Source organism: Cellulomonas sp. HZM (assembly GCF_000708885.1).
In the GTDB taxonomy this organism is placed as follows: Bacteria; Actinomycetota; Actinomycetes; order Actinomycetales; family Cellulomonadaceae; genus Cellulomonas.
This window is the reverse complement of the sequence record NZ_JEOE01000007.1, coordinates 57,672-115,342: the sequence shown is the minus strand read 5'-3', so window position 1 is coordinate 115,342 and position 57,671 is coordinate 57,672. Positions and strand designations below refer to the sequence as shown.

General features: G+C 73.8%; 45 protein-coding genes, 1 tRNA gene and 1 riboswitch (2 of these 47 cut by a window edge). Of the genes, 31 read left to right on the top strand and 15 right to left on the bottom strand.

Annotation, left to right across the window (positions count from 1 at the left end):
* Together rnc and mutM are read left to right on the top strand one after the other, a co-directional pair.
* Positions 1–459, top strand: the 3' portion of a protein-coding gene (rnc, locus tag AW16_RS0106240) for a ribonuclease III (RefSeq protein WP_051681710.1). Its footprint begins 294 nt before the window's first position; 459 of the gene's 753 nt are visible here — the last part of the coding sequence; the start codon falls outside the window, past its left edge; it ends in the stop codon at positions 457–459.
* The gene (gene mutM, locus AW16_RS0106235; protein ID WP_029289074.1) at positions 460–1,359 is read left to right on the top strand and encodes a bifunctional DNA-formamidopyrimidine glycosylase/DNA-(apurinic or apyrimidinic site) lyase; all 900 of its coding nucleotides are present in this window, start codon (positions 460–462) and stop codon (positions 1,357–1,359) included.
* 4 nt (positions 1,360–1,363) lie between these two features.
* Here the strand turns inward: mutM and AW16_RS0106230 are convergent, their stop codons facing one another.
* Positions 1,364–2,302, bottom strand: a complete 939-nt coding sequence (locus AW16_RS0106230; protein WP_029289072.1) for an NAD(P)-dependent oxidoreductase — start codon at positions 2,300–2,302, stop codon at positions 1,364–1,366.
* A gap of 61 nt (positions 2,303–2,363) precedes the next feature.
* Between AW16_RS0106230 and AW16_RS0106225 the strand changes: the two genes are divergently transcribed.
* A complete protein-coding gene (locus AW16_RS0106225) occupies positions 2,364–2,993 on the top strand; it encodes a response regulator transcription factor (protein ID WP_029289071.1) in 630 nt (209 codons plus the stop codon).
* A gap of 9 nt (positions 2,994–3,002) precedes the next feature.
* On the opposite strand, the gene AW16_RS0106220 is transcribed toward AW16_RS0106225, so the two are convergent.
* From AW16_RS0106220 to AW16_RS0106200, 5 genes are read right to left on the bottom strand one after another with little or no spacing between them, the layout of a single operon-like run.
* Positions 3,003–4,664 (bottom strand): GAF domain-containing protein, encoded by a 1,662-nt coding sequence (locus tag AW16_RS0106220; RefSeq protein WP_369794761.1) that lies wholly within the window; start codon positions 4,662–4,664, stop codon positions 3,003–3,005.
* On the bottom strand, positions 4,661–6,442 hold the full coding sequence (gene cydC, locus AW16_RS0106215; RefSeq protein WP_034648194.1) for a thiol reductant ABC exporter subunit CydC: 1,782 nt from the start codon (positions 6,440–6,442) through the stop codon (positions 4,661–4,663). The genes AW16_RS0106220 and cydC overlap by 4 nt, the downstream gene beginning before the upstream one ends.
* Complete coding sequence (gene cydD, locus AW16_RS0106210) at positions 6,439–8,073, bottom strand: thiol reductant ABC exporter subunit CydD (RefSeq protein ID WP_029289066.1); 1,635 nt, start codon at positions 8,071–8,073, stop codon at positions 6,439–6,441. The genes cydC and cydD overlap by 4 nt, the downstream gene beginning before the upstream one ends.
* Before the next feature lie 3 nt (positions 8,074–8,076).
* Complete coding sequence (gene cydB / locus AW16_RS0106205) at positions 8,077–9,204, bottom strand: cytochrome d ubiquinol oxidase subunit II (RefSeq protein WP_081861492.1); 1,128 nt, start codon at positions 9,202–9,204, stop codon at positions 8,077–8,079.
* Positions 9,205–9,234: 30 nt separating this feature from the next.
* Complete coding sequence (locus AW16_RS0106200) at positions 9,235–10,722, bottom strand: cytochrome ubiquinol oxidase subunit I (protein ID WP_029289062.1); 1,488 nt, start codon at positions 10,720–10,722, stop codon at positions 9,235–9,237.
* A 537-nt stretch (positions 10,723–11,259) separates the two neighbouring features.
* Here AW16_RS0106200 and AW16_RS0106195 point away from each other — a divergent pair.
* The 5 genes from AW16_RS0106195 (at position 11,260) to proB (ending at position 18,348) form a co-directional block, all read left to right on the top strand.
* Positions 11,260–14,622 (top strand): Rne/Rng family ribonuclease, encoded by a 3,363-nt coding sequence (locus tag AW16_RS0106195; protein ID WP_051681709.1) that lies wholly within the window; start codon positions 11,260–11,262, stop codon positions 14,620–14,622.
* 260 nt (positions 14,623–14,882) lie between these two features.
* Entirely contained in the window at positions 14,883–15,191 is a 309-nt protein-coding gene (gene rplU, locus AW16_RS0106190; RefSeq protein ID WP_197021574.1) for a 50S ribosomal protein L21, read from the top strand.
* Between the two features lie 63 nt (positions 15,192–15,254).
* Positions 15,255–15,506: a 50S ribosomal protein L27 gene (gene rpmA / locus AW16_RS0106185; RefSeq protein ID WP_029289057.1), complete on the top strand. Its 252-nt coding sequence runs from the start codon at positions 15,255–15,257 to the stop codon at positions 15,504–15,506.
* A 155-nt stretch (positions 15,507–15,661) separates the two neighbouring features.
* On the top strand, positions 15,662–17,185 hold the full coding sequence (gene obgE, locus AW16_RS0106180) for a GTPase ObgE (protein WP_029289055.1): 1,524 nt from the start codon (positions 15,662–15,664) through the stop codon (positions 17,183–17,185).
* Between the two features lie 14 nt (positions 17,186–17,199).
* Positions 17,200–18,348 (top strand): glutamate 5-kinase, encoded by a 1,149-nt coding sequence (proB, locus tag AW16_RS0106175; RefSeq protein ID WP_029289053.1) that lies wholly within the window; start codon positions 17,200–17,202, stop codon positions 18,346–18,348.
* Positions 18,349–18,424: 76 nt separating this feature from the next.
* Here the strand turns inward: proB and AW16_RS0106170 are convergent, their stop codons facing one another.
* The 4 genes from AW16_RS0106170 to AW16_RS0106155 all read right to left on the bottom strand — a co-directional run bounded on the left by AW16_RS0106170 (position 18,425) and on the right by AW16_RS0106155 (position 23,908).
* Positions 18,425–20,071 carry an ABC transporter substrate-binding protein gene (locus AW16_RS0106170; RefSeq protein ID WP_029289051.1) on the bottom strand — a complete coding sequence of 549 codons (1,647 nt, stop codon included), beginning with the start codon at positions 20,069–20,071 and terminating at the stop codon, positions 18,425–18,427.
* Between the two features lie 71 nt (positions 20,072–20,142).
* Complete coding sequence (locus AW16_RS0106165) at positions 20,143–21,870, bottom strand: ABC transporter ATP-binding protein (RefSeq protein WP_081861491.1); 1,728 nt, start codon at positions 21,868–21,870, stop codon at positions 20,143–20,145.
* The gene (locus tag AW16_RS0106160) at positions 21,867–22,862 is read right to left on the bottom strand and encodes an ABC transporter permease (protein WP_029289048.1); all 996 of its coding nucleotides are present in this window, start codon (positions 22,860–22,862) and stop codon (positions 21,867–21,869) included. The genes AW16_RS0106165 and AW16_RS0106160 overlap by 4 nt, the downstream gene beginning before the upstream one ends.
* Positions 22,859–23,908 carry an ABC transporter permease gene (locus tag AW16_RS0106155; protein WP_081861490.1) on the bottom strand — a complete coding sequence of 350 codons (1,050 nt, stop codon included), beginning with the start codon at positions 23,906–23,908 and terminating at the stop codon, positions 22,859–22,861. Before AW16_RS0106155 ends, AW16_RS0106160 begins: the two co-directional genes overlap by 4 nt.
* Before the next feature lie 104 nt (positions 23,909–24,012).
* Positions 24,013–24,130, bottom strand: a riboswitch (SAM riboswitch).
* A 214-nt stretch (positions 24,131–24,344) separates the two neighbouring features.
* Here AW16_RS0106155 and AW16_RS0106150 point away from each other — a divergent pair.
* The 14 genes from AW16_RS0106150 (at position 24,345) to AW16_RS0106085 (ending at position 42,191) form a co-directional block, all read left to right on the top strand.
* Complete coding sequence (locus AW16_RS0106150) at positions 24,345–24,746, top strand: rhodanese-like domain-containing protein (RefSeq protein ID WP_034648192.1); 402 nt, start codon at positions 24,345–24,347, stop codon at positions 24,744–24,746.
* On the top strand, positions 24,743–26,089 hold the full coding sequence (locus tag AW16_RS0106145) for an amidohydrolase (protein WP_029289043.1): 1,347 nt from the start codon (positions 24,743–24,745) through the stop codon (positions 26,087–26,089). The genes AW16_RS0106150 and AW16_RS0106145 overlap by 4 nt, the downstream gene beginning before the upstream one ends.
* A gap of 76 nt (positions 26,090–26,165) precedes the next feature.
* Positions 26,166–27,494, top strand: a complete 1,329-nt coding sequence (locus AW16_RS0106140; RefSeq protein WP_029289041.1) for a glutamate-5-semialdehyde dehydrogenase — start codon at positions 26,166–26,168, stop codon at positions 27,492–27,494.
* A gap of 58 nt (positions 27,495–27,552) precedes the next feature.
* Entirely contained in the window at positions 27,553–27,708 is a 156-nt protein-coding gene (locus AW16_RS18575; protein WP_197021569.1) for a hypothetical protein, read from the top strand.
* A gap of 22 nt (positions 27,709–27,730) precedes the next feature.
* Complete coding sequence (gene nadD / locus AW16_RS0106130) at positions 27,731–28,327, top strand: nicotinate-nucleotide adenylyltransferase (RefSeq protein ID WP_029289039.1); 597 nt, start codon at positions 27,731–27,733, stop codon at positions 28,325–28,327.
* 752 nt (positions 28,328–29,079) lie between these two features.
* Positions 29,080–29,943 (top strand): hypothetical protein, encoded by an 864-nt coding sequence (locus AW16_RS18350; protein WP_156044067.1) that lies wholly within the window; start codon positions 29,080–29,082, stop codon positions 29,941–29,943.
* Between the two features lie 20 nt (positions 29,944–29,963).
* Positions 29,964–30,356, top strand: coding sequence for a ribosome silencing factor (gene rsfS, locus AW16_RS0106120; protein WP_029289035.1), 393 nt, complete (start codon positions 29,964–29,966; stop codon positions 30,354–30,356).
* Positions 30,353–31,042 (top strand): histidine phosphatase family protein, encoded by a 690-nt coding sequence (locus AW16_RS0106115; RefSeq protein ID WP_029289034.1) that lies wholly within the window; start codon positions 30,353–30,355, stop codon positions 31,040–31,042. The genes rsfS and AW16_RS0106115 overlap by 4 nt, the downstream gene beginning before the upstream one ends.
* A gap of 102 nt (positions 31,043–31,144) precedes the next feature.
* Positions 31,145–31,220, top strand: a tRNA-Ala gene (locus tag AW16_RS0106110).
* Positions 31,221–31,504: 284 nt separating this feature from the next.
* Positions 31,505–37,711 carry a glycoside hydrolase domain-containing protein gene (locus AW16_RS17575; RefSeq protein ID WP_197021568.1) on the top strand — a complete coding sequence of 2,069 codons (6,207 nt, stop codon included), beginning with the start codon at positions 31,505–31,507 and terminating at the stop codon, positions 37,709–37,711.
* A 91-nt stretch (positions 37,712–37,802) separates the two neighbouring features.
* Positions 37,803–39,149 carry a sensor histidine kinase gene (locus AW16_RS0106100; protein WP_034648187.1) on the top strand — a complete coding sequence of 449 codons (1,347 nt, stop codon included), beginning with the start codon at positions 37,803–37,805 and terminating at the stop codon, positions 39,147–39,149.
* A gap of 23 nt (positions 39,150–39,172) precedes the next feature.
* On the top strand, positions 39,173–39,835 hold the full coding sequence (locus AW16_RS0106095) for a response regulator transcription factor (protein WP_029289028.1): 663 nt from the start codon (positions 39,173–39,175) through the stop codon (positions 39,833–39,835).
* 70 nt (positions 39,836–39,905) lie between these two features.
* Positions 39,906–41,588, top strand: coding sequence for a cation:proton antiporter family protein (locus tag AW16_RS0106090; protein WP_051681707.1), 1,683 nt, complete (start codon positions 39,906–39,908; stop codon positions 41,586–41,588).
* A gap of 39 nt (positions 41,589–41,627) precedes the next feature.
* Complete coding sequence (locus AW16_RS0106085) at positions 41,628–42,191, top strand: hypothetical protein (RefSeq protein ID WP_029289024.1); 564 nt, start codon at positions 41,628–41,630, stop codon at positions 42,189–42,191.
* Between the two features lie 4 nt (positions 42,192–42,195).
* Here the strand turns inward: AW16_RS0106085 and AW16_RS0106080 are convergent, their stop codons facing one another.
* A complete protein-coding gene (locus AW16_RS0106080) occupies positions 42,196–42,816 on the bottom strand; it encodes an alpha/beta fold hydrolase (RefSeq protein ID WP_231495963.1) in 621 nt (206 codons plus the stop codon).
* 207 nt (positions 42,817–43,023) lie between these two features.
* Between AW16_RS0106080 and AW16_RS0106075 the strand changes: the two genes are divergently transcribed.
* The gene (locus AW16_RS0106075) at positions 43,024–45,699 is read left to right on the top strand and encodes a phosphoenolpyruvate carboxylase (protein ID WP_231495962.1); all 2,676 of its coding nucleotides are present in this window, start codon (positions 43,024–43,026) and stop codon (positions 45,697–45,699) included.
* A gap of 70 nt (positions 45,700–45,769) precedes the next feature.
* On the opposite strand, the gene AW16_RS18345 is transcribed toward AW16_RS0106075, so the two are convergent.
* Positions 45,770–45,937, bottom strand: coding sequence for a hypothetical protein (locus AW16_RS18345; RefSeq protein ID WP_156044065.1), 168 nt, complete (start codon positions 45,935–45,937; stop codon positions 45,770–45,772).
* 77 nt (positions 45,938–46,014) lie between these two features.
* Between AW16_RS18345 and AW16_RS17570 the strand changes: the two genes are divergently transcribed.
* Positions 46,015–46,644 carry a helix-turn-helix domain-containing protein gene (locus AW16_RS17570; protein ID WP_081861488.1) on the top strand — a complete coding sequence of 210 codons (630 nt, stop codon included), beginning with the start codon at positions 46,015–46,017 and terminating at the stop codon, positions 46,642–46,644.
* Positions 46,641–47,924, top strand: a complete 1,284-nt coding sequence (locus AW16_RS0106060) for an MFS transporter (RefSeq protein WP_051681705.1) — start codon at positions 46,641–46,643, stop codon at positions 47,922–47,924. The genes AW16_RS17570 and AW16_RS0106060 overlap by 4 nt, the downstream gene beginning before the upstream one ends.
* Here the strand turns inward: AW16_RS0106060 and AW16_RS0106055 are convergent.
* Positions 47,906–49,345 carry a DEAD/DEAH box helicase gene (locus AW16_RS0106055; RefSeq protein ID WP_029289018.1) on the bottom strand — a complete coding sequence of 480 codons (1,440 nt, stop codon included), beginning with the start codon at positions 49,343–49,345 and terminating at the stop codon, positions 47,906–47,908. The two genes, AW16_RS0106060 and AW16_RS0106055, sit on opposite strands and share 19 nt — an antisense overlap.
* 204 nt (positions 49,346–49,549) lie before the next feature.
* Between AW16_RS0106055 and AW16_RS0106050 the strand changes: the two genes are divergently transcribed.
* From AW16_RS0106050 to AW16_RS0106040, 3 genes are all read left to right on the top strand, one after another.
* Positions 49,550–50,179 (top strand): hypothetical protein, encoded by a 630-nt coding sequence (locus AW16_RS0106050; RefSeq protein WP_029289017.1) that lies wholly within the window; start codon positions 49,550–49,552, stop codon positions 50,177–50,179.
* A 64-nt stretch (positions 50,180–50,243) separates the two neighbouring features.
* Positions 50,244–51,191, top strand: a complete 948-nt coding sequence (locus AW16_RS0106045) for a VOC family protein (protein WP_029289016.1) — start codon at positions 50,244–50,246, stop codon at positions 51,189–51,191.
* Between the two features lie 113 nt (positions 51,192–51,304).
* Positions 51,305–53,098, top strand: coding sequence for a hypothetical protein (locus tag AW16_RS0106040; protein ID WP_029289015.1), 1,794 nt, complete (start codon positions 51,305–51,307; stop codon positions 53,096–53,098).
* A gap of 37 nt (positions 53,099–53,135) precedes the next feature.
* Here the strand turns inward: AW16_RS0106040 and AW16_RS0106035 are convergent, their stop codons facing one another.
* Positions 53,136–53,684, bottom strand: coding sequence for a GNAT family N-acetyltransferase (locus AW16_RS0106035; RefSeq protein ID WP_029289014.1), 549 nt, complete (start codon positions 53,682–53,684; stop codon positions 53,136–53,138).
* 109 nt (positions 53,685–53,793) lie between these two features.
* On the opposite strand from AW16_RS0106035, the gene AW16_RS0106030 reads away from it, so the two are divergent.
* On the top strand, positions 53,794–54,570 hold the full coding sequence (locus AW16_RS0106030) for an LLM class F420-dependent oxidoreductase (protein ID WP_029289012.1): 777 nt from the start codon (positions 53,794–53,796) through the stop codon (positions 54,568–54,570).
* Here AW16_RS0106030 and AW16_RS0106025 read toward each other — a convergent pair.
* Complete coding sequence (locus AW16_RS0106025; protein WP_034648184.1) at positions 54,545–55,018, bottom strand: SRPBCC family protein; 474 nt, start codon at positions 55,016–55,018, stop codon at positions 54,545–54,547. The two genes, AW16_RS0106030 and AW16_RS0106025, sit on opposite strands and share 26 nt — an antisense overlap.
* 25 nt (positions 55,019–55,043) lie before the next feature.
* Between AW16_RS0106025 and AW16_RS0106020 the strand changes: the two genes are divergently transcribed.
* Both AW16_RS0106020 and AW16_RS17565 read left to right on the top strand, forming a co-directional pair.
* The gene (locus AW16_RS0106020; RefSeq protein WP_081861487.1) at positions 55,044–56,723 is read left to right on the top strand and encodes a metallophosphoesterase; all 1,680 of its coding nucleotides are present in this window, start codon (positions 55,044–55,046) and stop codon (positions 56,721–56,723) included.
* A gap of 63 nt (positions 56,724–56,786) precedes the next feature.
* A protein-coding gene (locus tag AW16_RS17565; RefSeq protein ID WP_156044064.1) for a D-alanyl-D-alanine carboxypeptidase family protein crosses the window boundary here: on the top strand, positions 56,787–57,671 show its 5' portion. It continues 882 nt past the right edge of the window; only the first 885 of its 1,767 coding nucleotides appear in the window; its start codon is at positions 56,787–56,789; its stop codon lies beyond the right edge, outside the window.

Below are 57,671 nucleotides of genomic sequence, written 5' to 3'. Positions count from 1 at the left end.
CTGGGCGACTTCGTGCTGCTCGGCAAGGGTGAGCTCGCGACCGGCGGCCGTCAGAAGGACTCGATCCTGTCGGACACGCTCGAGGCGTTGTTCGGCGCGATCTACCTCTCGCACGGGCTCGAGGTCGCGCGCGGCGTCGTCGACGGGCTGCTGAGCCCGACGCTCGAGCGCGCCGCCGGCCTGGGCGCGGGTCTGGACTGGAAGACCTCGCTGCAGGAGCTCGCGGCACGGCTCGAGCTCGGCAGCCCGCACTACGACGTGGACGGCGAGGGGCCGGACCACGCGCGCACCTTCACCGCCCGCGCGGTGGTGGGCGGCGAGGTCCGGGGGACCGGCACCGGCTCGGCCAAGAAGATCGCCGAGCAGATCGCGGCCGAGGCCGCGTACCACGCGCTCCAGGAGGGCGAGCCGCAGGTCGACGGGCGGGTCACGCCGGCCGATGCCTCGGTCGAGGCGTAGGTGCCCGAGCTCCCCGAGGTCGAGACGGTCCGCGACGGGCTCGCTCGGCACGTGCTGGGCCGCACGGTCGAACGCGTCGACGTGCGCCGCGCGTACAGCGTGCGACGTCACGAGGGCGGCCCCGCGGACCTCGCCGGACGGCTCGCCGGCCGCCGGCTCGAGGCTGCGGTGCGCCGCGGCAAGTTCTGCTGGCTGCTGCTCGACGACGGCTCCGCGCTGCTCACGCACCTGGGCATGAGCGGGCAGCTGCTCGTGCGGGGCAACGTCGCCGACGGCGCCGACCACCCCCACCTGCGCGTGCGGCTCTCGCTCGACGACGGGGGTGCCCTCGACTTCGTCGACCAGCGCACGTTCGGCCACCTGAGCGTGCAGGAGCTGGTGCCCACGCCGGACGGCGCGCCCGGCGGGGTCGGGTCCGACGTGGCCGCCGTCCCGGAGCCCGTCGAGCACATCGCGCGCGACCTGCTCGACCCTGCGCTCGACGACGACGCGCTCGTCGACGCGCTGCGGCACCGGCGCACGGGCGTGAAGCGCGCGCTGCTCGACCAGACCCTCGTCTCGGGAGTCGGCAACATCTACGCCGACGAGGGCCTGTGGCGCGCACGCCTGCACTACGCGCGCGCGACGGACACGCTGCGCCGCCCGGAGGCGCACCGGCTGCTCGAGGGCGCCCGCGACGTCATGTCGGAGGCGCTCGCCCAGGGCGGGACCAGCTTCGACGCGCTGTACGTGAACGTGAACGGCGCGTCCGGGTACTTCGACCGCTCGCTCGCGGTGTATGGCCAGGCGGGCGAGGCGTGCCCGCGGTGCGGGACGCCGGTGCGGCGCGACGAGTTCATGAACCGCTCGTCGTACACGTGCCCGCGCTGCCAGCCGCGTCCGCGCAACGGGCGCTGGTGACCGCTCAGCGCTCGACGACGTTGGTCAGCGGCCGCCCGGCGAGGTAGGCGTCCAGGTTCCGCCGCAGCAGCGCACCGGCACCGAGCGGTCGCCCACCCGCCGCGTGCGGCGAGACGAGCAGCCGCGGCGTCTCCCACAGCGGGCTCTCGGCCGGGAGCGGCTCGCGGTCGAAGACGTCGAGCGCCGCACCGCCCAGGCGCCCGGAGCGAAGCGCGTCGACGAGCGCTTCTTCGTCGAGCACCGCGCCGCGGCCCACGTTGACGACGTACGCGTGGGCGGGCAGGAGTCCGAGGACGCGCGCGTCGATCACGTGGCGCGTCCCGTCGGTCGCGGGCAGGAGCGAGACGAGTGCGTCGGCGGTGGGCAGCACGTCGTCGAGGTCGTCGGCCGTGACGACGGGTACGCCGTGCCGTGCGCCTGCGCTGCGGGCGACCCCGGTGACCCGGGCACCCAGCGCGACGAGCAGCGGTGCGAGGCGCGCCGCGATCGAGCCGAAGCCCCACACGACGACGTGCGCGCCGCCGAGCGTCCGGAACGCGTCGTCGTGCACCGGCTGGATGCCGCCGAGGTCGCCGGCCCAGCGGTGCTCGTCCTGCGCGTGCACCAGGTCCGGGAGGCGCCGCGCGCACGCGAGCAGCAGCGCGAGGGTGTGCTCGGCGACGGGTCCGTCGTGCAGCCCGCGCCCCGAGGTCACGACCACCGGCTCGTCGAAGCACTCGAGCACCGCGTCCGGACCGGCGGCGAGGCTCGCGACCCACCGCAGCCGGGTCAGCCGGGCCGCCGCGTCGCGCATCTGACGCCGGCCGTTGCCCCACACCACCAGGACCTCCGCGTCGAGCGCGTCGTCCGGGACCGGCTGCGCGACGTCGTAGCGCACGGCGCGCACGCCGTCCGGGAGATCGATCGGCTCGGTCAGCGTGGTGGGGAGCAGGACGGTCGTCATGCGTCGATACGATGCCACCGTGACAGCGACTGCCGCCGGTCGGCCCGGCCCCATCAGCGTGATGATCGTCGACGACCACGAGGTGGTGCGGCGCGGGATCGCGGAGGTCGTCGAGCGGACCGAGGGCATGACGGTCGTCGCCGAGGCGGGCTCGGTGGCCGACGGCGTGCGCCGCGCGACGCTCGTGCACCCGCAGGTCATGCTCGTCGACCTGCAGCTCCCCGACGGGACGGGCATCGACCTCATGCGTCAGGTCCGCGAGGCGCTGCCGGACGCCCGGGCGATCGTCCTGACGTCGTTCGACGACGACGACGCGCTCGCCGCGGCGCTCGAGGCCGGGGCCGTCGCCTACCTGCTCAAGTCCGTGCGGGGTGCCGAGATCACCGACGTGATCCGCGCGGTCGCCGCCGGCCGCACGCTGCTCGACGAGCGCACGGTGACGCGCCGCAAGGCGGGCCACGAGGACCCCACGGAGAACCTGACGCCGAGCGAGCTGCGCGTGCTCGACCTCATCGGCGAGGGCCTGTCGAACCGCGAGATCGCCGAGCGGCTCGGGGTCGCGGAGAAGACCGTGAAGAACCACATCACGTCGCTCCTCGCCAAGATGGGCCTCCAGCGGCGGACCCAGGTCGCCGCGTGGGTGGCCTCGCGCAAGCACTCGGGCTGGCGCGCGGAGCCCGGCCAGAGCTGAGCCTCCCGGTCAGGCGAGCGGCGCCTGCCAGGTCAGCAGCGTGCCCCGGCCGTCGGGCGGCGCACCGAGGGTGAACGTCCCGCCGTGCTGGCGTGCGCGCGACGCGAGGTTGCTCGTCCCGGACGCGCGCTCGCGCACCGCGGGGAGCCCCGCGCCGTCGTCCTCGACCTCGACGAGCACGTGCCCGAGCGGGCCGGTGCCGCGCACGTCCACACGCACGATGACGGACGACGCGTGGGCGTGCCGTGCCGCGTTGGCGAGCCCTTCACGCACCACGGCGACCACGTCGCCCGTCAGCGGGGGGCCCACGCGGTCGTCGATGCGGTCCTCGTCGAGGTCGTCGTCCAACGGGACCCCGTCGAGCGTGATGACGACGGACGGTGCGAACCCGAGGCCTGTGCGCGCGAGCGACGACTCTCGGCGCAGCCGCTCCACGAGACCGGTCGCGGCGTCGGGGTCGCGCAGCTCGTGCACGATCTGGCGGATCTGCCGCACCGACGAGTCGACGTTGTCGAGCGCCTCCTCGAGGATCGAGGACAGCTCGTCCGGGTCGACCCCGCCCGCCGCGCGGCGGCGCACGTTCTCGAGCTGCATCCCGGTGGCGAACAGCTGCTGGATAGCGAGGTCGTGCAGGTCGCGTGCGATGCGCTCGCGCTCGTCGAGCAGCGCGGCGACGTCCTGCGCGTGCCGGGCCTCCGCGAGCACGTACGCGAGCGCCGCCTGCGACGCGAAGGACTCGGCGGTCGTGAGGTCGCCGTCCTCGAACTCGGGCGCACCGATGCGCCGCAGCAGCACGAGCACCCCGACACCGCGTCCCGACGTCTGCAGCGGGGCGAACATCGCGGGGCCGTACGACCGCATCACGGGCGCCCGGACCGTGCGCGAGCGGGACAGCGACGGCGTGAGCAGGCCGCGTCCCTCGGTCATCACCGTCCACGCGCGCCCCCCCTCGGGCATCGCGGTGCCGAGCAACCGGTCGGCACCGTGGCCGTCGGCGAGCTCGATCACGAGCCGGCCCCCCACGCCGGGCAGCGCCAGCGCGGCCGCGTCGGCCCCCGCGACTGCGCGCGCGGTGCGCGCGATGTGCTCGAGAGCGTCCTCCTCGTCGACGCCCTCGAGGAGCATCGTCGTGATGTCCTGGCCCGCGCGCAGCCAGTGCTCGCGCCGTGCGGCCTCCTCGTAGAGCTGTGCGTTCGCGACCGCGACGCCGGCCGCCGCCGCGAGCGCGATCACCGTGCGCTCGTCCTGCGGCGTGAAGCCGCCGGGCTTCTCGGACAGGTAGAGCTGGCCGAACACCTGGTCGGCGACCCGGACCGACGCGCCCAGGAACGAGCCCATGGGCGGGTGGCCCGGGGGGAAGCCCTGGAACGCCGGGTGCTGCGTGAGGTCGTCGAGCCGCAGTGCCCCCTCGATGGGGATGCGCCCGAGCACACCGCGTGCGTGCGGTGCGTGGCCCAGCATCCGTGCGACCGCGGTCGGCACTCCCGCGTGCACGAACGTCGTGGACTCGCCGTGGTGGTCGAGCACGTTGATCGCGGCGTACGTCGCACCCGTGAGCTCCGCGCTGACCTGCACGAACCGGTCGAGCACCGCCGGCAGGTCGAGCTCGCTCGCGACGGCCAGCATCGCGTCGAGCAGGTCGTGCATGGGGTCGGCCGCTGCTTCGCTCACACGCGCTCCTCGTCGAGGTCACCCGCACGCTCACGGGCGAGGTCCTCACGGTAGCGGGCGTCGTCCCGGACGAGGTCGCCGTGGGGGCCGCGAGCGACGACGCGACCGCCGTCGAGCCGCAGCACCTCGTCGGCGGCCCCGAGCGGCGCGAGTCGGTGCGTGACGACGACGACGCCGCGGTGCCGCTGCCGCGTGAGCAGCATCTCCACGAGCTCGTCGGCCGTCGCCGGATCGAGGTGCTCGCCGGGCTCGTCGACGAGGAGGAGCGGTGCGCCCGCGAGCAGCGCGCGAGCCAGCAGGAGTCGACGACGCTCACCCCCGGAGACGGTGCGGGCGTCCGGGCCGACGAGCGTGGCCAGCCCGTCGGGCAGCGACGCGAGCCACGGCCCGAGGCCCACGTCGTCGAGAGCCGCGCGAGCTTCGTCGGGCGTCACGTCGCCGCGGGCGACCCGCAGGTTCTCGAGCACCGTGGTGCCGAAGACGTGCGCGTCCTCGGCGGTGTGGACGACGAGCGAGGCGACCTGGGCGCGGGTGAGGTCGTCGACGTCGACCGCGTCCGGGCCGCGACCGAGCTCCAGGTCACCGCCGCGGCGAGGGACCTGGCCCGCGAGCGTGAGCAGCAACGTCGTCTTGCCGGTGCCGCTCGGACCGACCACGGCGACCGCGCGACCGGGTTCCACGACGAGGTCGACCCCGCGCACCACCCGAGGTCCGTCGGGCCAGCCGGCGTCGAGGTCGCGTGCGGCGAGACGCGCGGTGCCGGGCGTCTCGGCCGTCGGCCGGTGCTCGGGCACCCCGGCCACGTCGAGCAGGGCGAGGATGCGTGCCGCGGCGGCGCGGGAGCGCTGCAGCTGCACGGCGGCGGCGGGGAGCACCGACGTCGCCTCGAACGCCGCGAGCGGCGTGAGCACGACGACCGCGAGCGCGACCGCCGACAGGCGCCCGTCGGTGACGGCAGGCACGCCCGTGACGAGCGCGCCCAGCACCGCGAGGCCGACGGCGAGCTGGCCGATCCCCGCGGCGAGCGCCGCGTGCCGCGCACCGGTGTCGGTCGCGGCCGCCACGCGCTCGTCGGCCGCGCGGAGCGCGTCCAGCTCGGTCCCGAACCGGCCCGACACCGTGAGCGGACCGGCGTCGTCGAGCAGCCCGAGCGCGCTCGCGGTCACCGCCCCCCGCGCGTCGGCGGCCCGCTGCTCGGCGTCGCGCGCCCCTCGGGCGGCGAGTGCCGGCGCGAGCACGCCCGCGAGCAGCAGGCACGTCGCGAGCCACACGCCGGCGGGCAGCCACAGCACGCCCATGGCGACGGCCGACAGTGCGCCCAGCACGGCCGCGACGCACGCGGGCAGCAGTCCGCGCACGACGACGTCGCCGACCGCGTCGACATCCGCGCCGACGCGCGCAAGGAGGTCGCCGCGTCGCGTCGCGAGCACCGCCGTCGGGCGGCCGTCCGCGAGGCGTGAGTACAGCGTGGCGCGCAGGTTCGTCATGCCGCGCAGCGCGACGTCGTGGGACACGAGCCGCTCGACGTAGCGCAGCACCGCGCGGCCGATCCCGAACGTGCGCACCGCGACGGTCGCGACCGACAGCGTCAGCACGGGCGGCATCTGGGACGCGCGTGCGATGAGCCAGGCGGCGACCGCAGCGAGCGCGACCGCGCACCCCAGGGCGAGGACGCCGAGCGCGACGGCCCCCGCGGCGCGTGCGCGGTCCACCTCGAGCAGCGGGACCACGCGGCGCAGCGTCCCGGGCGGTGCGGGCTCGGGACGCGGGCGCGTCACGACGCCACCGCCCGCGCACCGAGCGTCACGACGTCGTCCGCGCACGCGAGGAGCGACGGCCGGTGGGCGACGAGCAGAACGGCGGCACCCCGGGCGCACAGCGCGGCCACGGCGGCGAGCACGACGCGCTCCCCGGTCGCGTCGAGGTGGGCGGTGGGCTCGTCGAGCACGACGAGCGGCGCATCGACCAGGAGCGCCCGGGTGAGCGCGACGCGCTGCCGCTGGCCGACCGACAGGCCGTCGCCCCCGCGGCCGACCGTCGTCGACCACCCGTCGCGCAGGTCTGCGACGACGTCGTCGAGGCCGGTGAGCGCGGCCGCCGTGGCGCGGGCCTCGTCGCTCCCACCGACCACCTCGGCGAGCGTTCCGGGCTCGAGCACCGGACGCTGGGGGAGCCACGCGACCTGGCGGAAGAACGATGCGGGCTCGACGTCCGCGAGCGCGACGACGCCGTCGGGTCCGTCGAGCACGACGCTGCCCTCGTCGGGGACGAGGAGACCGAGCAGGACGTCGACGGTCGTCGACTTGCCGCTGCCGCTCGGGCCCGCGAGCGCGACCACGCGACCGGGGGCGACCTCGAGGTCCAGCCCGTGCGGGGTGCTGCCCACGGACACGCCCGTGAGGCAGACCGCGGTGCGAGCGAGATCGGGTGCGACGACGGTGCCCGGCGCCGGGACGGGCGTCTCGAGCACCTCGAACGCGGCCTGGGCGGCAGCGACCCCGTCGGTCGACGCGTGGAACTGCGCGCCCACCTGGCGCAGCGGGTTGAACACCTCGGGCGCGAGCACCAGCACCGCGAGGCCGGTCACCAGGTCGAGCCCTCCGTCGACGAGGCGCAGCCCGATCCCTACGGCGACGAGTGCGACGGACAGCGTCGTGAGCAGCTCGAGCACCATGCCGGACAGGAACGCGATCCGCAGGGTGCCCATCGTGGCGCGCCGGTGTGCGTCACCGAGCTCGCGCACGCGCTGCGCCGGACCGCGCTCGCGGCCGAACGCCCGCAGCGTCGCGAGCCCGGCGAGCAGGTCGAGCACCTGCGCGCCGAGCCGCCGCATCGAGGCGAGTCCGGCCTCGGACCGCCCTTGCGTGAGACGGCCGACGAGCCACATGAAGATCGGCACGAGCGGGAGCACCGCCACGAGCACGGCCGCCGACACCCAGTCGAGCCCGAGGATCACGACGAGCGTCGCGGGCGTGACGACCGCCGAGAGCACCAGCTGCGGCAGGTACCGCACGAAGTACGGCTCGAGGGCATCGAGGCCGCGCGTCGCGAGCGTCGCGACCCCGGCGCCCTCACCGGTCGCGAGCCAGCGCGGACCGATCGCGACGGCGTGCGCGACGACCCCCTCACGGAGCTCGGCGACCGCGCGGGTCGCGGCCCGGTGCGCGAACCGCTCCTGCACGGCGACGGTCGCGGCGCGCAGCGCGACCACGACCGCGAGCCACCCGACGAGCGGACCGATCGCGTGCAGCGTCGCGCCGTCGTGCACGGCGCGGCCGAGCGCGTGCGCGAGCAGCAGCGCCTGCGCGACGACGAGCGCCGCGGTGAGCACCCCGAGCGCGACGGTGAGCGCGAGGTAGCCCCGCGCGGCACGCGCGTGCCGCAGCAGCCGGGGGTCGAGCGGCCGCACGGGTCAGCGGCTCGGCTCGTCGTCCGCGTGCTGCTGCGTGCGCTCGTCCGGACCGTCCCCCGTGCCCCTCGACGTGATTCCCGTCTCGACGACCGCCGCGGGGGAGAACGTCAGGCCGATCGACTCCGGGATGTGCTCGACGGAGATCCGCTTGCGGAACACCCAGTAGGTCCACCCCTGGTAGAGCAGCACGAGCGGCGTGAGCACCACGGCGACCCACGTCATCACGGTCAGCGTGTAGTGCGTCGACGAGGCGTTGTCCACGGTGAGCGAGTTCGCGGGGTCGAGCGCGGGCATCACGTCGGGGAACAGCGAGCCGAAGATGAGCACGACGGCGGCGACGAGCGTCACGGCGGACGCCACGAACGCGAGCCCCTCGCGGCGCTGCCTCGTCGCGACGACGAGCAGCACGAGAGCCAGCGCAGCGACGGCGACCGCTGCCCAGGTCCAGCCCTTGCCCGAGTACGCGAGCTGTGCCCAGACCGCCCAGGCCCCGGCCACGACGAGCGTGACCGGCGCGAGCCGTGCCGCGAGCGAGCCGGCGCGTGCACGGACGTCGCCGTCGGACTTGAGCGCGAGGAACACCGCTCCGTGCGTGAGGAACAGCAGCGCGGTGGTGGCGCCGCCCAGCAGCGCGAACGGGTTGAGCAGCGCCCAGAACCCGCCGACGTACTGGTGAGCGGCGTCGAGCTCGACGCCGCGCACGATGTTCGCGAACGCGACGCCCCACAGCACGGACGGCACCCACGACCCGACGATCAGCGCGCGGTCGGCCCAGCCTCGCCACACGGGGTCGTCGATCTTGCCGCGCCACTCGAACGCCACGACGCGGACGATGAGCGCGAGCAGGATCAGCAGCAGCGGCAGGTAGAAGCCGGAGAACAGGGTGGCGTACCACTCGGGGAACGCCGCGAACGTCGCGCCGCCGGCGGTGAGCAGCCACACCTCGTTGCCGTCCCACACCGGGCCGATCGTGTTGATGAGGACGCGGCGCTCTTTGTCGCGCTCGGCGCCCTTGCCGCGCGGCAGGATGCCGAGCAGCATCCCGACGCCGAAGTCGAAGCCCTCGAGCACGAGGTACCCCGTCCACAGCACGGCGATGAGGATGAACCAGACGGTGGTGAGCTCCATGGTCGTCGCTCCTTTCGTGCGTCGGACGGGTCAGTAGGCGAAGGACAGGGGGGCGGCGGCGTCCTGCTCGGATCGCGCCTCGGGGCTCGGGTCCTTCTCGGAGTCGGCGACGCCCTCGATCGTGTAGCGGTGCATGAGGCGGTACCAGAGCACCGCGAGCACGCCGTAGAGCAGGGTGAACGCGATGAGCGAGGTCAGGATGCTGCCGGCGCCCGGTGAGGTCGACACGCCCCGCGCGGTCAGCAGGTACACGCCGTCGACCCCGGAGGGGTTGGGGTTCGGGGCGACGACCCACGGCTGGCGGCCCATCTCGGTGAACACCCACCCGAACGACGAGGCGAGGAACGGCGTGACGATCGCGACGATGCCCAGGGTCCCGAACCATTTCTTGTCCGTGACCCGGCCGCGGCGCGTGAGCCACAGCGCGGCGACCGCGAGCGCCGCCGAGCCGATGCCGAAGCCGATCATCAGGCGGAAGCCCCAGTACGTGACCGTGAGGTCGGGCTGGTAGGAGATCGGGTCGCCGTTCGCGTCGGTGAACCCGTACCTCTGCTCGTACTCGGTCTGCAGGTCCTCGACGCCCTTGATCGTCGCGTTGAAGTCGCCCGTCGCGAGGAACGAGGTCAGGCCGGGGATCGAGATGACGTGCTTGACGTTCTCGCAGTCGTTGCTGAGGTTGCCGATCGCGAGGATCGAGAAGTCCGCGCCGGACGTCGTGTGGCACAGCGCCTCGGCGGAGGCCATCTTCATGGGCTGCTGCTCGAACATGAGCTTGGCCTGCGTGTCGCCGGTGATGGCGACGCCCACGCCGCCGACGAGCAGCGCGACCAGGCCCAGCGTGACCGCGGGACGGTAGACGTCGCGCGCCTTGTCGGCCTCACCGCGGCGGACGAGCTTGACCATCCACCACGCACCGATGCCCGCGACGAACGTGCCGGCGGTGACGAACGCCGCGGTGATCGTGTGCGGGAACGCGGCGAGCACGGTCGGGTTGGTGAGCACGGCGCCGATGTCGACCATCTCGGCCCGGTGCCGCGCCTCGTTGTACACGACGCCGACCGGGTGCTGCATCCACGAGTTGGCGGCGAGGATGAAGTAGGCGGACAGGTTCGTCGCGATCGCGACCGCCCAGATGCACGCCAGGTGGATCTTCTTGGGGAGCCGGTCCCAGCCGAAGATCCACAGGCCGAGGAACGTCGACTCGACGAAGAACGCGGCGAGCGCCTCCATCGCGAGCGGCGCCCCGAACACGTCGCCGACGAACCGCGAGTACTCGGACCACGCCATCCCGAACTGGAACTCCTGCACGATGCCGGTGGCGACGCCGATCGCGAAGTTGATCAGCAGGAGCTTGCCGAAGAACTTGGTGAGCCGCAGCCAGCGTTCGTTCCCGGTGCGCACCCACGCGGTCTGCATGATCGCGACGAGCGGAGCCAGGCCGATCGTGAGGGGGACGAAGATGAAGTGGTAGACGGTGGTGATGCCGAACTGCCAACGGGCGACGTCGAGAACGTCCACGGGGGTCTCCGAGCGGGGTGTGCGAGCCGGGCGTCGGGTCGGCGGGCGTGCCTGTCGACCTGGGGGAACGCTAGGACCGCCTCCAGTCTGGCGCTAGGACCAAGGTCCCGCGTCCTGACACGCTGTCGTCTCCCTCGCGGCGCGCACGGGCTCCCTGTCCTGTCACGCGAAGATCGCGAACAGGTCGCGTTCAGGTCACGACGAACGGGGTTCGTCCGGCGTGGCGAGCCCGGACGACGAGGCCCGCGAGGGCGCTCTGTGCGATACTGACCGCGGTCCCGAGGGCGTCCACACCGCCTCACGGACCCGCGAGCTCGCAGCACCGACGTGTGCGCCAGCCGCCGCCCGGCAGTCCGCCAGGTCCCGCAGGTCAGTTCTCGGGACAAGGAGCGCTCCGGGCAGGCGATGGCCCCGGCCCGTTGCCGCAGCCGTGACCGACGACTTCCGTCGCCGCGCACCGCGCGGGCGACGACCGACCCACCCGGGTCCGCCACACGTGTGGACGGCGGCCCCGCGGTACCCAGGAGCACTCGCGTGATGTCCGACCACACCGAGCAGTCCGCCCAGCAGCCCGCCGAGCAGCCCGACGCGGCGGCGGCGTCGAAGGCTCCCGCCCCGCGCCGTCGCCGTGCTGCATCCCGCCCGGCCGCGGCCCCCGCGTCCGTCGAGAGCGCTGCGCCCGCCGAGACCACGACGCCGGCCGAGACCACCACGCCGGCCGAGACCACCGCGGCAGCCGAGTCCGCTGCCCCGAAGACCCGCTCGCGCAAGAAGAAGGCCGCCGAGCCGGACACGACCGTCGTCGAGCCCGTCGAGGCCGTGCAGCCCGTCGAGGCGGCGTCGGCCTCGGAGGCGGCGCCCGCGAAGAAGCCGCGCAAGCGTGCGACGCGCGCCGCGGCGAAGCCCGTCGAGGTGCCGGCCGACGGTACGAACGCGGGCACGGACGCCGCCGGCCAGACCGCTGAGCCGATCGCCGAGCCGGTCGCCGAGGCCGTCGTCGCCGAGGCCGTCGCCGACGAGGTCGCGCCGACCAAGCCGGCGCGTCGTCGGCGTGCGGCGTCGCGTCCCGCTGCGGCGCCCGTCGAGCCGGTGGTGGCTGATGCGGCCGAGCCGACGGCCGACGACGCGACCGAGGAGGAGGACGAGGCCGTGACCGCGGCTCCCGCCGGCGAGACGACGCCGGAGGTCGCGCCGCGCGCGACGTCGCCCCGCCTGGCGACCACGGCTCTGCTCTTCCAGGCCCCTGACCCGACCACGCGGCCGCGACGCCGGCGCGCGACGTCGAGCGCGGGCTCGCCCGAGGCGATCTCGGAGGCCGCACGCGCCGAGCACGCGGCCGACCAGCCTCAGGCCGAGGACGCGCCCGCAGCGCAGGAGACGACCGACGCCTCCGACGACGCGACCGCCACCACGACGTCCGGTGGCCGCCGTCGCCGTGGCCGTCGGGGCCGCGGGGGCGAGGGCGCACGCGCCGCCGAGGCCGAGACCGAGGTCGAGGCCGACGCGCAGGACGACGCGGCCGACGAGCCCGCGACCGAGCCCGTCGACGGGCACGCCGTCGACGGCGACCAGCTCGACGACGCCGGTGCCGGGACGGACGAGGCGGACGACGCCGAGGACCGCGACGACGAGTCAGGCGCCCCGCGCCGTCGCCGTCGCCGCGGTGGCCGTGGCCGTCGCCGTCCCGACGGCGCCTCCGGCTCGCGGGACGGGGCCGACGACTCAGGCGTCGACGACGAGGATGCCGAGGCCGCCGATGCGGGCGGCGACGAGCAGACCGACGAGGTCGACGGCGACGACGAGGGCGGCTCCTCGAGCCGTCGGCGCCGTCGTCGGCGACGCGGCTCCCGCTCGGGCGAGGGCGGCGAGGGCGAGCCCCGCACGCGCTCGCGCACCGCGAGCGACGAGGTCACCGCGCTGCGCGGCTCGACGCGGCTCGAGGCCAAGCGCCAGCGCCGACGCGAGGGCCGCGACGCGGGCCGTCGTCGCCAGATCATCACCGAGGCCGAGTTCCTCGCTCGCCGTGAGTCCGTGGACCGCTCGATGATCGTGCGCGAGCGCGGCGGGCGCACGCAGATCGCGGTGCTCGAGGACGGCGTGCTGGTCGAGCACTACGTGTCGAACCAGGCGCAGGTCTCGATGGTCGGGAACGTCTACCTGGGCCGCGTGCAGAACGTGCTGCCGAGCATGGAGGCCGCGTTCGTCGACGTCGGCAAGGGCCGCAACGCCGTGCTGTACGCGGGCGAGGTCAACTGGGACGCCGCGGGCGTCGAGGGCGGTCAGCCGCGGCGCATCGAGCAGGCGCTCAAGTCGGGTGACCCGGTGCTGGTGCAGGTCACCAAGGACCCGATCGGCCACAAGGGCGCCCGCCTGACGTCGCAGGTCACGCTCGCCGGCCGCTACCTCGTGTACGTGCCCGGCGGCGGCATGACCGGCATCAGCCGCAAGCTGCCCGACGTCGAGCGCAACCGCCTCAAGAAGATCCTGCGCGAGGTCGTCCCCGAGTCGGCAGGCGTCATCGTGCGCACCGCCGCCGAGGGCGCCTCCGAGGACGAGCTGCGCGCCGACATCGCACGCCTGCAGTCGCAGTGGGAGGCGATCGAGAAGAAGTCGAAGAGCGCCTCGGCCCCGGCCCTGCTGCAGGGTGAGCCCGACATGGCGATCCGCGTGGTCCGCGACATCTTCAACGACGACTTCGGTGCGCTCGTCGTCCAGGGCGACGACGTGTGGTCGACGATCTCGTCGTACATCGACGAGCTCGCGCCGGACCTCGCGCAGAAGGTCACCAAGTACACCGGTACGGGCGACGTGTTCGCGGCGCACCGCATCGACGAGCAGCTCGCCAAGGGCATGGACCGCAAGGTCTGGCTGCCCTCGGGCGGCTCGCTGGTCATCGACCGCACCGAGGCGATGACGGTCGTCGACGTCAACACGGGCAAGTTCACCGGCTCGGGCGGCACGCTCGAGGAGACCGTGACGCGCAACAACCTCGAGGCGGCCGAGGAGATCGTGCGCCAGCTCCGGCTGCGCGACATCGGCGGCATGATCGTCATCGACTTCATCGACATGGTGCTCGAGTCGAACCGTGACCTCGTGCTGCGCCGGCTGGTCGAGTGCCTGGGCCGCGACCGCACCAAGCACCAGGTCGCCGAGGTCACGTCGCTGGGCCTCGTGCAGATGACGCGCAAGCGCGTCGGTCAGGGACTGGTCGAGGCGTTCTCGGAGACGTGCGACCACTGCCACGGCCGCGGCTTCATCGTCCACGACGAGCCGATCGAGAAGAACGGCAACCGCCCGGACGCCGGCGCCGCGGCCCAGCAGGGCGGTGCGGCAGAGGAGCCGAAGCGCGCACGGCGCAAGCGTGCGGGCGCGGCCAAGGAGCCCGCGACGGCGACCCCGCACGCGGGCGTCCCGGTCCTGCCGGAGGCGCGCGAGGCCGTGAAGGCCACGCTCGCGACGATCGCGGCGGCCGCTGCCCACGCGCACGAGCACGACCACGACCACGAGAGCGTGGTCGACGAGCCCACGGCGGACCCGATCGTGGCGGAGGAGGTCGTGGTCGACGAGATCACGGTCGACGAGATCACGGTCGACGAGGCCGGTGAGGCGACGGTCGACGAGATCGTGATCGACACCGTCGTCGACGTGGTCGCTGACGATGTCGCTCCGGCAGCCGAGGAGGAGTCCGCGCGACCCGCGCTGGACGTTCTCGCCGAGCTGGCGGACCTGACGCCGGCACCACGTGAGCCGCAAGGCGCCCCGGAGATCGAGCTGGAGGACTTCACGCTCGAGCTCACGGCGGTCGACCCGGTCCTCTTCGAGGACGAGCCGACGGACGCGGGCGGCGCCGAGCAGGACGAGCAGCACGAGCAGGACCAGCAGGACAGCACCAACCCGTGAGGGCCGCCGGCGCGGCCGGCCGTGAGGCCGGTCACGTCGGCGCAGGACGGCGCGTCCAGGTTTGACCCTGGCGCGCGCCGTCCGTACCCTAGAACGTCGGCGCGTCCCTGACGTGCCGATCAGCGTGCCGCAGCGGCGGCGCCGATGCGAACCCCGACATCACCGGGAAGTCCCGGTACCGACGGATGCGCGCGGGCGCCCGCAGGGCATGTACGAGACCTAGAGATCCAGCAGTTCGACGAGCAGAGATGAGCAGCAACGTGGTGTACGCGATCGTGAAGGCTGGCGGCCGCCAGGAGAAGGTCGCCGTCGGCGACGTCGTCGTCGTCGACCGCCTCGCCGCCGCGGCCGGCTCGTCGGTGCAGCTGCCGGCGCTCCTGCTCGTCGACGGTGACAAGGTCACCACGGACGCCGCGGCCCTGGCCAAGGTGACCGTGACGGCGGAGGTCGTGCGGGACGAGAAGGGTCCCAAGATCGACATCCTCAAGTACAAGAACAAGACCGGCTACCGCAAGCGCCAGGGTCACCGCCAGCAGCTGACCCGCCTCAAGGTCACCGGCATCAAGTGATTCTTCCCGCGGCGTCGCACGCCGCGGACCCGTCGTTCTGAGCAACTCGAGAGCAGGTCAGTCATGGCACACAAGAAGGGCGCGAGCTCCTCGCGCAACGGTCGCGACTCCAACGCCCAGCGTCTGGGCGTCAAGCGCTTCGGCGGTCAGGTCGTCAAGGCCGGCGAGATCATCGTCCGCCAGCGCGGCACGCACTTCCACCCCGGCAACAACGTGGGCCGTGGCGGCGACGACACGCTGTTCGCGCTGACGCCGGGCGCCGTGCAGTTCGGCACGCGCCGTGGCCGTCGCGTGATCGACATCGTCGAGGCGTGAGCCACCGCTCCGCGGTCGCGGAGCACGATCGTCGCGCGAGCGGCGGTCACCAGACTCGAGCGAAGGGGCGCACCGGTGCGGTGCGCCCCTTCGCCGTGTGATCATCCGAGTACCGGCCGCCGCCGTCGAGCGTGCAGGCCTGAAGGAGGCAAGCCGTGGCGACGTTCGTCGACCGGGTCGTGCTGCACGCGACCGGCGGTAACGGGGGGCACGGCTGCGCGTCCATCCACCGCGAGAAGTTCAAGCCGCTCGCCGGCCCCGACGGAGGCAACGGCGGCGGCGGTGGTTCCGTCGTGCTCGAGGTCGACCCGCAGGTCACGACGCTGCTCGAGTTCCACCACCTGCCGCATCGCAGCGCACCCTCGGGCACGCAGGGCATGGGCGACCACCGTGCGGGCAGCACGGGCGCGGACCTGGTGCTGGGGGTGCCGGACGGCACGGTCGTGAAGTCGCCTGACGGCGAGGTGCTCGCGGACCTCGTCGGCGTCGGTGCGCAGTTCGTCGTGGCCGCGGGCGGGCGCGGTGGGCTCGGCAACGCCGCGCTCGCGTCCCCGCGCCGCAAGGCACCCGGGTTCGCGCTGCTCGGCGAGCCGGGCGACACCCAGGACGTCGTGCTCGAGCTCAAGACGATCGCCGACGTCGCGCTCGTCGGCTACCCCAGCGCGGGCAAGTCGAGCCTCGTCGCCGCGATCTCGGCGGCGCGGCCCAAGATCGCCGACTACCCGTTCACGACGCTGGTGCCGAACCTGGGCGTCGTGCAGGCCGGTTCCACGCGGTACACCGTCGCGGACGTGCCGGGGCTCATCCCTGGTGCGTCGCAGGGCCGTGGGCTCGGGCTGGAGTTCCTGCGGCACATCGAGCGCTGCGCGGTCATCGTGCACGTGCTCGACTGCGCGACGCTCGAGCCGGACCGCGACCCGATCTCCGACCTGGACGTCATCGAGGCCGAGCTCGCCCACTACGCGGGGGACCTCGGCATCGAGGGGGGGCGAGTACCGCTCACCGAGCGACCGCGCATCGTGGTGCTGAACAAGATCGACGTGCCCGAGGCGCGCGACCTGGCCGACCTCGTGCGCCCCGAGCTCGAGGCGCGTGGCCTGCGCATCTTCGAGATCTCCACCGCGTCGCACGAGGGGCTGCGGCCGCTGACGTTCGGGCTCGCGGAGCTCGTCGAGACGTCGCGGCGCGAGGCCCCGGCGCCCGGGGCGACGCGCGTGGTGCTCCGGCCCAAGGCCGTCGACGACGCGGGCTTCACGGTGAAGCGGCGCGAGGGCGGCGGCGCGGTCTGGTTCGCGGTGCGGGGCGAGAAGCCCGAGCGCTGGGTGCGGCAGACCGACTTCTCGAACGACGAGGCCGTCGGCTACCTCGCGGACCGGCTCGCACGCCTCGGCGTCGAGGAGAGCCTGTTCAAGGCGGGCGCGGTCGCGGGCGACGAGGTGCGGATCGGTCCCGACACGAACGCCGTCGTGTTCGACTGGGAGCCCACGCTGATCACGGGCTCGGAGCTGCTCGGCGGACCGCGCGGCACCGACCTGCGGCTCGAGGACCGTTCGCGCCCGACGCGCGGCGAGAAGCGGACCGAGTACAAGGACCGCATGGACGCCAAGGCGGCTGCGCGCGACGAGCTGTGGACCGAGCGCGAGCAGGGCCACTGGGCGGACCCCGCGTCCGACGACTGACCGGGCGCGGCACAATGCGGCACGTGAGTGTCGCAGCCCTGCTCGAGCGCCGGCAGCTGCCGGACGCCGCCCGCGTCGTGGTCAAGGTCGGCTCGAGCTCGCTCACGGGCCCGGACGGTCGGCTCGACCCGGACCGCCTGCGTGCGCTCGTCGATGTCCTCGCGGCGCGGCGTGCCGCGGGCGGCCAGGTCGTGCTCGTGTCGTCGGGCGCGATCGCGGCGGCGATCGGGCCGCTCGGACTCGGGTCCCGGCCGCGTGACCTGGCGACGCAGCAAGCCGCGGCCAGCGTGGGGCAGGGTCTGCTCGTCGCGCACTACACGCGCGCGTTCGCGGACCACGGCCTGCGCGTCGGCCAGGTGCTCCTGACGGCCGACGACACCGTGCGCCGCACCCACTACCGCAACGCGCACCGCGCGCTGCAGCGGCTGCTGGACCTGGGTGTCGTCCCGGTCATCAACGAGAACGACGCGGTCGCGACCGACGAGATCCGCTTCGGGGACAACGACCGCCTCGCGGCGCTCGTGTCGCACCTGGTGCACGCCGACGCTCTCGTGCTGCTCACCGACGTGGACGCGCTGTACACGGGTCCGCCGAGCCGGGCGGGCTCGCGGCGCATCGAGCGGGTCGACGGGCCGGCCGACCTCGACGGGGTCGACGTGGCGTCGCGGGGGAGCGCCGTCGGGACGGGCGGCATGATCACCAAGCTCGACTCGGTGGCGATCGCGACCCAGTCCGGCATCCCCGTGGTGCTGACCTCGGCGGCGCAGGCCGCGGCGGCGCTCGACGGTCAGGACGTGGGCACGTGGTTCGCCGTGACCGGCCGGCGCACGTCGGTGCGGCTGCTGTGGCTCGCGCACGCCGCGAAGGCGCGCGGGCGCCTGGTGCTCGACGAGGGCGCCGTGCGGGCGGTCGTCGAGCGGCGGACGTCGCTGCTGCCCGCGGGCGTCACGAGCGTCGAGGGCGAGTTCGAGGCGGGCGACCCGGTGGAGCTCGTCGGGCCGGACGGCACGGTCGTCGCGCGCGGCCTGGTGGCCTACGGGTCCGACGAGGCGCCGCGCCTGCTGGGGCGCGCGACCTCCGCGCTGCGCGCGGAGCTGGGCCCGGGCTACGACCGCGAGCTCGTGCACCGCGACGACCTCGTCCTCGTGCGCCGCCGCCGCTGAGCGCCTCGCGTGCCGTGCCGACGACGAAGGGCGGAGGCACGCGCCCCCGCCCTTCGTCGACCGTGCCGCCGGTGTGTCAGCCGATCCAGGCCGTGTTCAGCTGGTCGAGCCGCGAGTCGGCGCCGAGCGCGACGCCGTGCACCTTGGTCGCGAGACCCAGGTACGTCGTGAGCTCGTGCACCGGCAGGACCCAGTGCTGCGTGACGAGGCGCTCCTGCGCCTGGGCCAGGATCTCGTCACGCTTCGTGGTGTCGCTCGTCGCGAGCTGGTCCTGCAGCAGCTTCTCGAGCGTCGGGTCGTCGAGCTTGTAGAAGTTCGTCGCCTCGACCGAGTACTGCGTACGCAGGACGTCGCCGTCGGCGCGCGACAGGTTGCCCCACACGAGGTCGAAGTCGCCGCTCGCGAGCTTCTGCTGGAAGTCCGGGACGGTGCCCGACCACAGCTTCACGTCGATGCCGACGGCCTTGAGCTCGGACTGGACGAGCTCGACCGAGGTCTGGTTCGGCGAGAAGTTGGTGATCCAGACGAGGACGGGTGCCAGGCGCTTGCCGTCCTTCGCGTAGATGCCGTCCGCGCCCTTCGTCCAGCCGTCCGCCTCCAGGACCGACGCGGCCTTCGCCGGGTCCGTCTGGATGTGTGCGCTCTCGTCCGCGACGCCGGGTGTCGTGCTGGCGAGCGGACCCTTCGCGACGGCGAACCCGTCGGTGAGGGCGGTGTCGCGGATCTCGGTGGGGTTCACCGCGAGGGCGATCGCCTCGCGCACCGCGGCGTCCTTGCCGATCTCGGACGCGCCGTTGAAGGTGAGCCCGAACGTGACGCCGGGGTTGGCGCGGTGCACCAGGTCGAAGCCGCCACCCTGCAGCGTGGCGATGTCGGTGGGCTGGACGCCGCCGATGACCTGCACCTGACCGGACTCGAGGGAGCCGGTGCGGACGCTCGCCTCCGGGGCGACCTGGAACGTGACCTTCGTCAGGTGCGCCCGGCCGGCTCCGCCGCGACCCTCCGGCCCCCACGCGTACCCGTCGCGTGCCGTGAGCACCGTCTCGGTGTCCTTCGTGTAGTGGTCGAGCACGAAGGGTCCGGTCCCCACGACGCCGTGGCCGCTCGCACGCTCGTCGAACGGGATCTTCAGCGTGGAGTCCGCGACGATGCCGAACGCGGGCGACGTCGTGGCCTGCGGGAACGCGGCGTTCGGGGTGGCGAAGTCGACCTCGACCGTGTGCTCGTCGGGTGCCGTGACCTTCGTGAGCCCGACCAGGTTGGCGGCGGCCGAGCTCTTGGCGCCCGCAGCCACGAGGTCGTCGAGGTTGGCCTTGACGGTCGCGGCGGTGAGCAGCGTGCCGTCGGAGAACGTGACGCCGTCACGCAGCGTGAACGTGAACTGCGTGGCGTCGTCGTTGCTCTTCCAGGACGTCGCGAGCCACGGCTCGAGCGAGCCGTCGGCGGGGTCCTGCCAGAGCAGGGAGTCCACGATCTGCCGCGTGACGTACAGCGTGTCGTTGCCGGAGCCGATGCCGGACGGGTTGACGGAGATCGGGTCGTTGCCGATCGCGAAGGTGAGCTCGCCCCCGTCGACCGGCGCGGCGGACGACGATGCCGACGACGACGAGGTGGGGTCTCCCGACGTGGAGGAGGACGTGCTGCACGCGGTGAGGGCGAGACCGACGATCGCGACGGCGGCGACGGCGCGCACGGGACGGGGGAGCAGAGGACGGACGGACATGGTGTCTCCAGGGTGATAGGGGGGTGGGGCGGCTCAGGGCCGCGGGCGGCGACGGCCGGGACAACAGGCGGTCATCGCTCACCTCCCTCGTCCGGTGCCTCGCTGGGTGTTGCGCCCGATACGGCGCCAGGTACGGCGCCCGGTACCGAGTCCGGTGCGGCGTCGGGTGCTCCGACCCGCACGCGTGCGCCCGGGATCGCCGCGAGCAGCTCGCGCGTGTACGGGTGCTGCGGCGACGCGAAGACGTGCTCGACGTCGCCGGTCTCGACGACGCGGCCGTCGCGCAGGACGACGACCTCGTGCGCGACCTGCCGCACGACCGCGAGGTCGTGCGAGATGAACAGGTACGTCACGCCGAGCTCGCGCTGGAGCGCCGTCAGCAGGTCGAGGATCTGCGCCTGCACCGAGACGTCGAGGGCCGACACGGGCTCGTCGAGCACGACGATCTCGGGTCGCACCGACAGGGCTCTGGCGATCGCGACCCGCTGGCGCTGCCCGCCGGACAGCTCGGCGGGCCGGCGCTGCAGCACGGACGCAGGCAGCGCCACGAGGTCGACGAGCTCGGCCGCGCGGGTGGCCTGCTCGCGGCGGCCTCCGACCCGGAACGCGCGCAGAGGCTCGGTCACGATGCGCTGCACCGACCACCGCGGGTCGAGCGACGCGTAGGGGTTCTGGTACACGACCTGCACGCGACGGCGCAGCGCCCGCAGCGCGGAGCCGCGCGTGGCGCTGACATCGACGCCGTCCAGCAGCACGCTGCCCGACGTGGGGTCCGTCAGCCGCAGCGCGAGCCGGGCCGTCGTGGACTTGCCCGATCCGGACTCGCCGACGAGCGCGAGCGTCCGGCCCCGCGGCACGGCGAACGAGACGTCGTCGACCGCGCGCAGCGTCCCGCCCCCGCCCGACCGGGGCAGCGGGTAGTCCTTGACCAGCCCGCGCACCTCGAGAGCCGGCGGTGCGGGCGCGGGCGCTCCGTGCACGAGGCGCGCGCCGCGCAGCGAGGGTGCGGCGGCGAGCAGCGCCTTGGTGTACTCCTCGCGCGGGTCGCCGAGCACCTCGTCGGGGGTGCCGCTCTCCACGACGCGTCCGCGGGACATGACGACGATCCGGTCGGCCCGGTCCGCCGCGACGCCGAGGTCGTGCGTGATGAGCAGCACGCCCGTGCCGGTCTCGCTCGTGAGCTCCTCGACGTGATCGAGGATCTGGCGCTGCACCGTCACGTCGAGCGCGCTCGTCGGCTCGTCGGCCACGAGGAGCCGCGGACGCGCGACGAGCGCGATCGCGATGAGCACGCGCTGGCGCATGCCGCCCGAGAGCTCGTGCGGGTACTGGCGGGCACGCACCTCCGGCTGCGGGAGCCCCGCGCGGCGCAACGCCTCGACCGCCTCGATTCCGGCGACCCGACGGTCTGCGAGACCGTGGATCCGCAGCACCTCCGCGACCTGCTCGCCGACGCGCTTGACCGGGTTGAGCGAGACGGTGGGGTCCTGGGGCACGAGCCCGACGAGCAGGCCGCGCACCTGCTGCAGCGTCCGCGGCGAGGCGTGCGCGACGTCGTGACCCAGCACGTCGATCCTGCCGCCCTCGATGCGGGCCGCCGGCGCCAGCAGGCGGACGACCGCCGCGGCCGTCGTCGACTTGCCCGAGCCAGACTCGCCGACGAGCGCGACGGTCTCGCCGGCGTCGACGTGCAGCGACACGTCCCGCACGGCCGCCACCGCACCGTGCCGCGTGCGGTAGGACACCGCGAGGTCCTCGACGGTCAGGAGCCGCTCGGACCGCTGGTCGGTGGCGGTCATCGGGCCCTCCCGGGGTCGCCGTCGAGCGCTCGGGAGATCCGGCCGGCGGCCAGCACGGTGGCGACGATCGTGAGGCCCGGCAGCGTGGTCAGCCACCACGACGTGCGCAGGTAGTCGCGGCCGCCCGCCACGAGGGCGCCCCACTCGGGTGCCGGCGGCGGCTCGCCGTAGCCGAGGAACGAGAGCGACGAGACGGCCAGCACGGCGGCCCCCAGCTCGAGCGCGGCGAGCACGACGACCGGCCCGATCGAGTTCGGCAGGACGTGCCGCCCGAGCACGGTCCACCAGCGGCTGCCGCCCGCGTGCGAGGCCTCGACGAACACCGAGGTCCGCACCCGGAGCACCTCGGAGCGCATGATGCGCGCGACCGACGCGACGTTCGCGAGGCCCACGGCGATCGCGACGTTGACCGTCCCGAAGCCCAGCACCGTGATGAGCGCGAGCGACAGCAGGAGCGCCGGGATCGAGAGCAGGACGTCGACGACGCGCATCGCGACGTCGTCGACGACGCCACCGACGAATCCCGCGACGAGCCCGACGACCGCGCCCACGACGAGCCCGACGGCCACCGCGACGAGCGCCGCCTCGAGCGTCAGGTGGGTGCCGTGCACGACGCGCGTGTACAGGTCCCGCCCGAGCTGGTCGGTGCCGAACCAGTGCGCGGCCGACGGCGGCTGCAGCTTGTCGGCGGGCACGCCCTCGAGGGGGTCGCCGGGGGCCAGGACGGTCGGGGCGAACGCTGCGAGCACGACGAGCGCCGACCACAGCAGCGCGAGCACCAGGGCGGGCCTGCGGACGATGTCGTCGAGCCGTGATCTCCACACGGAGCGGCGGACGAGCGCGCCGTCGCGCTCGGCGACGGCGTCCGCGAACCGATCGGTCGCCGTGGTGGCGAACTGGTCGGCGCGCGCGTCGGGGTCGAGCGCCGTGGGGACGAACCCCTGTGGTTCGCGGCCGCCGCGGTCGGTGGTGAGGGAGTCGAGAGTGCTCATCGGGCGCCTCCTGCCGAGACGGGCTCGCGGTCGACGGGGGAGCCGGTGGCCCCGGGCTCGTCGTCCGTGGTGCTCGCCGCGGTCGCCGGGACCGTCGTGCGGCTCACGCTGCTCCTGGCCCCGGTCACGATCCGCGGGTCCAGGACCGGGTACACGAGGTCCACGAGCAGGTTGACGAGCACGTAGACCGTCGCCGCGACGAGCACGACGCCCTGCACCACGGGGATGTCCTGCGCCGCGACCGACGTCGCGGTGAGCCGCCCGATGCCCGGACGCGAGAACACCGTCTCGGTCACGACCGCGCCCGAGAGCAGGCCGCCGACGACCAGGCCGGTGACCGTCAGGGCGGGCAGGGCGGCGTTGCGCAGCGCGTGCCGAAGGTGGACGCGGGCGCGGCCGGCGCCCTTGGCGAGCGCCGTGTCGACGTACGGCTCGCGCAGGGTGTGCAGCAGGCTCCGCGACAGCATCTGCGCGATGACCGCCGACGTCGGCACGGCGAGCGTGATCGCCGGGAGGACGGCTGCGGCCGCTCCCTGGTTGCCGAGCGCGGGGAAGATCGGGATCTCGAAGGAGAACCACTGCACGAGCGTGAGGCCGAGCCAGAAGGACGGGATCGCGACGCCGAGCGGCGGCAGCGAGAGCAGGAAGCCGGACAGGCGTCTGCTGCGCGTGCCGGTCGCGACGAGCGCGAGCGTCGTGCCCGCGACGACCGCGAGGACGAGTGCGGCGCCGGCGATCTGCAGCGTGGGTGGGAGCGCGTCGGCCAGCAGGGTGGTGACCGGCTGCTTGCTGACCACCGACGTGCCGAGGTCGCCGTGCAGCGCGTGCCCCAGCTGCGTGAGGTACTGCACGACGAGCGGCTGGTCGAGGCCGTACTGCTGACGCAGCTGGTCGAGCTGCTCGGGTGTGACGTCGCTCGACTCGCCGCCGTACATGATCGACACCGGGTCGCCGGGCAGCGCGTACAGCACGAGGAACGAGACCGTGTACGCCGCCCACAGCACGAGGACCGCCAGGCCGAGCCGTCGCAGCACGTACCGGGTCACGGTCGTGCCGTCCTCGGTCGTGGCTGCCTCGGTCGTGGCTGCCTCGGTCGTGCGAGAGCTGGGCGCATCGGGGCTCCTCGTTCGGGACGCGCGTTGGCGCGTCCGGTGCGTGCTTGCACGGTCGGCGAACGCCGGCCGTGCCTGGTCGTCACCTGGAGCACCCCGCCACGTCCGGAGGGTTGCTGCCCGACCAGCCAGGGCTTGTCGTCGGGTCTCGAGACCGGACGCAACGTAGAAATGCCGACCGATCCGGTCAACGATTCGACCGGAACGTCTCAGCATCCGGTCGCGACGTCGCGGACTGCGCGGCCGACCTCGCGCCTGCGTGCGTGCCGTCTCGATTCGTGAGAGGGCCCGTGGCGCCCGTTGACCGGGTCCGGGCACGTTCCTACGTTCAGCCGCCGAGCCGGGGGCCGAACCACCGAGAGGAACCGCCATGACCAGCACCGCACCCGCCCACGACCTCACCATCGAGGAGGCCACGGCGCTCGCGCCGTCCGTCGACGCCGTGCACGCCGCGGCGCGCGTCGCCGACGGAGCGCTGCTCGTCGACGTGCGCAGCGCGGCGGGCCGCGAGTCCACGGGCTCGATCCCGGGCGCCGCTCTCGTCGACCGGTACACGGTCGACGAGACGTTCGACCTCGCGTCGGCCACGAAGGTCACGCCCGCGCTCTCGCTCGACACGCCGATCGTCGTCGTGTGCGGCTCGGTCCGCGGCTCCGGCCCGGTCGCGGCGGCCCTGCGCGCGAAGGGCTTCACGAACGTCGTGCACGTCGAGGGCGGCGCGGCGGCCTGGCGCGACGCCGGCCTGCCGTTCGAGCCCGGCACCGCGCAGTGACGGCGGAGCCGGTCAGCACGGCGTTCCTCGACGAGCTGCGCGACGTCACCGAGCGCCGCCGCGCCGCATTCGTCCCGCTGACCTCGGCGTTCGCCGGTGCGTCGGATGGCGACGTCGCACGGGTGCGGGCCGCGGCGAGCGCCGGTGAGGGCGCCGCTCTCGGGCTCGCGCACGCCGTGCACGGCTACGCCGAGGAGGCGTTCCGCGAGGTGCGGTCGGTCGCCGCGGTCGCCGAGCTGCTGCGCTCGGCGGGCGTCCCGGCCGTCGTCGGTACCCACGGCCTCGCGACGTCGCTGCGCGCGGGTCTCACGTCGCACGGCCCCGACGACGGCACCGTGGTCGACGGCCCGACGATCGCGATCCTCGCCGAGTACGACGCGCTGCCGGGCATCGGCCACGCATGCGGCCACCACCTCATCGCAGCCGCCGCGACGGGGGCGTTCCTCGCGCTGCACCGGGCGGTGGCCGACGGGCTGCGGTTCGACGGGCGCGTGCTGCTGCTCGGCACGCCCGCGGAGGAGGGGGCGTCGGGCAAGGAGGTCCTGGCGCGTGCCGGCTTCTTCGACGGCGTCGACGCGGCGATCATGGTGCACCCGTTCGGCTACGACGTCGTCGACCACCCGTTCCTGGGCCGCCGGCAGCTGCGCGTGAGCTACCACGGCGTCGCCGCGCACGCCTCGGCGAGCCCGTTCATGGGACGCAACGCGCTCGACGCGGTCGCCCTGAACTACCAGGCCGTCGGGCTGCTCCGCCAGCACATCCCGCCGAGCGACCGGGTCCACGGGGTCGTCCGCGAGGGCGGGGACCGGCCCAGCGTCGTGCCCGAGCGCGCGTCGGTGGAGTACTACGTCCGCTCCGCGAGTCCCGCGACGCTCAAGGACCTCAGCCGACGGCTCGAGGACGTCGCGCACGGCATCGCGCGCGCCACGGGGACCACCGCGCAGCTCGACTGGGACGCCGCCCCCTTCACGCTCCCGGTGCGCACCAACGGTCCGCTCGCCGCGCGGTGGGCGACGCACCAGGCCGCACAGGGTCGGACCGCGCTCGCGGGCGGGGTGGTGCCGGAGATCCTCGCTGCGTCGACGGACTTCGGGAACATCAGCGTCCGGATCCCGGGCATCCACCCGATGATCGCCGTGAGCGACCCGGACGTCGCGCTGCACACCCGCGAGTTCGCCGACGTCGCCGCGGGCCCGCGCGGGGACTCCGCGGTGGTCGACGGCACGGTGGGGCTCGCGCTGACGGCCCTGGACTGGCTCGCGGACCCCGCGCTGCGCGCCGCGGTGCTCGCGGACTTCGAGGCGTCCGGGGGCGCGCTCGACGTCGCCGGGTACTTCTCGTGACGTGCCGTCGCACGGGCCTCGGGCCGCACCGCGGACGCCCCGCCCGTGGTGCTCGTCGTCGGACTACCCTGGCCGGATGACGACCTCCCTGGACCTCCCCGTCGGCGCGTCGAGCGGCACCGCCGCGACGCCGCCTGCCGTGGACGTCCGTGAGGCGGTCGAGCAGGTCGCCCGGCGCGCGAAGACGGCGTCCCGCCGCCTCGCGACGGCGACGAGGGCGACGAAGGACGCGGCGCTGCTCGCGCTCGCGGACGCGCTGGTCGCCGCGACCGACGAGATCCTCGCCGCGAACGCGACCGACCTGGCGCGGGGGCGCGACAACGGCATGAGCAGCGGGCTGCTCGACCGGCTCGCGCTCACCCCCGAGCGCGTCGCGTCCATCGCGGACGCGCTGCGCGAGCTCGCCGGCCTGCCGGACCCGGTGGGGGAGGTCGTGCGCGGCTCCACGCTGCCCAACGGGCTGCGCCTGCGCCAGCTGCGGGTCCCCATGGGTGTCGTCGGGATGATCTACGAGGCGCGCCCCAACGTCACGGTGGACGCCGCGGGCCTCGCGCTCAAGAGCGGGAACGCGGTGATCCTGCGCGGCGGGTCGGCGGCGGCCGCGAGCAACGAGGTGATCGTGCGCGTGCTCGCGGACGCGCTCGAGGCCCAGGGCCTGCCGGGCGCGCTCGTGCAGTCGATCGACGCCTACGGCCGCGAGGGCGGCGTCGCGCTCATGCGCGCACGCGGTCTGGTGGACGTGCTCGTGCCGCGCGGCGGTGCGGACCTGATCCAGACCGTCGTCCGCGAGTCGACCGTCCCGGTCATCGAGACGGGCGTCGGCAACGTGCACGTCTACGTCGACGAGAGCGCCGACCTGGCGATGGCGCTGCCGATCCTGCTCAACGCGAAGACGCAGCGCATCGGCGTGTGCAACGCGGCGGAGACGCTGCTGGTGCACCGCGCGGTCGCGCACGAGTTCCTGCCGGTCGCCATCGCGACGCTCGCGGACGCAGGTGTCACGGTGCACGGCGACGCGACGACGCTCGCGCTCGCGCCCGACGACGCCCCCGTGGTTCCCGCGACGGACGAGGACTGGGCGACCGAATACCTGTCGCTCGACCTGGCGGTGCGCGTCGTCGACGACCTGGACGAGGCGATCGAGCACATCCGCACGTGGTCGTCGGGTCACACCGAGGCGATCGTCACGCGGGACCTCGCGGCCTCGGAGCGGTTCGTCGCGGAGGTGGACTCGGCCGCCGTGATGGTCAACGCCTCGACGCGGTTCACCGACGGCGGTCAGCTGGGCCTGGGCGCGGAGATCGGCATCTCGACGCAGAAGCTGCACGCGCGCGGGCCGATGGGCCTCGCCGAGCTCACCACCACCAAGTGGGTCGTCCACGGCGACGGCCACGTCAGGCCCTGAGCGCACATCCCCGCGTGCGACACTGTCCCTCATCCCGTCACCATCTGGAGGAGTTCCCGTGCACGTTGCGCTGGCCGCAGCCGCAGAGCAGGCCGCCGAGCACACCAACGAGCTGCCGTTCCCGCCGGTCGTCTTCGGCCTCGCGGCCTTCGGTGGGCTGATCGCGATGCTGCTCGTCACCTACGCGTTCCGCAGCGTGGGCTCGCGTCACTGAGCGCGTGCCGGATCCCGGCGAGATGACCGCACCGCGTCCCCGGCTCGGGGTGATGGGCGGGACGTTCGACCCCATCCACCACGGCCACCTGGTCGCGGCGTCGGAGGCGGCGGCCCGGTTCGACCTCGACGAGGTCGTGTTCGTGCCGACCGGCCGACCCACGTTCAAGCTGCACCAGGACGTGACCGTCGCGGAGCACCGCTACCTGATGACGGTGGTCGCGACCGCGTCCAACCCGCGCTTCACGGTGAGCCGGGTCGACATCGACCGCGACGGTGTGACGTTCACCGTCGACACACTGCGGGACCTCTCGAAGCAGCGCCCGGATGCCGATCTGTTCTTCATCACGGGTGCGGACGCGGTCGCGCAGATCCTGTCGTGGAAGGATGCTGGGGAGCTGTTCGACATGGCGCAGTTCGTGGCCGTGAGCCGGCCCGGGCACACGCTGTCGGTCGACGGCCTCCCGGGGGACCGGGTGCACGTGCTCGAGATCCCCGCGATGGCGATCTCCTCGACGGACGTGCGTGAGCGGGCGCGGCAGGGCGCACCGGTCTGGTACCTGGTGCCGGACGGGGTCGTGCAGTACATCGGCAAGCACAGGTTGTATCGAGGTAAGTGATGAGTGAGACCGGAGAGCGGCGACGTCGTCGTGACCTCCACCGCGGCGACGGTGAGGGGACGGCGGCCCAGCCTGTCGTGCCCACGACCGGTGACGCTACGCGGACGGGTGCCGGGCCGACGAGCGTGCCCGGTACTCCGACGAGTGCCCCGGCAACCGGTGGCGTGCCCGTGCCCGGGTCACGTCGCGCGATGCGCGAGGCCGCGGCGTCCGCCGCGCAGCCGACGGTCGCCCCGGCGCAGCCGGTGGCGAGCCGACCCGCGGCGACCCCGTCGCCTGCGGTCCGCCCTGCCCAGGGCTCCGCAGCCCAGCCCGCTGCGGCTCCGGGCGCCGCGGGACCGCGCGGCGCAGCTGCTCCGTCGCGTGCGGCGGCCGCGCCGACGAGCCGGGCGCAGTCCCCGTCCGCGTCGCAGCCCGCCCCCCACTCCGCGCAGCGTCCCGTCCCCGCGACCGGGTGGCAGCCGACGCAGCCCTCGGCTCCGGCACGCCCGTCCGCAACGCCCTCCGCGCCCGCTGGGTCCCAGGACGCTCCCGCCGCCGCGCCGACGACCGCGCCGTCGTCACGTGCGACACCCCAGTGGTCGGTCGCGTCCTCGCCCCAGGCGGCGCCGACGGCGGAAGCCGCTCGTGCGCGGCGCTCGACGCGGGACACGCTCGACCCCACGAGCTCGCGACCGACGGCCGCACCGCATACGCGCGGCACCCCGTCGTGGTCCGCCCCGACTCCGCGGGTCCCGCAGGACTCCCGGTCCGTGAGCCCTCAGGGCGCCCCGGGCGCGTCGTCGGTGCAGCACGGCGCGGGTCCGGCCCGTCCCGACCAGGTCCCGGCGCAGCCCGGACCGGCGTCCTGGGCGCCAGCGGGCACGGGACCGTCGCGCTCGTCGTGGCAGCCGACGCCCTCCGACGCGTCGTCGGGGGCACCCGCCCGCCAGTCCGCGGTGGGCCGCTCGTCGGGTGCCCCGGACGCGATCTCGCGCCCCGGTCGTCCTGGCGCCACACCCCCGTCGCACGAGGCGGCCCGCCCGCAGGCGTGGAACGGCGGCCAGGCGACCTGGTCGGCGGCGGCGGCCCCTGCAGCACCGGCCGCCACCACGACGACGCAGGGCGGCGCGACGACGGCAGGCACGACGTGGCCCGCCGCGCCGCAGAGCCCGACGACGACGCAGCCGGGAGCCCCGACGCAGCTCACCCCGCGCGCGGCCCCGCCCCGGGTCCCGGGCGCGACATCGGCGTTCGCGACGGCAGCGCCCGCGCCGGCCGCACCCACAGCCGCGGACCCGCCGACCGTGGCGCCCGTCGGGTCGCCCGCGTCCGACGAGGTCGCGGACCTCACACCGTCATGGGCCCCGGTCGAGGCTGCGTCGGGCGACGTGCCCGCACCGTGGAGCCCGCCCCCGGTGGTCGCGACGGACGACGAGGACGAGGTCGACGAGCGCGAGCTCCGCCCGCGTCACCCGTACACGTGGCTGCACCTGCTGGTACTGGCGCTGGTGGCGTTCGTGCTGGGCTTCCTCGTCATGCTGCTCGTCATCAACGGGCGCTCCGACAACGGCGCGGCCCCCGTGCACGCCGACCACTCCACGAGCGCGGCCGCACGCGCCGGCTCGTCCACCTGACCCCTGACCCGAGGAGACCTGTGCCCGCCACCGAACGTGCCGTGGAGCTCGCCGTCGCGGCGGCCCGCGCCGCATCCGACCTCAAGGCGCAGGAGATCATCGCGCTCGACGTGAGCGAGCAGCTGGTGCTCACGGACGTGTTCCTCATCGCGTCCGGCACCAACGAGCGACAGGTCGGCGCGATCGTCGACGCGGTCGAGGAGGCGCTGTTCCACCTCGGTGCCAAGCCGGTGCGCCGCGAGGGCAAGTCGGCGGGCCGCTGGGTGCTGGTCGACTTCGGTGACGTCGTGGTGCACGTGCAGCACGCGGAGGACCGCGTGTACTACGCGCTCGAGCGGCTGTGGAAGGACTGCCCGCTCATCGAGCTGCCCGCGGACGCGCGCGGCTCCGACGAGCCGGCCGACTCCGAGTGAGCGCCGGCACGCTGCTGCTGTGGCGTCACGGCCGCACGGCGTACAACGCGGCTGCCCGCCTGCAGGGTCAGATCGACATCCCGCTCGACGACGTGGGCCGCTGGCAGGCGCGCACCGCCGCGGCGCAGATCGTCGAGCGCTACGAGCCGACGCACATCGTCGTCTCGGACCTCGGTCGCGCGGTCGAGACCGCGTCGTTCCTGGCGCGCGCCGCGGGCATCGAGGCGGTCGTCGACCCTCGTGTGCGTGAGCGCGCGTTCGGGGAGTGGGAAGGCCTGACGCACGACGAGCTGGCGGGCCGTTGGCCGGAGGCTTTCGAGGCGTGGCGCACGGGCAGCGACCCGGCGGGCGTCGGCGCGGAGACGCGCGCGCAGGTCGCCGAGCGTGCGCGCGAGGCGATCGAGGAGCACGCCGCCTCGCTGGACCGCTCGGACACGCTCGTCGTCGTCTCGCACGGTGCCGCGATCGGTGTCGCCGCCGCGGCGCTGCTGGGCCAGGAGCCCCACTGGCGTGGCCTGCAGGGCATGCACAACGCGCACTGGGCGGAGCTGCGCCCCTCGTCGGGCGACCCGTCCTGGCGCATGAGCGGCTACAACCTGGGCCCGAGCCACTCGGTGCGCAGCTGGAACGAAGGGCCGTCGGTGCCGGCGGAGCAGGCCGACGAGGAGACCCGCGACCCGTCCTGACCGGCTCCCGATCCCCGTCCGGGACCATCCGGCACCGGATTGGCGTCCGGGGCCATCCGTCGCCTAGACTCACCAGGCGCCCGCAAGGGCGAGCAAACCTTCGGGGCTGTGGCGCAGCTGGTAGCGCACCTGCATGGCATGCAGGGGGTCAGGGGTTCGAGTCCCCTCAGCTCCACCATCTGACGAGGCGGGACATCGGTCATCCGGTGTCCCGCCTCCTCGTCTCGCCGCCGATGCTCCGCAGCGGCACTGGGCCCAAACTTCACCCGATCGCCATCCCGGCATACCCGGCCGTTCGGTGACGTGGGCCACTCCTGCTCAGATCCATCAGGTACTGTCCCGCCCATGACAACGTTGTCGTACGAGGCATCAGCCCCTCGACGCCCCCGCCCGACCACTCGCGTCAGCAGCTCCCGACGGATCGCCCTGCCGACCGCCTTCGCCCTCGTGGCCTCCGCCCTCGTGGCACCCCTGGCAGCCCCGGCCCACGCCGCGGCCGCCGAGCCCACCACGGACTTCACCCAGATCGTGAACCCGTTCATCTCCACGCAGGACGACTACGGGCAGGACGGCCCGGGTGCGTTCACGCCGCACGGTCTGGCGAAGATCACGCCGCTGACCGGCTCGCGCAACCACGTCGGCTACAACTACAGCTCGAGCACGTTCCAGGGCTTCACGTCGACGACGCTCGACGGCGTGGGTGCGGCCGGCGCCGGCGGTGACTTCCTCGTCGTGCCGACGTACCAGACCTACACGGCCCGCCCGTCGACGAGCAGCTACAACAAGACGTTCTCGCACTCGGACGAGAAGGCGGAGCCGGGCTACTACCAGGCGCGCCTCACCGAGGGGTCGAACAAGATCAACGCCCAGGTCGCCGCGGACACGCGCACCGGCGTCGAGGACTACACGTTCGAGAACGCCGGCAAGGCGTCGCTCGTCGTCGACCTCCAGAACAACTTCGGCAGCCGCCAGGGCGCGACGCTCAAGGTCGGAAAGACGTCCGACGGTCGCACGACGCTGTCCGGTGCGCTCAAGGGCTACTTCTACAACTCGGCCTACACGCTCTACTACTACGCGACGACGACGGTCCCGACCTCGTCGTACAGCACGTGGGGCTCGGCGGGCCTGACCGCGTCGAAGGCGACGCAGGACGGCACCGACATCGGTGCCGTGCTGTCGTTCGACGTCGCCGCGAACACGCACGTCGGCCTCAACGTGACGCTGTCGCCGATCAGCCCCGAGCAGGCTGCGCGCGACCAGGCCGCGGAGATCGGCGGCAAGAGCTTCAGCGACGTCCGCGCGGACGCCACGAAGCAGTGGAACAAGGCTCTCGGCGCGGTCGAGGTCCAGGAGGGCGCCGACGACGACCTGTCCGGCGACCTGAAGACGCAGTTCTACACGCACCTGTTCCGCATGAACGCCTCGCCGCTGAACGCGACGTCGACCGACGGGACCTACCGCGGCATCGACGGCAAGATCTACGAGGCCGACGGCTACACGCACTACGACTCGTGGTCTCTGTGGGACGACTTCCACAAGTACTCGTCGATCGCGTCGATCTACCCGGCGGACTACCGCGACATCGCGCAGTCCCTGGTCGACCTGTTCGCCGAGACGGCGAACTCGGGCTCGAGCTCGGTCGGCAGCCTCATGCAGTCGGTGCCGACCGTGCGCTGGGAGCGTGCGGCGGTGATCGTCGCCGACGCGATCAACAAGGGCGCCGACCTCAAGGGCCTCGACGTCGCGTACCCGGCGCTCGTGAAGGCGTCGAACGGCAACTACAGCTCGACGAACGAGCAGCTCGGCTTCATCTCGGGCTCGGTCGCCGACACGCTCGGCACCGCGTACGACGACTGGGCCATGTCGGTCGTCGCGACGAAGCTCGGCAAGACCGCGGACGCCGCGAGGTTCCTCAAGCGCTCGACGAACTACACCAACCTGTTCAACAAGGACGCGCTCAAGAGCAACCCCCAGGCGCTCGCGTCGGGCACCGGTGTCGAGAACGTCGGCCTGCTGATGCCGCGTACGGCGAGCGGATTCACCGCGAACGTCGACCCCGAGGTGTTCGAGGCGTCGGGTGCCGGTCTCTACCAGGGCACGCTCTGGCAGTACAACTGGTACGACGCCCAGGACATGGGCGGCATGGTCGAGCTGATGGGCGGCAAGTCGGGCGCCAAGACGGCGCTGAGCTACCTCTACGGCGAGCAGGCTCCGAACGACTGCACGCGCATGCTGCACCTCAACTCCAACGAGATCGACCTGCACTCGCCGTACCTCTTCAACTACGTCGGCGCTCCCGACCGCACGCAGTACTGGTCGCGCAGCATCCTCACCACCGCGACGTGCCAGCGCTACGCCGCGGCGAAGGACTCGAGCAGCGGCTCCGAGGGCCTCAACGGCAAGGGTGAGTACACGACGCCGCAGAAGCTCAAGGCGTACCAGAACAGCCCCAAGGGCTTCCTGCAGACGATGGACAACGACGCCGCGACCATGTCGTCGGTGTTCGTCGGCGGCGCGCTCGGCCTGTTCCCGGTCACGGCGGGCGCCGACTCGTTCCAGATCGGCTCGCCGATCTTCGAGAAGGTCACGCTGCACTACCCGGGCGGCAAGGACTTCGTCATCGAGGCGAACGGCACCAACGCCGACAACCTCTACATCCAGGACGCCTCGCTGAACGGTCACGCGCTGAACCGCACGTGGGTGACGTACGACGAGATGATGGCCGGCGGCACGCTGCACTTCGACATGGGCTCGACCCCGTCGCAGTGGGGCACCGACAGCCCGATGGCGTACTCGATGAGCGACGAGGTCCCCTCGTCCGTCTACGACCCCTCGAGCACGGTCGTGACGGCGACGCAGGTGTTCGCCGAGTCCGACGTGAACGACGGCTCGATCGGCAGCTCGATCTCCGTGTCCGTGACCGGCGCGACGTTCGCGGGTGAGGTCGGCGACGACCTGACCTCGCAGGTCACCGCTACGGGCCTGCCGACCGGCCTCGCCGTGAAGGCGACGAAGACCGGCGCGAGCACGCTCGACCTGACGCTCACCGGCAAGGCCGCGAGCCACCTGGTCGACGACTCGACCGACGGCCTCGTCGTGACGCTCGGCGAGGGCGCGTTCACAGGGACAGCCCCGAGCGCGGCAGACCGTGCGCTCGCGCTCAAGGTCCGCTTCGCGGGCTACGGACTGACGCCCAGCACGACGACCGTCACGGCCGACGCGCACGGCAAGGTCGACGCCAGCGTGGACCTCACGCTGGCGGGCGGCGCGACGTTCACCGGTGCCACCGGCTCGGCGCTGCCGGCGCAGCTCCCGGGCCTCGACGAGGGCGTCCACGCCGTCGTCACGAAGACCGGCGCCACCACGGCGACCGTCGCCTTCACCGGCAACCTCTCGGGCACGTCGACGACCCACTTCACGCTGCTGCTCACCGACGCCGCGCTCTCGGGCGCGACGGCGGCGCAGATCAGCGGTCCGGGCCTCACGGCGATCGACCCGTTCACGCTGGGCCCCGCGTCGACGACGCGCGCGGACCTGCAGGCGATGTACGACGACGCCCGGCTCATCACGCTCGGCAGCTACTCGCCGTCGTCGTTCGCGACGCTGACCTCGGCGGTCTCCGGGGCGAAGGCGGTCCTCGCCGACGCCGACGCGTCCGAGTACGTGCTCGCCCAGGCGCTCGCCAACCTGCGTGCGGCGGTCGACGGGCTGGCCATCGGCGACGACGGCTACCGGCTGCTGCAGGGCGAGGGCTACGACCTGTGGTCGGGCGGCTCGCTCAAGACGGAGAGCGGCGGCTCGGGCACGGTCCTGGCCGGCGTCTCGCCCGACTCGTGGATCGCGTACCGCGGGCTCGACTTCACGGACGCTTCCCTGAAGTCGGTGCTGATCAGCTACTCGCACAACCCGGGCTCGGCCTCGGGCAGCTCCAAGGTCGAGATCCGCACGGGATCGGCCGCGGGTCCGCTCGTCACCACGATCTCGCTGCCGACGACCGGTGCCTGGACGACGTTCTCGCAGGTCACGCACACGTTCACGGCCGACGAGCTGACGGCGCTGGGCGGCGTCAACGACGTCTACCTGGTGTTCCGGGGGACCGCCGACAAGGCGTGGGTGGCGAACGTCGACTACCTGCAGTTCCAGGCGGAGTCGTCGGGCACCGACGTCTTCACGTACAAGCAGCTCACGCCGAACAACGTCTCGACGATGCACTCGGGGCTCGGACGTGACGGCTCGGCGGGTGCGTACACGAACTTCGGCAACACGCACAACGAGGAGTGGGCGGGCTTCGCAGCCGTCGACCTCGGCCCCAACGGTGCGGACACGCTGACGTTCTCCTACGACAAGCCGACGGACAAGTCGACCGACAACAGCTGGATCGACATCCGCCTCGGCAGCCCGAGCGGCACCACGGTCGCGTCGAGCCCGATGCTCGCGTACACGGGCACGGGCTGGAACCACTACGCGACGCAGAGCATCGCGGTGAACCCGGCGGTGTTCACGGGCACCAAGGACGTGTACGTCGTGTTCCGGATGGACAAGACGCACACGTCAGGCGCGCCGTACGTCGGCAACTTCGCGTGGTTCCAGTTCGGCGACTCGACGGCCACCGCCGTTCCCACGGGCAAGACGGTCCAGCTCGAGTCGATCCGCACGGGCTACGGGATGCTCAACGCGGCCGACTCCGGCCTCGTCGACGGCACCGACTTCTCGGGTGCCGACCTCAAGACCGAGGCCGGCAGCGTCAACGGCCAGCTCGCCGGGACCAAGAACGGCGGCTGGGTGCGGTACGGCGTGGACCTGGGCTCGCACTTCGCGACGACGTTCAGCGTCCGCTACGACGCGCCCTCGACGAAGGTCGTCGACGGCCGGCTCGAGATCCACGTCGACTCGCTCGACGCACCGGCGCTCACCACGGTGGCGCTCCCGTCGACCGGCTCGGGCTGGGGCACGTACTCCACGGCGACGGTCGCGCTGCCGTCGGAGATCACGGGCTCGCACTCGATCTACGTCAAGCTGCTCAGCACGCCGGACACCGACCACCCGTACGTCGGCAACCTCGACTGGTTCTCGTTCGGGTACGGCGCGGACAAGGCGGCGCTGCGCACGCAGATCGCCGGCGTCTCGGACATCGAGGCGCACCCCGAGCGCTACATCGCGGCCGAGCTGGCCGTGTTCACGCGGGCGCTGGCCACGGCACGCACCGTCGCGACGACCACCGACGCCACCGCGTCGCAGGTCGCCAAGGCGCTGCGTGACCTGAAGCTCGCCGCGCAGCTGCAGTGGAAGGTCGTCAAGCAGGTCGCCGACCAGCTCGCAGCGGCGGCACAGCTCGACGAGGCGGACTACTCGTCGGCCTCGTGGGCCGCGCTGCAGGACGCCGTGAGCACCGCGCAGGCGCTCGACGACCAGAGCACCTTCGAGGCGTACCAGTCGGCCTACGCCGACCTGGTGCACGCGATCGCCGCGCTGCACGCGCCGTACACGACGTCGCTCACCGCGCCGTCGTCGGTGGACCCCGGCACGCCGGCGGAGCTCACGGGCTCCGGCTTCGAGCCGGGCGAGGTCGTGACGTTCACGTGGACGACGACCCCGGCACCCACGGCGGCGTGGACGGCCAAGGCCGACGACGCGGGCGCGGTGACCACGTCGGTCACGCTCCCGCGGGCCACGGCCGACGGCTCCTACGGCGTGAGCGCCCTGGGCGCCACGTCCGCGGTGCCGGCCACGGCCACGCTCGTCGTGCACAAGGTGATGCGGGCGTCGACCACCTCGTTCCTCGCGGTGCCGACGCAGGCGACGCAGGGCGACGTGGTGCCGGTCTCGGTCGGCGTCACCGCCGGGGCCACCGGCACTGTCACGCTGTACGACGGCTCGGCGGTGCTCGGAACGGCCACGCTCGGCTCCTCGTCGTCGGTCGCGTTCTCGGTGCGCTCGCTCGCCGTGGGCACGCACTCGCTGACGGCGCGGTACTCGGGTGACGCCTGGTACGCGGGCAGCTCGTCGGCTGCCGTCAAGGTGACCGTCAAGGCGAAGCCGCCGGTGCCCGCCAAGGTCACGGTGTCCGCACCCGTGCTGAGCAAGGCGTCGCAGGCCTACGGGTCCGTGACGTCCAAGCGGGCGACCGTGAGCGCGACCGTCAAGGGCGCGACGAGCGGGAAGGTCACGTTCAAGGCCGGCTCCAAGGTGCTCGGCACGGCGTCGGTCGTGCGCAGCGGCAGCTCCTACAAGGCGACGCTGCGACTGCCGTCGACGCTCAAGGTGGGCACCTACAAGGGCCTGACCGCGACCGTCGTGAGCGGCTCGACGAAGGCCACCTCGCCCACGTCGGGTGCGACCTTCAAGGTCGTCAAGGCCACGACCTCCAAGGTCACGGTCAGCGGCAAGTCGTTCACCAAGGGCACCAAGCCCAAGGTCACGGTCAAGGTCGCGACCCTGTCCAACGGCCAGGTCGCCACGGGCAAGGTCCGCGTCTACGTGAACGGCAAGGTCGTGAAGGCGGTCTCGCTGAGCTCGAAGAGCAAGGGCAAGGTCAGCGTGACGCTGCCGAAGAAGTACTCGTCGTCGATCAAGGTCAAGGCGACGTTCGTGCCGAAGTCCAGCTCGACGGTGACTGGCAAGTCGTCGAAGACCGTGAAGATCACGGCCAAGAAGGCGAAGAAGAAGTAGCGGTGCGGCCGACGACGACGGGGGACAGCCCCCGTCGTCGTCGGCGGCCCACGCCATACCTGGGCGCCGCACCGCGCACCAGGCTGGGAGCATGAACCTCGTGGCTCCCGAACGTCCGGCCCCCGCCCGCGGCGGCTTCTTCTCCTCGCGCACCTGGCGAGAGCTCGGCTACCTGTGGGTGGTCCTGCTGCTCTCGCCGTTCGCGCTCGCGTACGTGATCCTGGTGCCCTCGCTCGCCGCGGCGCTGGTCGTGACGGTCGTCGGGCTCGTGGTCGTCGGGTGGCTGGTCGTCGGTGCGCGGTGGTGCGGCGGGCTCTACCGCGGGCTCGCTGCGAACCTCCTGGGCGACCAGGTCGCGACGCCGCCGCCGTTCGTCCGCCGCGGCAGCTTCTTCCGCACGCTCGGTGCGCTCCTTACCGACGCGGCGGGCTGGCGCGCGCTCGCGTACATGTTCATCAGCTTCCCGCTGGCGATCCTCGCGGCGGTGACGTCCACGACGTTCCTCGCGACCGGCCTGGGCGCCGCCACGCACTGGCTGTGGTCGCGCTGGCTGCCCCTGCAGGAGGCCTCCGACGGGACGATGCACCGGGGCGCGAGCTTCGGCACGTCGTACTTCGTCGACACGCCGTGGCGGCAGGCCGGGCTTGCCGCGGTGGGCGTCGTGCTGCTGCTCGTCGTGTGGCCGCCGCTCACGCACGGGTTCGCGCGCCTGTTCGCGGCGCTCACGCGCGGACTGCTCGGCCCGACCGCCGGCTCGCTGCGGGTCGAGGAGCTGCGGCGCTCCCGCGCGGCCAGCGTCGAGGACGCCGATGCGCGGCTGCGCCGGATCGAGCGGGACCTGCACGACGGCACGCAGGCCCGGCTCGTCGCGGTCGCGATGCAGCTCGGCGAGGCGCGCGAGCAGCTCGCCGCCGGGGGAGACCCGGCCGTGGCCGCGCAGATCGTCGACGCGGCGCACGCGTCGGCGAAGGACGCGCTCGGCGAGCTGCGCGAGATCGCGCGCGGCATCCACCCGGCGGCGCTCGACGCGGGCCTCGCGGTCGCGCTCGAGACGCTCGCGGCACGCGCGCCGCTCCCGGTCGAGCTCGACCTCGACGCGTCGGTGGGGGCTCCCGGCGCGGTCGCGCCCGCGGTCGCGTCGGTCGCGTACTACACCGTCGCCGAGCTCGTCACCAACGCCGCCAAGCACTCCGGCGCCCGGCGGGTGGGCGTGCGGGCGCGGGTCTCGGACGACGTGCTGCGGATGAGCGTCGACGACGACGGGCGCGGCGGCGCGGTCGTCGTGGCCGCCGCCGACCGCGACGAGGCGGGCGCCCGCACCGGGCTGGCCGGCCTCGAGACGCGAGTGCGGGGCGTCGACGGCACGTTCGACGTCGCGAGCCCCGCCGGCGGGCCTACGGTGGTGACCGTGACGCTGCCGGCCCGGACCACCTCGTGACGTCCGCACCCGCCGGCCCCGCGCTGCGAGTCGCGATCGCCGAGGACTCCGTGATCCTGCGTGACGGGCTCGTCTCGCTGCTCACCCGTCGCGGGTTCGAGGTCGCCGTCGCGGTGGGGGACGGCGACGCGCTCGTGCGCGCCATCACGTCGTCGGCCGCGGCCGACGAGCTGCCCGACGTCGTCGTCGCCGACGTGCGCATGCCCCCGACCCACACCGACGAGGGCCTGCGTGCCGTCCTCGCGCTGCGCGACGCGCACCCGACGCTTCCGGTGCTCCTGTTCAGCCAGTACGTGGAGACGCGGTACGCGGCACGGCTGCTCGCGGGAGACCCGCGCGGCGTCGGGTACCTCCTCAAGGACCGCGTGGCCGACGTGCGCGACTTCGTCGAGGCGCTCACCCGCGTCGCGGACGGCCAGACCGTGCTCGACCCCGAGGTCGTCGCCCAGCTCATGCGGGCGTCCGCGCGGCCGGCGGCCCTGGACAGCCTCACTCCGCGCGAGGGCGAGGTCCTCGATCTCATGGCGCAGGGGAGGTCCAACGGCGCGATCGCCGAGACGTTGTTCCTCTCGTACGGCGCGGTCGAGAAGAACGTCGCGCAGATCTTCACGAAGCTCGGCCTCGAGCAGGACCCGGCCGACCACCGCCGGGTCCTGGCGGTGCTGCGCTACCTCGACGGCCGCTGAGCGCGGGGGACCCGGCCGCGCCCGCAGCAGGCAAGATGGGACCCACGCCCCGTCGACGTGAGGAGCCCCTGTGGGTCCAGCCGCCCTGTACATCGGAGCCGCGCTCGCGGGCGGGTTCCTCGCGGTGCTGCTGCGGCTGCCCCCGCTCGTCGGCTTCCTGGTCGCGGGCTTCGCCCTCGGCGCGGCGGGCGCGCCGGACCTGCCCTACCTCGAGCCCATCGCGAACCTCGGCGTCGTGCTGCTGCTGTTCGCGATCGGGCTCAAGCTCGACGTCCGGACGCTGCTGCGGCGCGAGATCTGGCTGACCACCGTCGTGCACCTCGCGATCAGCGTCGGGATCGCGGTCGGGTTCCTCGGGCTGCTCGCGGTCGTCGGGTTCGCGCTCGTCGCCGGCCAGTCCTTCGGTGCGCTCGCCCTCATCGGGTTCGCGCTGTCGTTCTCGTCGACCGTGTTCGTCGTCAAGGTGCTCGACGACCGCTCCGACACCACGTCCCTGTACGGCCGCATCGCGATCGGTGTGCTCGTGATGCAGGACGTCGCGGCGGTCGTGTTCCTGTCCGTGGCCGGCGGCCACGCGCCGAGCCCGTGGGCCCTGCTGCTCGTGCTGCTGCTGCCCGGCCGGTGGGTCCTGCACCGGATCTGGGACCGCGTCGGGCACGGCGAGCTGCAGGCGCTGTTCGGCGTCGCGGTGGCGGTCGTGCTCGGCTACGGCCTGTTCGAGCTCGTCGGGATCGACGGCGACGTCGGCGCGCTCGTCGTCGGCGTGCTGCTCTCGTCGCACCCGCAGGCCACCGAGCTGTCGCGCTCGCTCATGACGTTCAAGGACCTGATGCTCGTCGCGTTCTTCGTCGAGATCGGGCTGCACGGCACACCGCACGTCGCGGAGATCGGGGTCGCGGCGATCGTCCTGCTGCTGCTGCCGTTCCAGGTGGCCGCGTACGCCGTGATGCTGTGGACGATGCGCCTGCGGCGACGGACCTCGTTCCTCGCCGGCCTGGTGCTGTCGAACTACTCCGAGTTCGGGATCATCGTGGTCGCCGTCGGGGCGAGCAACGGCCTGCTCGACGAGCAGTGGGTCGTGATCGTGTCGCTCGCGGTCGCCTTCTCGTTCGCGCTGTCGTCGATCGTCAACCGTCGCGGCGTCGAGCTCGCCACGAGGCTCTCGCGCCTCCTGCCGCGGCGGGACAGCGACCGGCTGCACCCCGACGACCGGCTCGTCGACATCGGTGAGGTCGACGCCGTCGTGCTCGGGCTCGGGCGCGTCGGCTCGGCCACCTACGCGCGGCTGCGCGACGAGTACGGGCTGCAGGTCGTCGGTGTCGAGCACGACGCGACGCGTGTCGCGGCGCTCGAGGACGAGGGCTTCGAGGTGGTGCGCGCCGACGCGACCGACCTCGAGTTCTGGGCGCGTGTGCACCGCGCGGGCCGCGTGCGCATCGCGGTGCTCGCGATGCCGTTCCACAACGCCAACCTCATCGCGCTCGCGCGACTGCAGGCCGCGGGCTTCACGGGCAAGGTCGCGGCGATCGCCCGGTACGACGACGACGTCGCCGAGCTGCAGCGGCATGGCGCCGACGCGGTGTTCCACCTCTACGGTTCGGCGGGCTCGGCGCTCGCGGACCACGCGGCCGCGGTGCTCCTCGGAGGCGGTCGCGGCGACCGTCGTGCCGGACCTGGCGGCCACCGGCCGGCACGGCCCGGCGAGGAGCTCGACGTGCTCGAGCCGCTCGAGCGGGGTGAGCAGCGCCCGTAGCGGGTGGCGCCCTGCGACGACCGGACTAGCATCCGACGAATGGGGGCAAAGCTGACCGCCGGCATCCTCACCGGGACGCTCGTCGTCCTGGCGGGGAGCGCGGTCGCGGCGGCGCAGACGCTCGGCGAGCAGTCGGTGGGGCGCGGCGAGAGCGCGGCGGCGCGGTTCGCGCAGGCACGCAGCGCGCAGGTCGCCCGGTGGCTCGACCCGCCCGACGACGAGTCGTACTCCGGCACGCAGCTCGTCGCGGCCCTGCTCTACGCGCGGGCTGCGGGCGACGGTGCGGTGGTGCTCGAGCTCCCCGAGGGGGTGTCGGGATCGCTCACGGCGACGCCGGTGCGGTGGAGCGGCCGCACGACGAGCGCGGGCGGGGCCCGCATCACGGTGGCGATCGCGTCCGACGTCGCCGTGCACCGCTCGACCGGCCTGTTCCACACCGGTACGCCGACGGCGGACGACCCGGTCGCCGCGAGCGGGCGAGCGACGCGGTGCTACTCCTACGCGGTGGTCGGCGCCGACGTGGAGAGCATGCGCCCGGTCCCGTGCCCGGCGCACGGCGAGGCGATGAAGGCCCCGACCGCGGCGGCGCTCGGCGCGAAGTGACGCGTCAGGCCGCGCGCAGCTCGTGCAGCGCGTCGAGCAGCACGCGGTTGAACGCGACCGGTGCGTGGCTGTTCACGTCGTGGCCCGCACGGGGGACCACCGTCAGACGCGTGCCCGGACGCGCCTCGAGGTAGCGGCGCTCGTCGAGCCGCAGCGGGTCGCGCGCGCCGTTGACGAGCCACACGGGCACGTCGAGGCCCGGCAGGTCGGTCAGCGGTGAGTAGCCGTCGAGGGCACGCAGCATGTCCTCGACGACGTGCCACGAACCGCGCCCCAGGCCCAGGCGCCCGACGACGTACGACGACGCGCGGCGGTAGGTCGACAGCGGCTTGCCCTTGATCTCGGTGCTGCACCCCGCCAGCAGGACGCCCGCCAGCGCGCCGGGATGCGTGCGCGCGTACGCGAGCGAGGCGTAGCCGCCCAGCGAGAGCCCGACGAGCAAGGGGGGTGTGCTGCACGACGCCACCGCATCACCGATCGCCGCGTCCGCGCCGGCCATCGAGAACCGCTCGCCGGACCGTTCGCCGTGCCCCGGCAGGTCGATCGCACGCGTCTCGTGGCCCCGGCGGTGCAGTGCGTCCACCTGCCGGCCCCAGATCGCGGAGGACGTGCGCGTGCCGTGCACCAGCACGATGGGGCGGGGTTCGATGACGACCTCCGGGGCAGGCGAAGCGGCGAATGTAGCCCACGATGCTGGGAACCGCCTGGGTGCCTGTGCTCGTACCCGCGACCGTGCCGCGGCCGTGCCGGCGCGGCCGACGAGACGCGGCTCACAGTGCCCACCGCCTGGACCGCCTGGGCGGCGACGACCGAGGTGGCCTACTTTGAGCCCGTGACAGCACCTCTGCCGCCCCGCGACTTCCCCCGCGTCCGAGCCAGCCACGAGGTCCCCGAGCCCCTGCGCAACGACGTTCGCGTCCTGGGCGAGTTCCTCGGGCGCGTGCTGGCCGAGGCCGGCGGGGACGACCTGCTCGCCGACGTCGAGCGCCTGCGCGAGCTGGCGATCCACGCGCACTCCGACCCGTCGAGCGATGCGCTCGCGCAGGCCGAGGAGCTCGTCGGCGGCTTCACGCTCGAGCGGGCCGAACAGGTCGCGCGCGCGTTCACGTGCTACTTCCACCTGGCCAATCTCGCCGAGGAGTACCACCGCGTCCGCGTGCTGCGCGAGCGCGAGGCGCAGGTCGCGCCCGACCGCTTCGCGCCCGACGACTCGCTCCCCGCAGCCATCCAGCAGCTCGAGGACGAGGTCGGCAAGGACGTCGCCCGCACGCGCCTGCAGGAGCTCGAGTTCCGGCCCGTGCTCACGGCGCACCCCACCGAGGCGCGTCGTCGCGCGGTGTCGCGCTCGATCCGCCGCATCTCCGAGCTGGTCGCCGAGCGCGACGTGCGCAACATCGGCGGCATGTCGCTCGCGGAGAACGACCGCCGGCTGCTGTCGGAGATCGAGACGCTGTGGCGCACCGCGCCGCTGCGGCAGTCGAAGCCGACGGTGCTCGACGAGGTCCGCACCGTGCTGTCGATCTTCGAGTCGACCCTGTCCGACGTGATGCCCGCGGTGTACCGCCGCCTCGACGACTGGCTGCTCCAGGACGCGGCGGGCACCACCGCGCCCGTCGCGCGCCCGTTCGCGCGGCTTGGCTCGTGGATCGGCGGTGACCGCGACGGCAACCCCAACGTGACCGCCGAGGTGACGCGCGCCGCCGCGCTCATGGCGTCGGAGCAGGCGCTCGTCGCGCTCGAGGCGTCGGCACGCCGCACGGGTGAGGGACTCACGCTCGACGGCACCGGCACGCCGGGGTCGAGCGAGCTCAACGGGCTGTGGCAGCGTCAGCGCTCGCTCTCGGACGAGGTCGCGGCACGCGCCGGCGCCGAGTCGCCGAACGAGCCGCACCGTCGCGTCGTGCTGTTCGTCGCCGAGCGCATCGGCGCGACGCGTCGTCGCGACGCCGACCTGGCGTACGCGAACCCCGACGAGCTGACGGCGGACCTGCTCGTCGTGCAGCGCTCGCTCGCCGAGGCGGGGGCCACGCGTTCCGCGTACGGCGACCTGCAGCGGCTGCTGTGGCAGGTCGACACGTTCGGCTTCCACCTCGCCGAGCTCGAGGTGCGCCAGCACTCGCAGGTGCACGCCGCGGCGCTCGCGGACCTCGAGAAGAACGGGGTGGACGGCGAGCTCGAGCCCCGCACGGTCGAGGTGCTCGACACGTTCCGCGCGCTCGGGCACGTGCAGCGCAGGTTCGGCCCCAAGGCCGCGCGTCGCTACATCGTCTCGTTCACGCAGTCGCCTGAGCACCTCGCCGCCGTCTACCAGCTCGCGGACTACGCGTTCGCGGGCGCCGACGAGCGGCCCGTGATCGACGCGATCCCCCTGTTCGAGACGTTCGCCGACCTCGAGGCCAGCGTCGACATCATGGAGGCCGCGCTCGAGCTCGAGCCGGTGCAGCGACGGCTGGCGCAGAACGGTCGACGGGTCGAGATCATGCTCGGCTACTCGGACTCGTCGAAGGACGTCGGACCGGTCTCGGCGACGCTCGCGCTCGACACGGCGCAGGCGAAGATCACGGCGTGGGCGCAGCGGCACGGCCTCGTGCTGACGCTGTTCCACGGGCGCGGTGGTGCGCTGGGCCGCGGTGGCGGCCCGGCCAACCGTGCGGTGCTCGCGCAGCCCGCTGGGTCGGTGGACGGCCGGTTCAAGCTCACGGAGCAGGGCGAGGTCATCTTCGCCCGGTACGGCGACCCGACGATCGCGGCGCGGCACATCGAGCAGGTCGTCGCGGCGACGCTGCTCGCGGGCACGCCGTCCGTCGAGCGTCGCAACACCGAGGCGACCGAGAAGTTCACCGAGCTCGCCGCGCGCCTCGACGTCGCGTCGCGCACGCGGTTCCACGAGCTGGTGCGCGCCGAGGGATTCCCGCAGTGGTTCGCCGAGGTGACGCCGCTCGAGGAGGTCGGCCTGCTGCCGATCGGCTCGCGTCCCGCGCGGCGTGGCCTGTCCGTGTCGTCGCTCGACGACCTGCGCGCGATCCCGTGGGTGTTCTCCTGGTCGCAGGCGCGCATCAACCTGGCCGGCTGGTACGGCCTGGGCACGGCGCTCGAGTCGGTGGGCGACCTCGCGCTGCTGCGCGACGCGTACGCGCACTGGCCGCTGTTCGCGACGATGATCGACAACGTCGAGATGTCTCTCGCCAAGACGGACGAGCGGATCGCCGCGCGCTACCTGGCGCTGGGGGACCGCGACGACCTCGCGGGGCAGGTGCTCGACGAGATGACGCTCACGCGCCGCTGGGTGCTCGCGATCACGGACTCGGACGCGGTGCTCTCGCGCAAGCGGATCCTCGGACGCGCCGTGCAGCTGCGCTCGCCGTACGTCGACGCGCTCTCGCTGCTGCAGCTGCGCGCGCTGCGGGGGCTGCGCACGGGTGACGCGGTCGAGCAGGCCGACGACCTGCGCCGGCTGCTCCTGCTCACCGTGAACGGCGTCGCCGCGGGCGTGCAGAACACCGGCTGACGCTCACCGTCAGCGCTCTCCGAGGGCTCGTCGCCGTGCGCGACGGGCCCTCGGTGCGTCTTCGGCCGCGTCAGCCGGCCGGCGAGATCACCGCAGGCAAGGTGCCCTCGCGCAGGCCCCCGAGGACGGCCAGCTCCTGCGGCACGACGGGGTCGGGGAGCGCGTCGAGCGGGAACCAGCGCAGGTCGGCGGCCGTGTCAGGCTCGCGCAGCGGCGGCTCCCCGATCCAGCGCCGCACCTCGAAGTAGACGAGGTGGCCGTCGTCCCACCGCCCCTCCGCAACAGGTCTTGTGAAAGCACAAGAACCATTGCACAATGACTGTTGTGAATCGCGACGACGTCTTCACCACCAGTGATCCCGAGGCCCTGCGCGCCCTGGCGCACCCGGTGCGGCTCGAGCTCCTCGACCTGCTCGACGAGCACGACGAGCTCACCGCCTCCCGCGCCGCCGAGCTCACGGGCCAGACGGTCGGCAACTGCTCGTTCCACCTGCGGACCCTCGAGCGCTACGGGTACGTGGAGCGTGCCGAGCGCCGGGGGACCGCCTGGCCGTGGCGCGCGCGCTCGCGCAGCCGGCAGATGCGCGGCGACGAGCACGACCCCGCGTCGATGCGGGCCGCGGGCCGGCTCGCGGGGCTGACGCTGCGGCGCGAGGCGGAACACATCGCGGGGATGTTGGAGGGTGCGACCTCGCTCCCCGAGGGGTGGGTCGACACCGTGCTCGTCGCCCGCTCCGGCTTCTGGGCCACACGCGACGAGCTCGCGGAGCTCTCTGGGCAGATCCAGCAGCTCACCGCTGCGTTCGAGGGTCGTGACGACGAGGCGGCGCGACCGGACGGCGCGGTGCGCGCGCGGCTCCTCGGGGTGCTGACGCCTGAGCTCGGCACGCTCGACGGCCCGACCGGCCATGACAGCCGGGGCCGCGACGCGGAGCACGAGCAGTGACCGGCCGCCGCGAGGGGCCGCTCGTCCGGCCGGCATTCCGGCGTCTGACTGCCGCGTGGGTGTCCACCAACCTCGGCGACAGCGCGCTGTACCTGATGGTCGCGGTGTGGGCCAAGGACCTCACCGGTTCCGACGCGCAGGCCGCCCTCGTGTTCGTCGTGCTCGGGCTGCCGGCGCTGTGCGCGCCGTTCCTCGGCCAGCTCGTCGACCGCGTGTCCCGGCGCACCGCGATGATCGTCGTCGACCTCGCGACGGCGACCGCGCTGCTGGCCCTGCTCGCGGTGCACGACGCGTCGCGCGTGTGGGTGCTGTACACCGTGACCTTCCTGTACGGGTGCGCCGGGTACGCGACGGCCGCCGCGCAGTCCGGGCTGCTTCGCGACATGCTCCCGGACCAGGAGCTGGCCACCGCGAGCGGCATGTTCACCACGATCGACCAGGCGCTGCGCCTCGTCAGCCCGCTGGCCGGGACCGCGCTGTACGTCGCCGCCGGACCGCATGCCGTGGTCGTGCTCACCGCTTCGACGTTCGTCGTCGCGGCCGTGGTGCTGGCGACCGTCCGGGTCGCCGAGTCCCGGCCGGAGCGCGCTGAGGGCGAGGGGTACTGGTCGTCGCTCGCCGCCGGGGTGCGGTTCCTGCGGTCCGAGCCGGTGCTCGCTCGGCTCACGCTCGTGCTCGCGGTGGGCTTCGGTATCACGGGGCTGTCCAACGTCGCGATCTTCCCGGTGCTCGACCAGGACCTCGGCGTCGGCGCCTCCGCGCTCGGGGTCGTCGTGCCCGTGCAGGGTGTCGGGGCCGTGGTGGGAGGGCTGCTCGCGGCGCGGGTCGTCACGCGCGTCGGGGAGCGGGCCACGGTCGTGCGCGGCGTGCTGGTGCTCGCGGCGGGGATGCTCGTGATGCTGGCGGTCACGCTCGTGCCGCTGCCCCGGACGGTCGCGCTCGTCGTGCTCGCGGCGGGCCTCGCGGTCGCCGGGCTGGGGATCCCCTGGGTCGTCGTCGGCGCGTCGACCTACCGGCTGCGCGTGACTCCCGCGGACCTGCAGGGCAGGACGTCGGCCGCGATGAACGTGGCGTTCAACCTGCCTCAGACGCTCGTCACGCTCGTCGGGGCCGGCCTGCTGGGGGTCGTCGACCACCGCGTGCTCGTCGCGGTCGCGGTCGTCGTGCTGGTGGCCGCGGCCGTCGTCGGTCGGGCGCCCGTCCGTGGCGAGTCGCTCCGGGGATCCCCGGAGCGGCCCGCCCCCGTGGACGGGCCGACTGCTCAGGCCGTACGGGGCTGACCGCCGCGTCCGCGGCCGCCACGGCGACGACGCGGGCGACCCGAGCCGCCCCCGGCCGACGTGCCCTCGGCACGCGCCTGCGCACCTGCGCCCGCCGCACGGGGCTGGGTGCCGTTCGAGGACGAGGTGTGCGTCCGGCCGATCGCCGGGCGCGACGAGCCCTGGGCCCGCGAGCCACCGACCGGGCGCGAGCCCACCGGCTTCTTGGGCGCGCGCTGCACAGGGGCGGCGACGGGCGCGGGCGGGACGTGCGCCGCGACCTCGCCGACGAGGGCCGTCAGCACCGCGTCGCCGGGCACCACCGCGCGCGGCTGCGCCGTGATCTTGGCCGCGCGCGTGAGGGAACGGATGTCGGCCCGCTGCTCGGGCAGGACGAGCGTGACGACGTCGCCGCCCGAGCCCGCACGCGCCGTGCGCCCGGACCGGTGCAGGTACGCCTTGTGCTCGGCGGGCGGGTCGACGTGCACCACGAGCTCGACCTCGTCGATGTGGATGCCGCGCGCGGCGATGTCCGTCGCGACGAGCACCTTCACGGCACCCGACGAGAACGCCTCGAGGTTGCGCTCGCGAGCACCCTGCCCGAGGTTGCCGTGCAGGTCCACCGCGGGGATTCCCTCGGTGGTGAGCTGCTTGGCGAGCTTCTTGGCGTGGTGCTTGGTGCGCATGAACAGCACACGGCGGCCGGTCCCGGCGGCGAGCTGGCGCACGACGGCCTTCTTCGCGTCGGCGTCGCGCACCTCGAGGATGTGGTGCGTCATCGTCGTGACCGGCGAGGCGGCGGAGTCCACGGAGTGCTCGACGGGGTTGCGCAGGTAGCGGCGCACCAGCACGTCGACGCCGTTGTCCAGCGTCGCCGAGAACAGCAGCCGCTGCGTGCCGGCCGGCGTGCGGTCGAGCAGCCGCTTGACGACGGGCAGGAAGCCGAGGTCGGCCATGTGGTCGGCCTCGTCGAGCACCGTGACGCGCACGTCGTCGAGCGTGAGCAGCTTCTGGCCGAGCAGGTCCTCGAGGCGCCCGGGGCACGCGACGACGATGTCGACGCCCGCGTCGAGCGCGGTGACCTGCCGCGACTGGGCCACACCGCCGAAGATCGTGGTGGTGCGCAGGCCGACGGCCGCGGCGATCGGGGCGACGGTCGCGTCGATCTGCGTCGCGAGCTCGCGCGTCGGGGCGAGGACGAGGGCACGGGGCCGGCGCGGTGCCACCCGGCGGGCCGGCTGCTCGGCGGCGAGCCGTGCGACGAGCGGGAGCGCGAACGCGAGCGTCTTGCCCGAGCCGGTGCGGCCGCGGCCGAGCACGTCGCGTCCGGCGAGCGAGTCGGGCAGCGTGGCGGTCTGGATGGGGAAGGGGGCGGTGATGCCGCGGTCCGTCAGGGGGCGGACGAGGGCGGCGGGCACGCCGAGGTCGGCGAAGGTGGTCACAGGAAAGGGCCTCTCGGGCTGGGTCGGGATCGCCGCGCAAGCATCCGAGCCGTCCGTGAGGGCGGGGGTCGGGCGATCTCCACGACGCGGGGCGCTCGCTGTCGGCGGCGCACCCGGGGACCCCGAGTGTCTCACACATGGGATGACCCGCGCGTCCCGGGCACGGTCCGGGGTGCCGGGGCGTGCCGCGCCTACGCTGGGGCCGTGAGCGACACGGGGTACGGCGACTTCGAGTTCGAGCGGCGCTTCTGGGTGCGTGACCTGCCGCTGGACGTGCTGGACTCCTCGCCGACGCTCATCGTGCAGAGCTACTTCCTGGCCGACGAGGGCTTTGCGATCCGGCTGCGCGCGCAGACGTCGGCCGGTGCGGTCGTGCTCGACCCCGGGCTCGCGCCACTGGACGTGCTCGACCGGTACGCCGACCAGGTCGACTTCTGTGCGATCACGCTCAAGGGGCCCATGAACTCGGGCACCCGGTACGAGGTCGAGCGCGAGGTCGACGTGCTGGTCGGGATCGAGATGATCCGGAGGGGCGGCGCGCGCATCGTCAAGACGCGGCACGCGGCGTGGCTGGGCGACGACGGCTGGGTGATCGACACGTTCGGCGGGGCCAACGCGCCGCTCGTGATCGCGGAGGTCGAGCGGGGCGGGCCGGTGACCGACCTCGCGATCCCGTCGTTCTGCGAGACCGAGGTCACGGAGGACCCGCGGTTCTCGAACGACGCGCTCGCGGGCCGGCCGTACGGGCTGTGGGCCGACGAGTTCGAGTCCGAGCTCGCAGCGCGCGGGCCGAGGTTCCTGCGCGGGCTGGGGCACAACCACCGCGTGGACTGAGCCGGCGCGGTCGGACCGGCAGGACTCCGGAATAAAGTTGAAGCCTCAACTACTTGAGGTGATCATGACGACCGCACCCACGCCCGGACAGGGCGCCCCCGAGACGCTCGCACCCGACGCCGTCGCCCGTGCGCACGAGAGCATCGCTGCCGGCACCGGCATGGACGCCGTGACGCTGCTCGTCGGCGACCTCGACCGCCAGCTCCGGTTCTACCGCGACGGGCTCGCGCTCGAGGTGCTCGACCGGCCCGGCGACCGCTTCGAGGACGGTCCGGCCGTCGTCACGCTCGGCCGGGGCGGTGTCCCGCTCGTCGTGCTGCGGCACACCCCTGACCTGCCGCCCGCCGGTCGCGGCTCGGCGGGTCTGTTCCACACGGCCATCCTGTTCGACGACCAGGCCGCACTGGCCGCGACGCTCGCCTCGGTCGCGCAGCGCGAGCCCGGCTCGTACGTCGGCTCGGCCGACCACCTCGTCTCGCTCGCGTTCTACCTGACCGACCCCGAGGGCAACGGCGTCGAGCTGTACTGGGACCGCAGCAGGTCGCTCTGGCAGCGGGCGGACGACGGCACGGTCGTCATGGATGCGCTGCGCCTCGACCCCAACGCGTTCCTTGCCGAGCACCTGGACGAAGGGCTGCTCGCGGGCCCGCAGAGCGGAGACGCCGTCGTCGGGCACGTGCACCTGCAGGTGGGCGACGTGCCCACCGCGCGGGCGTTCTACGTGGACGCGCTCGGGTTCGACGTGCAGGCGCAGTGGCACGGAGCTCTGTTCGTCTCCGCTGGCGGCTACCACCACCATCTCGCGATGAACACGTGGAACTCCGCCGGTGCAGGTCCCCGCGCGTCGGCGCTCGGGCTCGGCGAGGTGCGCATCGTCGTGCCGACGAGCGACGACCTCGGTGCGCTCGCAGCGCGCGTCGCGCACGCCCGGGTGCCGGTGTCCGACGACGGCGCGACCCTGCTGTTCGAGGACCCGTGGCGCAACGTGGTGAGGGTCAGCGCCGCCGCCTGATCCCGCCGCGCGGCCGACGCCCGTTCGCCGCGACGTCCTCACACCGACATAGGGTGGCTCGGCGACAGCAGCCGAGCAGGGGAGGGCGAGTGCCGACGACGCGGTGGAGGCTCGTGACCGGTGCGGTCACGGCGATGGCCGTGGCGGCGGGGCTCGCGGGGTGCACCTCGGACGAGCCGTCGGCCACCCCGACGGTCGACGTGCCGGTCTCGACGTCCGGCGCTTCGAGCACCGCGGGCGGTGCCCCGTCGTCCGAGCCCGCATCGTCCGCGCAGACGTCCTCCGCGCCAGGGTCGTCCGCTGCGCCGACGGGCCCGGGAACGGTGGTGTCGCTCGTCGTGCGCGCGCCCGACGCCGTGACGACCGTTCTCGACCGCGACCCGGCGCCGGCCGCTCTCGAGGCGTCGCGTGCGGTCGTCGTCCACGCGCCCGTGGTCGTCGTCGCACCCGCCGGCGACGAGGCCGCTCAGCTCACCGCCGCGAGTGCCGCGGTGCGCATCGGTGCCCCTGTGCTGCTGCGCGGGGGCGGTGTCGACGACGCCGACCTGCGGACGGAGCTGGGTCGCGTCGGGGCGGAGCGCGCGCTCGTGGTCGGGTCCGCGAAGCACGCACAGCTGCCCGTGCCGGTGACCGAGGTCCCGGCCGGCGCGGGGCGCGACGAGCTCGCAGCCGCGACCGGTGCGCAGTTCGGCGACGTGCGCGTGGCGGGGCGCGGCAACGACGCGGTGGCGCCCGTGGCCGGGCTGGCGCCCGACGGAACCGCGGTGCTCGTCGCGTCGAAGCACGCCGCCGAAGCGGCCGGCGCACCCGCCCCCTCGTCGTCCGCCGATCCGGGTGCCGCACGCCTGCCGGAGCCGGGACCCCGTCCCGTCGCACCGGAGGGCCTCGTCGCGCTGACCGCGCGTGACGCACCCGTCGCCGCGCTCGCGACGCTGCGCGCCGCCGGTGTCCGCGTCGTCGACTGCGCCGGTGGTGACCCGCGAGCGACGCATGCGACGGTCGCCGCGATCTCCGCGGCTGCCCCCGCGAGGGTCGTCGCGCTGGGATCGGGGTTCGGCGCTCCGGACGTGCTCGGTGCTCGCGTGGCGACCGCTCGCACGGGTGTCGAGCTGCCCGGCGGCGGCCAGCTCGTGTTCCCCGGCGGGGACGGCAAGCGGTACGTCGCGCTGTACGGCACGCCCGGCAGCAAGGCGCTCGGCGTCCTCGGCGAGCAGGGTGTCGCGGCCACCGTGAAGCGCGCCGCGCGGACGGCCAAGCCGTACCGCGCGCTCACCGACGCGACCGTCGTGCCGACGCTCGAGATGATCGCGACGATCGCGTCGGCCGGGAAGGGCGACGACGGCGACTACTCGCGCGAGCGGTCGGTGCGCGAGCTGCGACCCCTCGTCGACGCCGCGGCACGCGCGCACCAGATGGTGGTGCTGGACCTGCAGCCCGGACGTGCCGACTTCCTCGACCAGGCGAAGCGTTACCAGTCGCTGCTCGAGCTCCCGAACGTCGGGCTCGCGCTCGACCCCGAGTGGCGCCTGACCAAGCACCAGAAGCCGCTGCAGCAGATCGGGTCCGTCAAGATCGGCGAGGTCAACCGTGTGGTCGACTGGCTGGCCGACCTCACGGCCGAGAAGCACCTCCCGCAGAAGATGCTCGTGCTGCACCAGTTCTCGACGCGGATGATCAAGGACCGCTCGAGGCTCGACGTCTCGCACGACGAGCTCGCGATCGTCGTGCACGTCGACGGTCAGGGGTCGCAGCCGGCAAAGGCGGGGACGTGGAAGGCGATCCGCGCGCACGCGCCGCACGGCGTGCACTGGGGGTGGAAGAACTTCTACGACGAGGACCACCCGATGCTGTCGCCCAAGAAGACGTATGCCGTCAGGCCGCAGCCGGACCTCGTGTCGTACCAGTGACGGTGGCGCGCGCCCGCCGTCCTGCGGCGTCGTCGCGCTAGGGCCCGACGACGACCGGCACCGGGGCGCCGAGGTCGACGTCCGGATCGGTCGCGAGGCGCGCGTGCGTCTCGACGTCGAAGCGCTCCGAGCCGTACCGCAGCTTGGCGCGCTCGATGCCCTCGGGGGCGAAGCCCGCGGCCGCGGCGACCCGGCACGACGCGGGGTTGTTCGTCCGGTGCCCGAGCTCGAGCCGGAACAGCCCGAGCGAGTCGAACGCCCACCGGGCTGCGCTCGCGACGGAGCGGCTCGCGAGACCTCGGCCCCGGTACCCGGACGCCACCCAGTACGACACCCAGGCGGTCTGGTGCACGTCGTCGACGTGGCTGACGCGGACGGTCCCGACGGGATGCCCGGCGACCGTGATCGCGAGCGAGAGCGCGGAGTCCGCGCCGGTCGTCGCGCGCAGGTGGCGCAGGCACGCCTCGACGCCGGACAGGTCGGCCCCGCCGACCTGCAGCGCGAGGTCCGGGCTCGACGCCGCGGCTTCCGCCAGGGCGCGCGCGTCGTCGTCGTCCGCGCGCCAGGGTCGAAGGAGGAGGTCCACGTCGACGATCGTCGCACCGTGCTCGAGCCGCGTCGCACCTGGTCCCCGCCGCGCGTCCGCCCGTCGGCCCGGCGCGCACGATCGCCCGCGCGCCGCCTAGGCTCGAACCATGACCTTCCCGATCCGCATCGGTGTCCAGCTCCAGCCCCAGCACGCCGACTACGGCCAGATCCGCGACGCGGTCCTGCGCGCCGAGGACCTGGGCGTGGACGTCGTGTTCAACTGGGACCACTTCTACCCGCTCTCGGGCGACCCGGACGGCAAGCACTTCGAGTGCTGGACCATGCTCGGCGCGTGGGCCGAGCAGACCGAGCGTGTCCAGCTGGGCGCGCTCGTGACCTGCAACTCGTACCGGAACCCGGACCTGCTGGCCGACATGGCACGCACGGTGGACCACATCAGCGGCGGGCGCCTCATCCTGGGGATCGGCGCGGGCTGGTTCGAGAAGGACTACGACGAGTTCGGCTACGAGTTCGGCACGCCGGGCAGCCGGATCGCCGACCTGGCGGATGCGCTGCCTCGCATCCTCGCGCGCTGGGAGAGGTCGAACCCCGTGCCTACTCGGCGCATCCCGGTGATGATCGGCGGTGGCGGCGAGCGCAAGACGCTGCGCGTCGTCGCCGAGCACGCGGACGTGTGGCACTCGTTCGGCGACGTCGACACGCTCGTGCGCAAGAGCACGATCCTCGACGAGCACGGGGCCGAGGTCGGGCGGGACACCGCGTCGCTCGTCGAGCGGTCGGTCGGCGTGTCGAAGCCCCCGCAGGAGGTCGCGGACCCGCTGCTGGCCGCGGGTGCGACGCTGTTCACGATCGGCACGTCGGGACCGGACTACGACCTGTCGCTCGTCGAGAAGTGGGTCAGCTGGCGGGACGAGCGCGCCTGAGCTCGGCCGCGAGCCCGCGCTCGCCCGCGCGCATGACCGCCGCGTGCGACGCGGCGAACGGGCGGGCGAGCAGCGGGCCGACGGCGTTCATCCACGCCAGGGTCGTCACGACGTCCCAGACGATCGTCACCGACGTGCGGTCGGCGTCCGGCCGCAGGGTGACGTCGGCGGTCCCGACGAGATCGCCCGCGGTGGCGATCGTCACCGCGTGCGGCGGCGTCGCTCGCGTCACGAGCAGCCGCAGCCGCAGGCCGTACCCGACGCGTGCGCGGAACGTGACCTCGGCCCGGCTCCCGACGAGCTGCTCGCGCGGCTCGACACGCTCCGCACGGACCCCGGGCCACCACCGGGGCCACGACATCGCCGGGTCGGCGAGGACGGCCCACACGTCGTCAGCGCGTGCGTCCACCGACCACACGGAGCGCAGGTGGTAGTGACGGTGGCGCACGGCGGCGAGTCTAGGCTGGAGGCAGATGAGCGAGCAGACGAGCACCCCGCGGGCGCGTGAGCGCCGAGTGCGCTGGGCCGGGCCGTTGCTGTGTGCGCTCGCGGTGCTGGCGAGCGTCGCCTTCGGCGTGAGCACGGCGAGCGTCGAGGCCAACCTCGGCCCGCACGCCGCGCGGTACGCCATGACCACGGACGACACGGTCACGGTGGACCTCGGGCCGCTCGGAACCCTCGAGGTGGACTCCCCGCTCCCGCTCGACCTGGGCGTGCGCGTCACCGTGCAGGAGATCCCCGAGACGTTCACGCAGGTCGACCAGGCGATGACGCTGCAGGCGTTGAGCGGCGACCTGCACAGCTACGTCCAGCTGTTCTCCGACCCCAAGGCGACCGTCGTGGTGGTGGCCCGGGCGATGGTCCTCGACGCGCTGGGTCGTGCGGTGACGGCGCTCGCCGTCCTGGTGGGCCTCTGGTTCGCGGGCCGTGCGCTGCTCGGGTCGAGCCGTCGGTCGGAGCTCGCGGCGCACGCGCGGGCGCACCGCCGTCAGGTATGGGTGGCGGCGACGGCCGTCGTGGTGCTCGTGGTCGTCGTCGGGGCGGACGGGCACGTCGTCGGCCGGCCCGAGGCGCGTCCGGAGGCGTCGCCTGTGTTCGACGGCACCGCGCTCGAGGGGGCTCGCGTGACCGGGCGCCTCGCGGGGGTCATCGACACCTACGGGGCGCAGGCGCTCGACGCGTACGAGCGCAACCAGGCGTTCTACGCCCGGGCGGACGAGGCGCTCGCCGTGAGCTGGGACCGCACGAGCGCGCAGCTCGCGCAGGCGCAGGACCTGTTCGGGCCCGGGGCCGGCCCGGTCGCGCCCGAGCGTGACGTCCAGACGCTCGTCGTCGTCTCGGACATCCACTGCAACACCGGCATGGCACCCCTGATCACGACGCTCGTGCGGCGGTCGGGGGCGAGCGTCGTGCTGGACGCGGGTGACACGACGATGAACGGCACCGCGGTCGAGCAGTTCTGCGTCGGGGCCATCGCCCGCGCCGTGCCGTCGGGGGTCGACCTGGTGACGTCACCGGGCAACCACGACTCCGCCGAGACCTCGGCGATGTACGCGAAGGCGGGCGCGACGGTGCTCGAGGGCAAGGTCGTGGAGGTCGACGGCCTGCGCATCCTCGGCGACCACGACCCCAACGAGACCCGGGTGGGCGTCGGGACCTCGACCGCCGGAACCGAGTCGGAGGCGCAGGAGACGGCTCGCCTCGCGGACGTCGCGTGCGACGACGACAAGGGCGTCGACCTGCTCCTCATCCACACCCCCTGGGTGGGCGACGACACCCTCGCGCGCGGGTGCGTGCCCGCGCAGGTGTCCGGGCACCTGCACCGGCAGGTCGGCCCCGAGGTCGTCGGGCTCGGCGTGCGGTACGTCAGCTCGAGCACCGCGGGTGCGACGCTGGGCCAGCCGACGATCGGCCCGCTGCACGGCACCGCGGCGATGACGGTGCTGCACGTCGACCGGGAGACGCACCGTGTGCGTGACTACCAGCTGGTGCACGTGCGCACGAACGGGACGGTCGAGGTGTCGATGCCCCAGGAGTGGCCCGCGCTACCGGTGCTGCCTCCCGCGACGCCGCCCGTGCCCGGCGTCCCTGCGCTCGACGTCCCCGGATCGAGCCCGAGCGCGGACCCGACGGGGGCCGGGCAGGTCGGCTGATCGACGGAGCGCCCGACCCGGACGGGGTTCACCCGTGTGGTCGTCGCCCGGAAGGCTTAACGTGTGGGAGGTGCGCGCGGTGCTGCGCGCCGCGGGGGAGTGATCATGCGGGGTTCGCGTCGTGCCGTCCGTCGGCCGGGCGCGGCCTGGGCGCGGTTCGTCGTGGTCGCGGCGTGCGCGGCCGGGATGACGACGCTGGTGGGCACGGGGCCCGCCTTGGCGGCCGCTGACGACGACACGTTGTCGGTCGGCGAGCACCTCGACCCGACCCAGTCGCTCGTGTCCGCCGACGGGGGCGAGGTGCTCGTGGTCCAGCGGTCCGGGGTGCTCGGGCTGTACGAGGTCGGCGGTGACCTGCGGTGGACGAGTGGTCCCGGTGAACCCGGCTCGGTCCTGCGGGTCACGGCACAGGGCGACGTGCAGCTCGTCGCGCCGGACGGCGACGTCGGGTGGCGGACGGGCACCACGGGCACCCGCGGCGCGCACCTGGTCGTCGAGGACGACGGCGACCTGCAGGTCCGCGACGCGCACGGGACGGTGGTGTGGTCGACGGGCACGGGCGCTCTGCCGTCGATGCTCACGTCGGGTTCGACCCTCGCCGCAGGCGCGGCCCTCGCGTCGCCCGACGGCCGGCACACGCTCGTCGTCGGCCAGGACGGCGTGCTGCGGCTGCTCGGGCCGGACGCGCGCATCCGCTGGTCCTCGGACCCGGACGCGGACGCCGCGGGTACCTCGCCGGACCAGGCCGCGCCTGCGGCCGGGGGCACGGCGGCGGGTGACGCGGCGAGCGCGGCCGCGGCCGACGACGAGCACCCAGCAGGCCCGTCCGCGAAGGACCCCGCCCCGCCGCCCTCGCCGAGCGCCGTGAGCGGCGCCGCGCCGCGACTGGACCTCACCGAGACCGGCGTCCTCGAACTGCGCAGCGCTTCCGGCGCCGTGCTGTGGCGC

Coding starts and splice junctions, on each gene's coding strand:
- AW16_RS0106230 (WP_029289072.1), bottom strand. CDS start 2,302: ATGACGACCGTCCTGCTCCCCACCACGCTGACCGAGCCGATCGATCTC.
- AW16_RS0106225 (WP_029289071.1), top strand. CDS start 2,364: ATGATCGTCGACGACCACGAGGTGGTGCGGCGCGGGATCGCGGAGGTC.
- cydB (WP_081861492.1), bottom strand. CDS start 9,204: ATGGAGCTCACCACCGTCTGGTTCATCCTCATCGCCGTGCTGTGGACG.
- AW16_RS0106195 (WP_051681709.1), top strand. CDS start 11,260: ATGTCCGACCACACCGAGCAGTCCGCCCAGCAGCCCGCCGAGCAGCCC.
- rpmA (WP_029289057.1), top strand. CDS start 15,255: ATGGCACACAAGAAGGGCGCGAGCTCCTCGCGCAACGGTCGCGACTCC.
- proB (WP_029289053.1), top strand. CDS start 17,200: ATGCGGCACGTGAGTGTCGCAGCCCTGCTCGAGCGCCGGCAGCTGCCG.
- AW16_RS0106170 (WP_029289051.1), bottom strand. CDS start 20,071: ATGTCCGTCCGTCCTCTGCTCCCCCGTCCCGTGCGCGCCGTCGCCGCC.
- AW16_RS0106165 (WP_081861491.1), bottom strand. CDS start 21,870: ATGACCGCCACCGACCAGCGGTCCGAGCGGCTCCTGACCGTCGAGGAC.
- AW16_RS0106160 (WP_029289048.1), bottom strand. CDS start 22,862: ATGAGCACTCTCGACTCCCTCACCACCGACCGCGGCGGCCGCGAACCA.
- AW16_RS0106150 (WP_034648192.1), top strand. CDS start 24,345: ATGACCAGCACCGCACCCGCCCACGACCTCACCATCGAGGAGGCCACG.
- AW16_RS0106140 (WP_029289041.1), top strand. CDS start 26,166: ATGACGACCTCCCTGGACCTCCCCGTCGGCGCGTCGAGCGGCACCGCC.
- nadD (WP_029289039.1), top strand. CDS start 27,731: ATGACCGCACCGCGTCCCCGGCTCGGGGTGATGGGCGGGACGTTCGAC.
- AW16_RS0106100 (WP_034648187.1), top strand. CDS start 37,803: ATGAACCTCGTGGCTCCCGAACGTCCGGCCCCCGCCCGCGGCGGCTTC.
- AW16_RS0106085 (WP_029289024.1), top strand. CDS start 41,628: ATGGGGGCAAAGCTGACCGCCGGCATCCTCACCGGGACGCTCGTCGTC.
- AW16_RS17570 (WP_081861488.1), top strand. CDS start 46,015: ATGACTGTTGTGAATCGCGACGACGTCTTCACCACCAGTGATCCCGAG.
- AW16_RS0106045 (WP_029289016.1), top strand. CDS start 50,244: ATGACGACCGCACCCACGCCCGGACAGGGCGCCCCCGAGACGCTCGCA.
- AW16_RS0106030 (WP_029289012.1), top strand. CDS start 53,794: ATGACCTTCCCGATCCGCATCGGTGTCCAGCTCCAGCCCCAGCACGCC.
- AW16_RS0106020 (WP_081861487.1), top strand. CDS start 55,044: ATGAGCGAGCAGACGAGCACCCCGCGGGCGCGTGAGCGCCGAGTGCGC.